Here is a 47,880-nt window from a genome sequence, read left to right on the forward strand (position 1 = left end):
GCGATCCACCTCGACATGGCGATCCACAACTTCGGCATCCAGGAGTACGCCGGGTACACCGACCGGACCGACGAGGTGTTCCGGCGCGCGTTCACGTTCGTCGACGGGCACCTGCACCCCGGCGACACCCCCGGCATCGGCGTCGAGCTCGACGAGCAGGCCGCGGCCGCACACCCGTACGAGCGCTCCTACCTCCCGGTCAACCGGCTGCTGGACGGCACCGTCCACGACTGGTGACCGAACTTCCCCACCGTTTTGCCAACTTGCACGCCCTCCGGCCTCTGCAGGTTGGCAAAACGGTGGGGAAGTTGGGTGCGCAGACGAACAGCACGGACGGACAGTTGGTGCATTTCACATCCTTTTGCCTTGACCCTGTGTGAGTCCCCCGCTTAGCGTCGTCACCAACGGTCACGAACATCAGCGACAAGCCCCGGCTGGCTGATTGGCAACCCTCGCGTGCGGTGGGGTGCTCCGGGTGACGACCGGGCAGGTGTCATTTCCGCCACCTGCAAGCGCTCGACCTTTCGGGAGACCGTCGACATGCGTCCGCTGTTGGCCGCCTGGCGCCGCCACATCGACCAGATGCGCGGCTGCACCTCGACCCGCTGTCGCTGACCCGCGACCGGGCCGTTCCCTCACTCTTTCGCTCGTTCTCGACCACAGGTTCCGCGCTGCTCGCACCCACAGGTGCCGGCGCGGCGAAAGGATGCTCCGCCATGCGCACCCGCATGAGATCACTGCTCGCACTGCTGCCCGCCCTCCTGCTCGCTGTCGCGTGCGCCGCGCCGGGCTCGACCCCGGCCGGCGGCGGTGACGGCGCCGCCGGGACCGTCGTCAAGATCGGTGTCGCCGACGGCACCGAGAACTACTGGACGGTCTACAAGGAGAAGGCGAAGGCCGCCGGCATCACGGTGGAGCTGGTCAACTTCACCGACTACAACCAGCCCAACCCGGCGCTGTCGCAGGGCCAGCTGCAGCTCAACCAGTTCCAGCACCTGCAGTACCTCGCGAACTACAACGTGAAGAACAACGACACGCTGGTGCCGATCGGCGCGACCGCGGTCTACCCGCTGCCGCTCTACTCGACCAAGCACACGTCGGTCGACGCGATCCCGCAGGGCGGGCAGGTCGTGATCCCGAACGACCCGACCAACCAGGCCCGTGCGCTGCTGGTGCTGCAGGCGGCCAAGCTGATCACGCTCAAGGGCGGCGGCACGTCGCTCTCCACGCCCAACGAGATCGACACGGCCGCGTCGAAGGTCACCGTCGTCCCGGTCGACGCGGCGCAGACCGCGGCGAACCTCGCCAGCGTCGACGCCGCGATCGTCAACAACAACTATGCGACGGCGGCGAACCTCGGGCCCGACAAGGTGATCTTCAAGGACGACCCGAACAGCGACTCCTCGAAGCCCTACATCAACACGTTCGTCTCGCGCGCCGCCGACAAGGACAACCCGACCTACCGCAAGCTGGTCGAGATCTACCACGACCCCGAGGTGCTCGCGGCGGCCCGCAAGGACCTCGGCGACGGTGGTGTCTTCAAGGACAACGACGCCGCCGACCTGCAGTCCAGCACGGTCGTCATCCAGGACGCGCTGAAGGCATCGGGCTCCTGATCATGGCACCGGTGATCCGCTTCTCCGCGGCGACGAAGGAGTTCCCCGCCAGCCGCGGGTCCGCGGTGCGCGCGGTCGACACCGTCGACCTCGACATCGAGGACGGCGCGATCACCGGTGTCATCGGGTACTCGGGGGCGGGCAAGAGCACGCTCGTCCGGATGATCAACGCGCTGGAGCTGCCGACGTCGGGCACGGTGACCGTCGGCGACCGGGTGACCGGCACGCTGGGCGAGCGCGAGCTGCGTGCCCTCCGCGGCGAGGTCGGGATGATCTTCCAGCAGTTCAACCTGTTCGCGTCGCGCACGGTGGCCGGCAACGTCGGCTACCCGCTGCGCATCGCTGGCTGGAGCAAGGAGAAGCGCAAGCAGCGGGTGGCCGAGCTGCTGGAGTTCGTCGGGATCAGCGAGAAGGCCCGGCAGTTCCCCAACCAGCTCTCCGGCGGTCAGAAGCAGCGGGTCGGGATCGCGCGGGCGCTGGCCACGTCACCCCGCATCCTGCTGGCCGACGAGGCCACCAGCGCGCTCGACCCGGAGACCACGGCCGACGTGCTCGCGTTGCTGCGGCGGATCAACCGCGAGCTGGGCACCACCATCGTCGTGATCACGCACGAGATGGAGGTGGTCAGTTCCATCTGCGACACGGTCGTGGTGATGGAGCAGGGCAAGGTGATCGAGCACGGACCGGTGTACGACGTGTTCGCCGACCCCCGCGAGCAGGCGACCCGCCGGTTCGTGAACAGCGTGCTGAAGGACCGGCCGTCGGCCGAGACCGTCGCGCGGCTGCGCGAGCACTTCAGCGGGCGCCTCGTGACCGTCGCGGTGCGCGCCGAACCGGGTGCGCGCAGCGCCCTGTCCGACGTGCTCGCCGGGCACGACGTGCGCAGCACCGTCGTCTACGGCGGGATCAGGGAGCTCGCGGACAAGCCGTTCGGCAGCATCACGTTCGAGCTGACCGGCAGCGACCCGGCGATCGACGCGCTGATCCGCGAGCTGGCGCAGCACACCGATGTCGAGGAGCTGAGCGCGGCGTGAACGAGTGGGACAAGCTGACGCCGGTGCTGTGGCTGTCGTTCCAGCAGACCGTCTACATGGTCTTCTGGACGATGCTGATCGCCGGGGTGCTCGGCCTGCTGCTCGGGGTGGCGCTCTACACCAGCAGGCGGGGCGGGCTCTTCCAGAACGCGCCGGCGTTCCACCTGCTGAACGTGCTGGTCAACATCGTGCGACCGATCCCGTTCATCATCTTCATCACCGCGGTCGGGCCGCTCACGCTGCTCGTCATGGGCACGACGATCGGGACGCAGTCGGTGCTGTTCCCGATGTCGGCGATGGCGACGTTCGTGATCGGGCGGATCGTCGAGCAGAACCTCGTCTCCGTCGACCCCGGCGTGATCGAGGCGGCGCGCGCGATGGGCGCGAGCCGCTTCCGGATCGTGTGGAGCGTCCTCATCCCGGAGGCGCTCGGCCCGCTCGTGCTCGGCTACACGTTCATCTTCATCGGCGTGGTCGACATGTCGGCGATGGCCGGGTACGTCGGCGGCGGCGGCCTCGGCGACTTCGCCATCACCTACGGCTACCAGCAGTTCAACTGGCCCGTCACGCTGGTCACGGTCGTGATCATCATCGCCGTGGTGCAGGTGGCGCAGCTGGTCGGGAACTGGCTGGCGCGCAAGGCGCTGCGTCGCTGATCCCCGGGACCGCACACGTGGGCAGGAAAGCCACTTTCCGGCCCTCACAGGGCAGGAAAGTGGCTTTCCTGCCCTCCCCTGCTCCCGGCTGAGCTGCGCGAGCGGGCACAGCGCCGGATCAGCTCGCCGCGGCGTCCACCGTATGTGCCAGCAGCAGCGCGGTCGTGACCGCGCCTACGCCGCCCGGCACCGGTGTCAGCGCCGATGCCCGACCTGCGACGGCGGTCGCGTCGACGTCCCCGACCAGGCCGCCGTCGTCGGTGGCGTTGGTGCCGACGTCCACGACGACGGCACCCGGCGCCACGTGCTCCGCGCCGATCATCCCGGCCCGCCCGACCGCGGCGACGAGCACGTCGGCCCGGCGGGTGACGGCGGCGAGGTCACGCGTGCGGGAGTGGCAGACGGTGACCGTCGCGTTGCGGGCGAGCAGGAGCAGCGCGACCGGCTTGCCCACGACGGTCGAGCGGCCGACCACAACCACCTCGCGGCCCTCCAGCTCGACGCTGTGGTGGTCCAGCAGCCGCAGCACCGCCTCGGCGGTGGCCGGCGCGAACGCGGGCAGCCCTGCCGCGAGCCGGCCGAGGCTCTCCGGGTTGGCGCCGTCGACGTCCTTCGCCGGCGGGATCCGGCCGGCCAGCTCCGCCGCGTCGACCCCGGCGGGGAGCGGGGTCTGCAGGATGATCCCGTGCACCGCGGGGTCGGCGCTCAGCTCGGCCAACCGCGCGCCCAGGTCCGTCGAAGTGGCGTCGACGCCGAGGTCGTGCACGACGCAGTCGACCCCGACCGCGGCGGCCGCCTTCCCGATCGAGCGGACGTACCACCGGCTGCCGCCGTCGTCGGTGGCCACCACCACGGCCAGCCGCGCGACGGTGCCGGCGGCCGCGAGTGCGGCGGCCCGCTCGGCGACCTTGGCACGCAGCGTGGCGGCCGCCTCGCGCCCGGACAGTTCCCGCGTCCCACGATCCATGGGGTGATCATGCCCGCCGCTCGCGACAACATATAGTCGACATCGACTATTCATGGCCGTATGGTCGATCTCGACCAAGGGAGTCGTTCGTGAAACGTGCAGTGGGGAACCCCCTCGCGCTCGCGGTGCTGGCCGCGCTGCTGCTCCGCCCGATGCACCCGTACGAGATGGCGCGCCAGTTCGTCGAGTACGGCAAGGACCGGGACATCAAGTTCACCCGCAGCTCGCTGTACATGGTGGTGGGGCAGCTCGCGAAGGCCGGGTTCGTCACCGAGCAGGAGACGTTGCGCGACACCGCGCGACCGGAGCGGACCGTCTACTCGATCACGTCGACCGGCCGCGCCGAGCTGAACGACTGGATGCGCGAGATCGTCGCCGAGCCGGCCGTCGAGTACCCGCAGTTCGGGGTGGCCCTCTCGCTGCTGACGGTGCTGCCGCCCGACGAGGTGCGCGAGCTGCTCGCGACGCGCCTCGCCACCCTCGACGCAACCATCGCGGAGATCGATTCCACCGTCGCCGGGGCCCGCGCGGGCGGGCTCGACTGGTGGCACCTCGTCGAGGAGGAGTACCGGATCGCCCGCACCCGGGCGGAACGCGACTACGTCGCACAGCTGAGCACCGCGCTGGCCGGCGACGACTACCGGCAGGCGTGGCAGGAAACCTTCGGAGGACAGCAATGATCGAGCACGCACTCGTCATCGGGGGCGGCATCGCCGGCCCGGTCACCGCGATGGCGCTGCAGCGCGCCGGTATCCGCGCCACCGTCTACGAGAGCCACGCGGGTGCGGCCGACGGCATCGGCGGCGCGCTCACCCTCGCCCCGAACGGCCGCAACGCGCTGCGCCGGATCGGCGCCGACGACGTCGTCGCCGCCATCGGCGAACCGCGCCCGCACATGGTGATGCAGAACCACACCGGCCGTGAGCTGGCCCGCTTCACCGATCTGCCGGGGCTGCCGACGACACTGCTGCTGCACCGCTCGCGGCTCTACCGGGCGCTGCTCGACGAGACGCTGCGCCGCGAGATCCCCGTCGAGTTCGGGAAGCGCTTGGTGGGGTTCGATCAGGATGCCGACACCGTCACCGCCCGGTTCGCCGACGGCACCGCCGCCACCGGCGACGTCCTCATCGGCGCCGACGGCATCCGCTCCGCCGTCCGCGGCGAGCTCGATCCCGCCGCACCGGCACCCCGGTTCACCGGGTTGCTCGGGCTCGGCGGCTGGATCGCGAACCCCGGGCTGCCCAACAGCGGCGGCGCGCAGCACTTCGCGTTCGGGAAGCGCGCGTTCTTCGGCTACTCGATCGCCGACGACGACATCCTGTGGTTCTCGAACGTGCCCGCGGCGAGCCCCGACGAGGCGCTCAGCCGCTCGCCCGAGCACTGGCTCTCCGTGCTCCACGAACGCCACGCCGACGACGTGCCGGCCCGCGACATCGTCGCGCTGCTGCAACCCGCGGACGTCGCGCAGCCGGGGCCGCTCGAAGACATCCCCACCGTCCGCGTGTGGCACCGGGGGCGGGTGGTGCTCGTCGGTGACGCCGCCCACCCGACCTCCCCCAGCTCGGGCCAGGGCGCCTCGCAGGCCGTCGAGAGCGCGTTGGAGCTGGCCAGGGCGCTGCGGGACGTCCCGACCGTCGAAGGCGCCTTCGCCGCGTACGAGTCGGCGCGGCGGGCGCGGGTGGAGAAGGTGATCGCAGCCGCAGCGCGGGTCAACAGCGGCAAGGCGGCCGGGCCGGTCGCGAGGATCGTCCGCGACCTCATGATGCCGGTCGCACTGAAGACGGTCATGACACCCGAGCGGATGTTCGGCTGGCTGCACACGCACCAGATCGACTTCGACAGCCCGGTGACCGTCTGAGGCGCCCGATCAGTGCGTCGGCGCCGACCCCGGCGGGTGACGGGTGGGAGGTCCAGGTCTACAACCCCGACCACCTCGAGGGATGGTTCGACGCCTACGTGATGTGCCAGAGCGGCGGCCTGCCCGACCACCAGGTCGCCGAGGGCACACCGGTCGTCGTGCGGCAGGACCAGCCCACGATCTCCACGGCCTCGTGCCCGGGCGGTCGCAAGGCCGTGAGCGGCGGATGGCGGACCGACGGGCCCGACGTCACCGGCTCGCAGTCGCTGCCGCCCCCCGCGAGCCCGGGGTCAGCTGGATGAACGTCGTGCGGAAGGTCGGCCCGGCACCGCGAGGATCACCCCCGTCGCACTGTGCGTGCGCCTGGCCGACTGGACACAGGTCTTCTCGAACCGCGTGCTCGTGCAGCCGGGCGGCATCGGCGACGCACCGGTGTCCTGCCCTGCCGGGTCGCGGCCCTTCGGTGGCGGGTACCTCACCGACACCCTCGCCATGGCCGCCGTGGAGTCCTCGCCGGCGACGTTCAGCGCGTGGGACGTCGTCGTGCGCTCCGCCGACCCGAACCCCCACCAGTTCTACGCCGCGCTGGTCTGCAGCACGAGCTGACCGGGTCTTCAGCGATCTTCAGGCTGGGTTCAGCACGTGCGCGGCACCCTCGTCCCCACTAGTCGTCCACTGTGGGGAGTACCGATGCGCGTCCGCACCCTCGTCACGGCCACGGTGATCGCCGCGAGCTCCACGCTCGGGCTCACCGGTTTCGCCGCCGCCTCCACCCCGGAGCCGCCCGACGGCCGAGCCGGCGCCGAGCGGGTCGTCGAACGCTCCGACGCCGGCAGCGTCCAGGTCGAGGAGCGCCACCGGGTCGACGGCGAACGGCATGCCGCGACACCCGGGTGGGTCGTCGACGACAATGGCCGCGTCATCGCCCGCACGGGGTGGCGGGTCGACGATCGCGGCCGGATCGTGGTCGCCCGCCGCGTGATCGCCGAGCGGGGCTGGATCGTGGTCGGCCGCGACCACGTCGTGGCGGCACGCCCGGCCGACCGGGCCGACACCGTCGTCCGCGGCGAGCGGTGCGTCGACGCGGTGCAGGCCAGGCCGAGCCGGACGATCCGGATCGCCGAGGGCTGAGCGGGAGCGGTCACCAGTCGCGCGCGGCGCGCAGCACCTGGTCGCGCACCTCGGCCAGCTGCGCGCTGCCCCGCGCACCGGCCCGCTCCGCGAGGTACCCGGTGTTGATCGGCGGATCAGCCGGGTCGAGCAGCCGGACCAGCGCGCCGGACGCGAGCTCGGTCCCGCACAGGTAGGTCGGCAGCACGGTGATCCCGGCCCCGGCGGCCGTCGCCGAGAGCAACCCGCGCAGGTCCTGGACGACGACGGCGGCCCGGGCCGTCAGGCGGGCACCGAAGACGTGGCGCCAGTACCGCCGCGCGATGGGCAGGTCCTCCGCGTAGGTGAGCAGCGGGACGTCGCGCAGCGCACCCGGCTGCTCGGCGTCGAACGGGCCGATGCGCTCGGCCCATGCCGGCGCTGCGACCAGCACGAACTCCTCGTCCATCACCGGGGTGGCGACGACGCTGCGGCCACGCGGGCGGATGCTGGAGAACACGAGGTCGACCGAGCCTGCGCGCAGCCGGTCGAGCAGGTCGTCGGCCAGACCCGTGGTCACCCGCAGCCGCACGCCGCGCGCCACGAGCGGAGCCAGCGCCGGCAGCACCCGTAGCGAGATCCACTCCGCCGGTCCGCCGAGGTGGACGGGCTCGTGCGCGACCGCCGGCCGGCCGCGCGCGGCGACGGCCGCAAGCGCGTCGAGCGGGCCCGCCACCTCGGCGGCCAGCGCGTCGGCGACCGGCGTCGAGGCGATGCCGCGCGGCAGGCGTTCGAACAGCTGCCGGTCGAGCTGTCGCTCCAACGCACGCATCTGCCCGGTGACGGCCGGCTGGGATAGCCCCAGCAGCCGCGCGGCCGACGTGAACGAGCCGGAGCGGTGCACCGCCAGGAACGTGCGGAACAATCCCAGATCGATCGACCCATCAGTCAGACTATGGCTCACATGGCGAACTCTATTGGTCAACTGATGGGTCCGGGGCCTACCGTCGTCTACATGGCACAGATCCTCTTCGTCATGACGTCCGCCGACCGTTGGACCCTCACCGACGGCACCGAGCACCCCACCGGATTCTGGGCCGAGGAGTTCGCGGCGCCGTACAGCGCGTTCGTCGCCGCCGGTCACGAGGTCGTCGTGGCAACGCCCGGCGGAGTCGTCCCGATCGTCGACCGGTCGAGCCTCGCCCCCGAGGCGAACGGCGGCGCCGATGCGGCGGCAGCGGTGGCAGCCGTCCTGGAGTCAGCGGAGGCGCTGCGCAACCCGGTCGTGCTGCACGACGTGGACCCGGCCGACTTCGCCGTGGTCTTCTACCCCGGGGGCCACGGCCCGATGCAGGACCTCGCGGTCGACCCCGACTCGGCCCGGGTCCTCGCGACGACACTCGCGTCGGGCGCGCCCCTGGGCCTGCTCTGCCACGCACCGGCCGCGATGCTGGCGACGGAGACCGACGGCGCCTCACCGTTCGCGGGCTACCGGATGACGGCGTTCAGCAACGCCGAGGAGAAGCTGGCCGGGCTGGCCGACAAGGCGCCGTGGCTGCTGGAGGACCGGCTGGTCGCCCTCGGCGCCCGCTACGAAGCAGGCGACCCGTTCGCGCCGCACGTCGTCGTCGACCGCAACCTGTACACCGGGCAGAACCCGGCGTCGTCGACGGACCTGGCCGCGGCGCTGGTCGCCGCGATCTAGCCCCGACGTGCGCCTCGCGAGATGGGCGGCAGCGTTGCTCTGACGACGCTGCGGCTCATCTCGCACCGCTACGTATGGCGTTCCCGGTTCAGCGCCACCTCCACGGCGCCGCGGGCGATCGCGTGTGCGCGGGCCTCGGCAGCCGGTGAGATCCCGGCCAGCCGGATCTGGTGCATGTGCATCAGGCTGTTGAGCGCCGGCTGCGCCCCGGCGGCGCGCACGGCGTCGCCGTAGGCCCGGACGGCGCCGGCGCGCGCGTCCCAGATGGCGGCGATCCGCGGGTCGACGGCGCCGTCGGCGATCAGCGCCACCGCCTCGGCCCGCAGCGCGCGGAACGCGGCGTGGTTCTCGTCCTTCGGCACCATCCGCAGCAGCCACTCCCGCCACTGCGGGTTGCCGAATCGGGATGCGATGTCGGCGACGTTGGCCGCGACGAGCAGCTCGCTCGGCATCGCCGGCGCCAGGCGCAGCTGCGCGATCACCGCCTCGCTGTCGGCCTGGAACGCGCGTTCGGCCGCCTCCATCACCGCCCGCCCGCCGTAGCGGGAGAGCTCCGGCTCGTAGGTGTCGAGGGCGAGCCGCTGGGCCATGTCGGCCTCGCACAGCTCCCCCGCCCACTCGTGCAGCAGCGGCAGCACGTCCGCGGCCGGGGCGTGCAGCCGGATGCGCAGGTGCGGGAGCGGGTCGGCGTAGCGGATGAAGAACCACCGGTCGACCGACTCCGGCAGCTGCGCGCGCAGCACGTCGAGGCTGTGCGCGATCAGCCTGCGGTGCAGGTCCTCGGGCGCGTACAGCTTCGCGTAGGTCCACTCCCCTCCCGGGTAGTGCCTGGTGCGCTGCCGGGGTGCGGTCGGCGCCGTGGTCACCGGCGCGGCGGGCCGCGACCGCAGCGTCACCACCAGCTCGTGCGCGTGCCCCGCCAACCAGCCGGTGCCCGCCGCGCCCGACGGGCACTCCATGACGAACGTCTCCGACCGCCGCTCGATCTCGTGGCGCATCAGCGCGCGGTGCATCGGAGCGTCCAGGTCGAGCGCGACCCTGCTGTCGGCGACGGCCAGCAGGACGTGCCGCGGCACCCGCCACAGCTCGCGCCACGCCACGAACCGCTCGGTCCACTCCTCGACCGGCAGCGCGGGCGCAGCGAGCGCCCGGTCGAGCCGCCACGACGCCGGCCAGATCGTGCTGCGGCCGCGGCGCACCCGCGGCAGGTACGGCAGCGGGTCGCCGGCCGGGCCCCAGTCCCACGGGCGCATCCCGCGGTGCCGCGTCCCGGCGATGTCGACGAGGAACCGCACGACGTTCGGCGCCTGCGTGCGCGGATCGAGCATGTGCAGCATCGAGGGCACCACTTCGGCACCCAGCCGCTTCGACCACAGGAACAATCTGCGAGCGGTACCCCCGACGTACAGGTCGTCCATCGTGATCACGCCGGGGTCGGCGGGGTCGGCGAAGATCCCGACCGGCAGCGTGTGCGGCAACATCCGCGGCATCCGCGACAGGTTCGCCGAGCGCGCCAGCGCGGGGGTGTACTCCAGCTGCGCCGCCACCGCGCCGGCGAACTGCTCGGGCGGCGGCGCGCCGAGCAGGTAGGCGAACCGGCCGGAGAGCGCCCCCGCCTCCAATGTCATCAACGTCGACCAGAAGACGACCCCGAAGTCGCCCCGGTCGATCGCCGCGGCCGACTCGGCGACGACCTCGACGCCGAACTCGGCGGCCTGCGGCGCGACGTCGTCGTCGATCGCCAGCCGGTCGAGCAGCACGTCGTCGAGCACCACCTCACCCGTGCCGTCGAGGATGGCCTGCTGGGCGAGCGCGCCACGCAGCCGGTCGCGCTCGGCGCTGCGGCGCGTGCGCGGATCGGTCTGCGCCTCGCGGGTGGTGCGCGGCACGCGGTAGCCGGCGGGAGCGTCCAGCCCGGTCGTCGGGTCGAGCAGCTCCGCGAGCGGGACGAGCTGGCTGTCGCCGTAGCGGATGAGGAAGTCCAGGTGGTAGCGGTACAGGTGCGGCGGGACGGTGTCGGAGGGGGTCAGCCGCACGAGCGTCTCCGCGGCCCGTTCCACCTCCTCGGCGACGGCGCGGTGCACCACGGCGGAGACGTCCAGCGCGAGGTCTACGTGCGGCGCGAACCGGCCGTCCGCCCCAGTGGCGACGCGCCACGCCGCCGGCCCCTTGCCCAGTGGGGCGGCCGCGAACTCGGCGACGGCCACGCGCGCCCGTTCCAGCTCGGGATCGCCGGGGACGTGCCCCAGCAGGTGCTCGACGGGGTCGGCCGCGCTCGGCGGCGGGTCGAGCTCGGTGAGCAGGATCTGCCGCTCCACGAGCTGCAACAGCAGCCGCTCGACGGCCTCCGGCGCGGCGCCGGGAAACTCCTCGCACATCCGCTCGACCAGCTCCGCGACCACCACCGGCCGGCGGGCTGCCCGGCAGACCGCCGCGACCAGCGGGGTGTGGCGGACCGAGACCTCCCGCGGGGCCTGCTCGGCCTCGTCCAGCACCGGCGCGTAGCGCAGCACGAGCCGATCGCCGCGGACCGTGCAGAGGTTGGTGACCACCACCCGCAACGCGCGCAGCACCGCGGGATCGCGCACCCGGTCGCGCACGACACCGGCGATCCAGCCGGCGTCCGCCCGCACGCCCTTGCGGTGCTCGGCGCCGAGCCGCACCGCGGTCGCGTCCCCGAACTGCGCCGCCGCCACCCCCGCCATCAGCCCGAACGGTGTCGCGCGGGTGGACATCCGCAGCGCGTAGCGCGTGACGGCCAGCGCGGCCCGGCGCAGCTTCGCCGCGGTGACGGGCCGGCCGGCGTCGAGCGCGTCGAGCGTGTGCGTGAGCGACGCGCTCGAGACGGCGACGGCCTCGCGGAACGACGGGTCGCCCGCCACCTCGCGGATGTACGCGGCCAGCGCCGCGGGATCGGCGGGGTCGACGTCCGCGAGCGTCGGCAGCGTGCGTGCGGCGGGCAGCGCCGACATCCGCAACGTGGCGGTGGGCTGGGCGCGGAGGGGAGCGATCTCGACCATGGGCCGCCGAGCATGCCAGACGAGGAACCCGTCCGGGAGGTCTGGTACGCGGACTGACCGCATGATGTACTGCTCTCACCGACTCACTCAACGGGGGATGCCATGAGCCCGGTCGCCGCACCCGTGGAAGACCTGTTCGAGCTCGACGTCGAGCTGCTCGACGAGGCCTCCGACCTGGACGCCGAGACGAAGTTGCGCTGCTTCTCGACGCCGTCGTGCTGCCGTCCGCACTCGTTCCGGTCGATCGACATGAGCTGAGACCCGCACCGACTCGGACACAGACAACACATCAAGGGGATGCCATGAGCCCGGTTGCCGCACCCGCGGAAGACCTGTTCGACCTCGACGTCGAGCTCGTCGAGGAGGTACTGGACCTGGACGCGGACTCGAAGCTGCGGTGCTTCTCGACGCCGTCGTGCTGCCGTCCGCGGTCGTTCCGGTCGATCGACGCGGACTGACGCGTTCACCCGTTCGTCCGGGCGCCGACCCGTCGATGTGCGTGGTGTACTGCGGGAGCCGGCCGATATCAGCACGGCACCGGCAGTACACCGACGCCACGTCATAGGGGGATGGCATGAGCCCAGTAGCTGCGCCCGTGGACGACCTGTTCGACCTCGACCTCGAGCTCGTCGACGAGATCGTGGAGATCGACGCCGAGTCGAAGACCCGCTGCCTGTCGAGCCCGTCGTGTTGCGGCTCGCGGTCGTTCCGGTCGATCGACGCCGGCTGAACCGGACGTCAGGGGCCGGGTGCCTGAATCAGGCACCCGGCCCCTGACGCGTTCCGCGATCGTTCATATCCACGCGGGCGCGCAAGTGCAACGATGCAGTCCGTGGTGAACTATCCGGCGCAGACCGTCGCCTACCCGGCCCCTGGCGCGACCCCGTACCGCAGTGGGCCGGAGACCATCGCCCCCCACGTCGTCGTCCTGTTCGGCGCGACCGGCGACCTCGCCCGCCGCAAGCTCCTGCCGGGGCTCGCGCACCTCGCGGCGTCGGCGCTCGCTCCGCAGGTGCAGGTCGTGGCGTCGTCGCTGGAGCAGCACGACGACGAGGAGTTCCGCCGCTTCGCGCGGCAGGCCGTCGAGGAGTACGGCAAGCACAAGCTGACCGCCGAGCAGTGGGACGCGTTCGCCGCGACCCTGCGGTACGTGCCGAGCGGCGCCGGCCCGGAGGCGCTCTCGGCCGCCGTCGCGGCCGCCGAGGAGGAGCTCGGCGAGGACGTGCGCCGCCTGCACTACCTGAGCGTGCCGCCGAAGGCCGCGCTCGACGTGATCTCGATGCTGCGCGACGCGAAGCTCGTCGAGCGCTCGCGCGTGGTCATGGAGAAGCCGTTCGGCACCGACCTGGCCAGCGCGGTCTCGCTCAACGCGCAGGTGCACGAGACGTTCCAGGAGAGCCAGATCTTCCGGATCGACCACTTCCTCGGCAAGGAGGCCGCGCAGAACGTCCTCGCGCTGCGCTTCGCCAACGGGCTGTTCGAGCCGATCTGGAACCGCAACTTCATCGACCACATCCAGATCGACGTCCCCGAGACGCTCGGACTGGACCGGCGCGCCGACTTCTACGAGTCGACCGGCGCCTACAAGGACATGGTCGTCACGCACCTGTTCCAGGTGATGGCGTTCGTCGCGATGGAGCCGCCGACGGCGCTGGAGCCGCGCTCGATCAGCGAGGAGAAGAACAAGGTCTTCCGGTCACTGCTGCCGGTGCTGCCGTCGCACGTCATCCGCGGGCAGTTCAGCGGCTACCGCGACCTGGAGGGCGTCGCGCGCGACTCGGACACCGAGACGTTCATCGCGCTGCACGTCCAGCTCGACAACTGGCGGTGGGCGGGGGTGCCGTTCTACCTGCGCACCGGCAAGCGGATGGCCGAGGGCCAGCGGATCATCTCGATCGCGTTCAAGGAGGCGCCGCGGACGATGTTCCCGCCCGATTCGGGCGTCGGCTCGGCCGGGCCGGACCACCTGACGTTCGACCTCGCCGACGAGTCGAAGGTGTCGCTCTCCTACTACGGGAAGCGGCCGGGGCCGGGCATGAAGCTCGACAAGCTGAGCATGCAGTTCTCGACCCAGGAGACCGAGCACGCCGGTGACGTGCTGGAGGCGTACGAGCGGTTGATCCTCGACGCGATGCGCGGCGACCACACGCTCTTCACCACCGCCGACGGCATCGAGAGCCTCTGGGAGCGGTCGATGCCGCTGCTGGACAACCCGCCGCCGGTCAAGCCCTACCCGCCGGGCAGTTGGGGGCCCAACGCCGTGCACCAGCTCATCGCGCCCCACGCGTGGCGGCTGCCGTTCGAGCGCTCGTGGCGGGAGAAGAAGCAGTAGCGCTAGCGTCCTGAGTCGCTAGTTGCTGTTCGAGGAGCGCGATCCGGCTGGTCAGGCGCTCGATCACCGGGTTGAGCTCCGCCACGGTGAACTTCTGCGGGATGTGCTGCGGGCAGTTCCAGGCCAGCGCCTCGACGCGCACGACGATGATCTGCTCGACCTTGCCGTCGGTGCGGACGTCCAGCAGCCGCTCGGGGAGGGCGGGATCCGCGGCCGCGAGGTCCGCGACGTCGTGGTGGGCCGCGTGCCCGAGCACCTTGAGGCGGGCCTGACGGGCGTAGTCCATGAAGAAGAGCGATACGCGGTCGTCGGTGTCGAGGTTGCCGGTGGTCACGTACTGCCGGTTGCCGCGGACGTCGGCGAACGCGAGCGTCTGCTCGTCGAGCACGTGGACGAATCCGGGCGGGCCGCCCCGGTGCTGGATGTAGGGCCAGCCCGTCTCGGTGACCGTCGCCAGGTAGAAGCTGTCGCGGGCGCTGATGAACGCGGCGTCGTCGGGGCTCATGCGATCGGGCTCGTCGTCGCCCACCGCCTGCGCGGCGTAGGCCCGCGCGCTCCCGTGCACCTCCTGCTGGCGGCGCACGGCCGGGGTGAAGGCGAGCTGCCCGAATCGACTCACTGTCACCCCAAACAGCACCGACCAGTTCCGACTTCTTGACCGTACCGATCGGTTCCGTTTGAGTCAATCAGTGACGGCCGCCGCCATGCCTTCACGTACTGTTGAATTCGATTCCAGAATTCGGTGTGGAACTGGAGGCCCGACGTGACGTCGACCCGATCCGAACAGGACGCGGTGGCGAACTCGTCACTCGCCGAGATCCGCGACGTCGACATCGACGACGTGCTCGCCTACCTGCACGCCGACCTCAAGCGCCTACCCGACTACCTCGACCTCTACCGCCGCTACCTGCGCCAGCGCTGGGACGTCTACGAGCTGGACTTCACCACCGACGCCGTCGACTGGCAGCAACGGATGACACAGGAGGAGCGCGACGCCTTCATCGCGATCTCCTCGGGGTTCCACCACGGCGAGCGCCAGGTCGAGATCGAGCTGCCCGTCTTCATGCTCGGCGGCAGCGAAGAGCTCAAGATCTACATGTCCAGCCAGATCGAGGACGAGGCCCGGCACACGATCTTCTTCGACCGCTTCTACCGCGAGGTCGTCGGCATGCCCGGCACAACGGTCGAGGAGGTCCTCGACGCGTCCTACCCCTACATCGGGGAGACGTTCGTCGGGCCGTTCGGACTGCTGGCGTGCCAGGCCGACGAGCTGCGGCGCGACCCGGAGGACCCGGCGGCGCGGGTCCGCTACGGCACGACGTACTTCCTTTGGATCGAGGGCGTGCTCGCGCTGTCGGTCATGAAGATCACCTTGAGCTACTGCCGCAACCGCGGGTTCCTGCCCGGCTACTACACCGGCTTCACCGCCACCTGCCGCGACGAGGCCCGCCACGTCCAGGGCGGGATGCGGTTCCTGCGCGACTCCGTCCGGTCCGATCCCGCGCTGCTGCTGGAGATCCACGAGACGCTGCGCACGATCCTCTCGATGAACGGGGCCGTCAGCAGGCGCCTCGCACTGGAGTCGCTGGGCTGGACGCCCGAGGAGGTGCGCAGGCTGATGATCCGGCAGCTGTCGATGAAGCTCTCCGACGTCGGGATCGACATCCCGCCCGACATCCAGGAGCAGATCCAGAAGATCGAGCCGGAACTGGCGGGGGGATGACGGTGCAGCTGTTCACACCGGCTTGGGCCGAGGCCGTGCGGGTCGCGGTCGACGCCGAGCCCGACGACGAGCTGCGGGCCGGGAAGCTGCCGACGTACTGGGAGTGGATCGAGCGGGCCCGCGACGGCTACGCCGCGTCGTGGGCGCTCACCGACCCCGCCCGGTCGGCGCACCTGCTGCTGGAGTGGAAGGACGGGCGATGCGTGGCGGCGTCGCTCGTCGATGCCGAGCAGGCCGCGCGGGCCACCTACGCGCTCAGCGCCAACCGTGAGGCGTGGCGCGACCTGCTCGCGGGCGCCGACGCCGGCCGGCTGCTGATGACCCGCAAATTCGCGCTGCAACGAGGCAACGTCCTGCAGTTCTTCCGCGGCGTCTACTTCGTAGTGGAGGCACTGGGGGCGATCGGCCGGGTCCCCGCCACCGTCGACAACGACGTTGTTGCTGCTTGTTAGCGCTCACACCAGCCACAACGTCGTTGTCGACGCGTTAGCGATCATCATCACGATTGAGCATTTGTTCAGGTGTTCATTAGTGTGGCCGGCATGCTCCCCTCGCCTGTGTGGCGCGCCGTTGTCGTCGCCGCTTGTGGTGCCGTCCTCGTTGCGTGCGCGCCGCCGCCGGCCGCACCGGTTGCGGCCGGCGGGCCGGTGGCCGCGCGCAACTGCGGCGTGGAGGTCGCACCGGCCGGGCCCCCGCAGCGGGTCTACGCGGCCTACCAGCCCGCCGTCGAGATGGCGCATGCGTTGGGGCTGGGCGACCGGCTCGTCGCCACGGCGTTCCTCGACGCGGCCGTGCTGCCGGAGTTCGCGGAAGCGCAGGCGCGCACGAACTACCTCCCCGAGCTGCCCAGCCGCGAGGCCCTGCTCTCGGCGAACCCCGACTTCGTGCTCGCGGGCTACAACGGCGTCTTCGCGCAGAGCAACGCCAACGGCTTCGGCACGCGGGCCAGCCTGCGTGAGCTCGGCGTCCAGACCTGGGTGTTCGGCCCGTTGTGCCCGAGCGCCGACGGGCTCGCCGACGAGGCGATCGACCCGGCGAGCGTCACCATGGACAGCGTCTACACCGACGTCCGCGACCTGGGCAAGCTGTTCGGAACCGAGGACCGCGCCGCGGCCGTCGTCGCCGACATGCAGGCGAGGATCGCCGCCGTGCGCCAGCGGGTCGCCGGTGCGCCGCGCCCGCGCGTCGCGGTGATCTCGCCGCAGGAGGACGGCTCGTTCCGGGTGGCCGGCGGGCCCGACTTCGTCACGCAGATCCTCGACATCGCGGGCGCCGAGAACGCATTCGCCGACCTCACGGGCAAGCGCAACTTCCCCGTCGGCACCGAGGAGATCATCGCCCGCAACCCGGACATCATCCTAACCAGCACCTGCTGCGACGGTTCCTACACGCTGGAGAGCGCCGAGCCGGACGCGGCGAAGCTGGCCACGAACCCGGCGCTGGCGAACGTCACGGCGATCCGCAACGGCCAGGTGAAACCGTTCCTGTTCGCCGACCGCGCCGCCGGGGTGCGGGTGCCGCACGCCGCGGAGCTGGTGGCCTCGATCGTGCACCCCGACCGGCGGTGACCGCGACGCTCACCCGCCCCGCGCGGGCGACGGCCGTGCGCAAGGCGACCGGGGTCGCGCTGCTGCCCGTCGCGGTGGTGGCGCTCTGCGGCGCGGCGGCGCTCTCGCTGCTCGTCGGGAACCAGCCGGTCACGGCCGCGCAGGTGGTCGCGAGCTTCACCGACTTCGCGCAGCGCGACTCCGACCTGATCGTGCGCTACCTGCGGGTGCCGCGCACGGTCGCGGGGCTGCTCGCCGGGTGCGCGCTCGGGCTCGCCGGCGGGGTGGTGCAGGGGCTCACCCGCAACCCGCTCGCCGACCCGGGGATCCTCGGCGTCAACGCGGGCGCCGCGCTGGCCGCGGTGATCGCCTACGGCTGGTTCGGGATCAGCTCGCTCACCGGGTACGTGTGGTTCGCGTTCGTGGGAGCGGCCGGCGCCGCGGTCGTCGTCTACGCCGCTGGCTCGGTCGGGCGCGGCGGGGCGACGCCGGTGAAGCTGGCCATGGCTGGCGCGGCCGTCGCAGCACTGCTGGGTTCGGTGACGTCGGGGGTCACGCTGCTCAACTCCGACACGTTCGAGCTGCTGCGGTTCTGGGTGATCGGCTCGCTGAGCCGGGCCGACCTGCCCGCGGTGCTGCAGGCGACGCCGTTCGTCGCCGCGGGCGCAGCGCTGGCGTTCGGGCTTGGCCGGGCGCTCAACGCCGTCGCGCTCGGCGACGAGATGGCCAGCACACTCGGCGTCTCGACCGTGCGCGTGCGCACGGCGGCAGCGGTGGCCGTAGTGGTGCTGGCCGGGGCGGCGACGGCCGTCGCCGGACCGATCGCGTTCATCGGGCTGGTGGCGCCCCACCTCGCGCGGCTGGTCGCGGGGTCCGACCACCGGTTGCTGCTGCCCTGGTCGGCTGTGCTCGGCGCGACGATCGTGCTGGTCGCGGACGTCGTCGGGCGGGTGGTCGTGCCGCCGGAGGAGGTGCAGGTGGGGGTGACGGCCGCGGTGGTCGGTGCGCCCGTGCTGCTGTACCTGGTGCGGCGGCGGCAGGTGGCCCGACTGTGAGCACCGCGGTGAGCGCCGTCGTCGTCCGAGGTGGTGGGCTGTCGCTGCGGCTCCAGCCCGTCGCCGTTGTGGTCGGCGCGGTGGCATGGGTGCTCACCGTCGGCGTCGTGCTGCTCTCGCTCGCGCTGGGCGACTACGTGATGCCCGTCGGAGACGTGGTGGCAGCGTTGACCGGGCGCGGCACGTTGATCACCTACGACGTGGTGGTGCGCAACCGGCTCCCGCGCACGCTCGTCGCCGTGCTGGTCGGCGCGGCGCTCGCGATCGCGGGGAGCGTGTTCCAGCGCATCGCCCGCAACCCGCTGGTCAGCCCGGACATCATCGGGATCGGCGCCGGCGCGTCCGCGGGAGCCGTGCTGGCGATCGCGGTCCTCGGCGCGGGAGCCGGCGGAGTCGTCGCGGCCGCCATGGCCGGGGCGGCGGTCGCGGCGGTGCTCGTCTACACGATCGCCTACCGCAACGGGTTCAGCGGCTACCGGCTGGTGCTCGTCGGGATCGGGGTCACGGCCCTGTTCAGCGCGGCGGCGACGTTCCTGCTGAGCCGGTCCGACCGGTACGAGGCGCTGCGAGCCGCGATCTGGCTGGTCGGCAGCGTCGCGGGGCGGACGTGGAACGACGTCGTGATCGCGGGCGCCGCGCTGGTGGTGCTCGGCGGTGTGGTGCTCGCGCTCACCCGGCAGCTGCGGTTGCTGGAGCTGGGTGACGACCTCGCCCGCACCCTCTCCCCCGGCGTCGGGCGCAGCCGCACGGCGTTGCTCGCCGCCGGTGTCGGGCTGGCCGCGCTCTCGACAGCGGCGGCCGGGCCGATCGCGTTCGTCGCGCTGGTGGCGCCGCAGATCACCCGCCGGATCCTCGCCGAGCGCACCCTCGGCCTGATCCCGGCGGCCGGGATCGGGGCGCTGATGGTCGCCGGCGCCGACCTCGCCGCCCGGCGGCTGCTGAGCCCATACGAGCTGCCCGTCGGGGCCGTCACCGCGATCGTCGGCGCGCCGGTGCTGCTGTACCTGATCATGCGGGCCAACCGGATCGGAGCAGGTGGATGACGTTCTCGCAGCTCGGGGCGCAGGGGCTCGGCCTCGGCTACGGCGACCGCGCCGTCGTCGAGGGGCTGAGCGTGACGATCCCCGATGCGCGGATCACGGCGATCGTGGGCCCCAACGCGTGCGGCAAGTCGACGTTGCTGCGCGGGCTGGCCCGGCTGCTGCGCCCGCGGGCCGGCACCGTCGTGCTGGACGGCGCCGACATGGCCCGGGTGCCCGCGGCGACGCTGGCGACCCGGCTGGGGATGCTGCCGCAGCAGCCCGTCGCCCCAGACGGGATCACCGTCGCCGACCTGGTCGGGCGCGGCCGGCATCCGCACCAGCGCTGGTTCCGGCAGTGGTCGGCGGCCGACGAGGCGGCCGTCGCCGCGGCGTTGACGGCCACCGGGACCGCGGACCTGGCCGACCGCGCCGTCGACGAGCTCTCCGGTGGCCAGCGCCAGCGGGTGTGGATCGCGCTCGCGCTCGCGCAGGACCCCGCGATCATGCTGCTGGACGAGCCGACGACGTTCCTCGACCTCGCCCACCAGGTCGACCTGCTCGACCTGCTGCGCGAGCTGAACGTGCTGCACGGGCGCACGATCGTGCTGGTGCTGCACGACCTGAACCTCGCGGCGCGGTACGCCGACCACCTCGTCGCGATGAAGGACGGGCGGATCGCGGCGGAGGGCCCGCCGGCCGACGTCGTGCGCGCGGACGTCGTCGGGGAGGTGTTCGGGCTCGACTGCGCGGTGATCGAGGACCCGCTGACCGGCACGCCGCTGGTGCTGCCCCGGCCCAAGGCGGTGCCGGCGTGACCGACCGGTGGGTGCTGCTGGTGGCGCGGCCCACGCCGTCCGGGGTCGACCAGCGCTCGGTCGGGGCGATCGCCGAGGCCGTCGGGGCCGGGGTGCCCGACCTGGTGCGGGTGGCGTACCTCGACCAGGCGGAGCCGTCGATCCACACCGTGCTCGACGAGGCCGTCGCGGCGCGCGTCGAGAAGGTGCTGGTCGCCGCGCTGGCGGTGCCGGCCGATCCGTATCTGGCGACGTGGATCGCGCGCGGCGTCGCGAACTGGCAGGAGACCCGGGCGCCGGTGGCGCTCGACGTCCGACTGGCCGGCGGGCTCGCCGCGGAGCCGGGTGTCGGGGCGGCGGTCGCAGAGCTGGCGCGCGGCGACGGGGAGCCGATCACCGCGAGCCCCGCCGCGTACCGCAGCCCGTCGTGGTCGGAGGTGCCGACCTACCAGCGGCACGTGCTGGTCTGCCGCGGCCCGCGCTGCACGGCGTACGGCGCCGGGGCGACGCACCGCGCGCTCAGCGCGGCCGCCCGCGGCTCCGACACGCTCGTCACCCCCGTCGGCTGCCTCGCCCCCTGCAACCTCGGCCCGCTCGTCGTCGTCGAACCCGCGGGCGAGTGGCACCACGCCGTCGACGCCGAGCGCGCCACCGAGATCATCACCAACAGGTGAGTCGCCACTTCCAGCACGGTGAGTCGCCACTTCTCGCACGGCACAGTCCCGAACTTCCCACCGTTTTGCCAACCTGCAGACCCGAAAGCCCGTGCAGGTTGGCAAAACGGTGGGGAAGTTGTCAGGTGACGGGGCGCCAGCGGCCGTCGGGGCCGATCTCGCCGAAGACGACGTCGGCGAAGTGGTTGCCGTAGCCGATGGTGCCGGGTTCGGCGAGCTCCGCGACCAGCTGGGCGCGGGCGGCGCCGGACAGCGTGGTGTCGTGATCGGAGGCAGCGGTCCACTCGGGGTGCTCCACCTGGATCGGTGAGTGCAGCGCGTCGCCGAACGCGATGACCGTCCGACCGCCGGCGGTGATCACGTAGGCGGCGTGGCCGGCCGTGTGGCCTGCGGCGTACCGCACCCGGACGCCGGGGAAGATCTCCTCGCCGTCGCCCACCGTCCGGACGCGTGGCGCCATCACGTCGAGCATCTCCCGCGTCATCCCCTGCTCGACGGCCAGCTCGCGCGCGGCCCACTCCGGCTCGGCCATCAGGTACTCGGCACTGCCGAGCGCCGGGGTGTCGCCGCCGGGCAGCGGGCTCCATGCCCATCCGACGTGGTCGATGTGCAGGTGGGTGAACGCGACCGACTCGATCGAGGCCGGGTCCCGGCCGAGCGCGGCGAGGTTGCCGGGCAGCGCGCCGCCGTGGATGGCGCCGTACGGGTAGCCCTCCTGCGCGGGCACCGATGACGGCCCGAAGCCGGCGTCGATCAGCATCGCCCGGTCGCCGTGCTCGACAAGTAGGCCGCCGATCCCGGCGACGAGGTTGCCGGTGTCGTCGAGGAACTCCGGACGCTCCGCCCACGTCCCGTCGGTGGTCGCGGGCAGCCACCCCTTCGGCACGAGCTGGACGGCGCCGTCGGGCACGTAGGTGAGTGTCGTGTCGCCGAGGGCGAGCTTCGTGAGGCCGGCGGGCCGGCGCAGCCGGTCGTCGAAAGTCATGCAAGTGAGAATAGTTCAAGCTAGAACATTAGTCACTTGATGTTTCGCCGTAGACTGGTGCGATGCACGAGCCGGACGTCACCGCCGAGCGGGAGCTCTGCGGCCTCGTCAACGGGCTGGCCAGGCAGATCGGCGACCACGTCCGCGAGCGCGCCACGACGCTCGGGCTCACCGCGCCGCAGGCCACGGCGCTGCGCGAGATGACGGGCCCGCTCACCATGCGCGAGCTGGCCGAGCGGATGAGCTGCGAACCCTCCAACGCGACGTTCGTCGTCGACAAGCTGGAGGCGCTCGGGCTGATCGAACGCCACCCGCACCCCACCGACCGCAGGGCCAAGCGGCTCGTCCTCACCGCGGCGGGCACAGCGCAACGGGAGCAGCTGCTCGCGCTGCTGGTGCAGGACTCCCCGCTCGCGGCGTTGAGCGCCGCCGAGCAGGGCACGCTGCACGCGTTGCTGCAGCGCGCCCTCGCCCGCTGAGCCCCGCCGTGCTGGAAGTGACGACTCACCGTGCCAAAAGTGACGACTCACCGTGCCAAAAGTGACGACTCACCGTGCCAAAAGTGACGACTCACCGTGCCAGGGGTGGCGACTCACCGGGCTGGAAGTGGCGACTCACCGCCGTGCTCCCGCGAGCCCGACCCGCCGGTCAGCCCTTGGTGATGTCGCCGGAGCCGCGGACGTCCTTGGTGAGCGCCGGGTTGCCCAGGTAGGTCAGCGAGCCGCTGCCGCTGACCTTCGCGTCGAGCTTGTCGCTCACCTTCACCGTCGCGTCGCCGCTGCCGTCGAGGACGACGCTCCCGACGTTCGCCACGAGCGCGTCGGCCTTCAGGTCGCCGGAGCCCGTGACCTTGGCGATCAGCTCCCGCACGGTGCCGCCCGCGGTGATGTCGCCGGAGCCGTCGAGGTCGAGCTCGAACCGGTCGCCCGTGATCTGGGTGTCGATCGCCTTCCCGGAGCCGGCGACGGCGAGGCTCGTGAGGTCCTTCACCGTCAGCTTGTAGACGACCGGCACCCGCGTCGAGTAGCTCTCGTTCGGCTTGATCCCGAGCAGCAGCTTGCCGTCGACGACCTCGCTGGTCAGCTTCGGCAGCACCGCCGCCTCGGCCTCGATCGTCAGCGACTCGGTGCCGGTGTGCGAGATCCGCAGCTCACCGCTGGTCGAGAGCTTGACGCCGGTGAAGCCGCTGACCTGACGCGGCTCGCTGGTCGCTCCTGGAGCGATCGCGGATCCGCCGTCGGCCCCACCCCCGGACGCCGGCGAGCCGTTGCCGGTGAGGCCGGGCTGCCCCACCCCGTTGCCGCACCCCACCAGCACTGCCGCCGACAACAGCGACAGCAGCACACCGGCAATCTTGTTCCTGGACACAGATCCCCCCGATCGGCCTGATCCACAGACCGTAGCGGGACGGTCAGGACACCTCGTCGAGGCCACCCCGCACCGCGTCGACGATCAGCTCGACGTGCTCGGCCGTCGCCGTGAGCGGTGGGGAAAAGCCGAGCGCACTGATCATCGGGCGGATCAGCACGCCGCGCTTGCGGGTCGCGCCGGCGACCTTCGCGGGCAGGCCGGGCTCCGCGGCGAGCCGCTCGGGGTCGAGCTCCAGCCCGCCGAGCACCCCGGTCCCGCCGCGGACCTCGGCGACGAGCGGGTGGTCACCCAGCGACAGCAGGCCGGCGTAGAGGTCGCCCTCGAGCTCGTCGGCGCGCTTGAGCAACCCCTCGCTCTCCATGATGTCGAGGTTCGCGAGCGCGGCGGCGCAGACCGTCGGATGACCCGCGTACGTCACGCCGTGCCGGAACGGCGGCGCCGTCGGCGACCCGAAGAACGGCGCCGCGATCCGCCCGTGCACGACGACCCCGCCGAGCGGCAGGTATCCGCTGGTCACGCCCTTGGCGAAGACGATGATGTCGGGCACGAGCCCGAAGCGCTCGACGCCGAACCACGACCCGAGCCGACCGAACCCGCAGATCACGCTGTCGGCGACGAACAGCACGCCGTGCGCCGCGCAGATCTCCGCGGCCCGCTCCAGGTACCCCGGCGCCGGCGGGATCACGCCACCGGCACCGATCACCGGCTCGGCGAAGAACGCCGCGACCCGGTCGGCGCCGATCCGCCTGATCTCGGCGTCGAGCGCCTCGGCGTCGTCGTGCGCGACAGCGGCGACGTCGGGCACGAACGGGCCCGCCAGCCGGTTCGCCGGCATGCCCGCGAGCGCGGTGCCGAAGCCGTGGGTGCCGTGGTAGGAGTTCGTGCGGTGCAGCAGCACCGTGCGCTCCGGATGTCCGGTGCGCGCGTGGAACTCCCTGGCGAGCTTCGCGGCGGTGTCGATGGCGTCGCCGCCGCCGCTGCCGAGGAACACCTTCGCGCCGGGCATCGGGGCGAGCGCGGCGAGCCGCTCGGTCAGCTCGCGCACCGGCTTGTTCGTGTAGTCGCCGAACGTCTGGTAGGTCGCGAGCTGCGTCATCTGGGCGTGCACGGCGTCGGCGATCTCGCGGCGCCCGTGCCCGATGTTGACGCACCACAGGCTGGCGGTCGCGTCGAGGTAGCGGGTGCCGGCGTCGTCCCACAGCCAGACGTCGTCGCCGCGGGTGATCACGACCTCCGCGCCGCTGACGGCCCCCATCGCCGCGAACGGATGCCAAAATGCCGTGCCCTCGGAAGTCGTGCCCTCGCCCGGTTCCACCATGACCTCGATACTGCCTCCTCCGACGATCAGATGGCCAGTTCGGGCTTTCGCTCGGTCATGGTCCAGACCCGTTTCCTGCTGGTCACGAGCACGGTGAGGGCGAGCGATCCCACGAGGAACCCGGCCAGCACGAGCACGTCGGTCACCAGGTGCGACGTGTTGCCGCCGCTGATCGTCACGCGCAGGCCGTCGACGAGGTAGGTCATCGGCAGCAACGGGTGGATCGCCCGGAACGGCGCCGGCAGCGTCTCCACCGGGTACAGCCCGCCGCAGGCTGTGAGCTGCAGGATCAGCAACACGAGGATCACCGCGCTCGCGAGCCCGCCGAGCCACGCGCGCAAGAGGTGCGCGATCGCGACGAACGCCGCGGCACCCAACGCGATCAGGCCCAGATGCGCGAACGGGTGCACCGGGGCCAGCCCGAGGCCCAGGTCGACGACGAGGTCGAGCACCGCGACGGCGACGAGGCTCCCGGCGAGCGCGGGCAGGTACCCGGCGAGCGCGACGGTGAGGCTGCTCGCCCCACTCGCCCGCGCCCGGCCCGAGAGCGGGCGCAGCAACAGGAACGCCACGATCCCGAACACCCACATCGCCACCCCGAAGAAGAGCGGCGCGAGCCCGCGCCCGTACTGGGTCGCCGGGTGCAGGTTCGACGTCGTGACGTCGACGGGCGAGGCCAGCGTCGCGGCGTTGGTGCGCTTGGACTCGGGGTCGAGCGACGGGATCTGCGCGACGGCGCCCGCAAGACCGGTGGCGAGCTGCCCGGCGCCGTCGGCGAGCTGCCCGGTGCCGGTGACGAGCTGGTTCGCCCCGGTCTGCGCGCTGCCGAGCCCCGTGTCGAGCCGTTTCGCCCCGTCGGACACGGCCTTGGCGCCGTCGGAGAGGCGCTGGACGTCGGCGGCGGCGGTGCGCAGCTTCGCCTGGAGCTGCGGGGTGTCGGCGGCGATCGAGCGGGTGTCCGTCGCGATCGTGGCGGTCGTGTCGCGCAGCTTGCCGGCCCGCGAGGAGACGTCGGAGGTGAGGCCCGCCGCGCGGGTCGCCGCGGCCGTCGCCCGCAGGTAGACGGGGTCGTCGGCCAGTCTCGGGTTGTCCTCACCCAACGCGGCGAGCGCCTTGACCACCGAGTTCGCGTCGCTGTCGACGGCCGCCGCTGCCGAGGCTGCGCTCTGGGCGAGCCCGGCCGCGGCGGTTGCGGCGTCGGCGACGGGCGTGGTGATCGAGGGCAGCGCACCGGCGATGCGGTTGGCGACCGGCACGACGACACCGGCGATGTCCCCGACGCCGTCGGACACCTGCTGGGCGCCGGGCGCAAGCTGGTCGGCGCCGGTCTTGAGCTGGGTGATCCCGTCGGCGAGCGCCGAGCTGCCGGACCGCGCCTGGTCGGCCCCGGCACGCAGCTTCGCCGCGCCGTCCGCGGCCGAGGCGACGCCGCTGTGCAGCTGGTCGAGGTTGCCGAACACCGAGAGGAAGTACGCGCTGACGGCGGCCGCGTCGATCTTGTTGGTCAGCTCGACCTGCACGGTCTCGGCCATCTTCCCGACGATGTACCCGTTGGCGTCGTCGAGCACGATCTGCATCGCGGCCCGCTGCGGCGTGCCGGTCGCGCCGCTGGCCAGCTTGGTGCTGAAGTCCTGCGGCACCGCGATGAGGAAGTAGTAGTCGCTCTCGGCGAGGCCGCGGTCGGCCTCCGCGCGGTCGACGAACCGCCAGTCGAAGATCGGGTCCTTGCGCAGCTCGTCGGTGAACAGCTCCCCCGCGGCCACCCGCTTCCCGTCGACCGTCACGGGTTGGTCCTCGACGACGACCGCGACCGGGATCTGGTCGAGCCGCGCGTAGGGGTCCCAGTTCGACCACAGGTAGGTCGCGCCGTAGATCAGCGGGACGCACGCGGCGAACACGAGCGCCGCGCGTTGCAACGGCGTGTGGAAGCGGCGCAGCTCCAGCGCCGCGAGGCGCACCAGCGTCACGAGACCCGTGCCAACGCGTCGATCAGCACCGTGTCCGCGTCGGGCGCCGGCGCGGTGGTGGTCGCGACGACGGAGGGGCCGTGCGCGGCCAGCTGCCCCATCGCGGCCCAGGCCTCCAGCCGGTCGTCCGGGTCCAGGCCGGCGTCGAGGTCGTCCACGACGACGATCAGCGGCCGCTGCATCGCGGCCAGCACCACCGCGAACAGCACGGCGTCCAGCGGCGGGAGATCAGCGACCCGTTGCTGCGACTGCAGCGCCACCCCGAGGACGGCGGCGTAGCGGGCGACCTGACCGGTCGCGCCGAGCATCCGCCGCTCGGCCACCAGGTCCGCGACCCGCAGGTCCGGCTCCAGCTCGACGGCCTCGCCCACCCGCGCGAGCGCGACCCGGCGCCGGATCTCCTGCGGGGCGATGGCCCCGCCGACGACCAGCTCGCCCGTCGTGGGCCCGGCCCGCCCGGCGAGCGCCAGCAACGCCGTCGACCGGCCGCTGCCCGCGGGCCCGCACAGCGCGACGACCTCACCGAGCCGCACCGCCATCGTCAGGTCGCGGAAGACCCACCCGCGGCGGGTGCGGACGCCGAGGCCTGCGGCCGTCAGCACCGGCGGGTACTCGTCTTGGTGTTCCACACCCCAAAGGTTCGACCGGGGTCACGGACCGTTCAAGGAAGTCCACCAGCCCGTGGGCGACTTACCGTCGAACGTGTGGACGACCCGCCGACCTGACCCCCACCTCACAGCGGGCGTGGATCAGGCCTCCGCCCCAGTCTCAGCCGTGAGGCCGGCTGCCGCGATCCCGGCCAGCGCGGCCGCCTCGTCGTTCAGCGAGACGTCACCCGTGACGCCGACGGCGCCGAGCAGGCGGCCGTCGGCGTCGCGGACGAACACCCCACCGGGCACCGAGAGGATCCGGCCGCCCGCGAGCGTCGCGACCGAGGTGAAGAACTCGGGCGAGTCGGCGGCGCGGGCCGCGATGGCGCGGTTCGTCATGCCCATCCCGAGCACACCCCACGCCTTCGCCACCGCGATGTCGGGACGCAGGTTCCCGGAACCGTCCTGCCGCCCGAGCGCGACGAGCACGCCGCCCGGATCGAGCACCGCCACCGTGAGCGGGTTGAACCCCTCGTGCGTCCCGTGCTCCAACGCCGCCGCGACGATCTTCTGTGCCTGGTCGAGTGTGATGCTCACAGGCGCAGATCCTGCCTCACGCCGCGCGGGTCAGCCGCAGCAGAGGGATCACGCGGGTGGTCTTCTCCTTGTAGTCGGCGAAGCCCGGACGTTCGGTGACGACCCGCTCCCATACGGCGTCGTACTCCGGGCCGTTCGGGATCTCCTCCGAGCGGACGGTCAGCGTCTCGTCGCCGATCTCGACCTCGAACTCCGGGTTGGCCGTGATGTTGTGGTACCAGCTGGGGTGCGACGGCGCGCCACCCGCGGAGGCGACGATCACCGTGCGGCCGTCCTCCTCCGGGAAGTGCACGAGCGGGGTCACCCTCGTGGTGCCGCTCTTCGCACCGACGTGGTGGACGAGGATCATCGGGGCACCCTCGAACATCCCGCCCACCTGGCCCTTGTTGGCCCGGAACTCGTCGATGATCTTCTGGTTCCAGTCGTTCGCGCTCACGTACGTCCCCTTGTCAGGTCAGCATGATCCAAGCCGCGGCGATCACGGCCACTGCCGCGACCAACCAGAAGAACGCCGCCCACATTCCGCCGGGGACGCGGGTGAGCCACGCGAGCATGTCGGCGTCGGAGTCGCCGTGCCGGCCCCGGCTGCGGCCGCGCTGCAGCTCCCGAACCGCACGCAGGCCGCCGAACAGCAGGAACCAGCACAAGGCCGCCGCGAAGCCGTCCTGCAGCCGCGGCCAGCCCCATCCCGCGACGGCCGCGACGAGCCCGCCGGTTGCGAGCACCGCCACAGCGCCGTAGACGTTGCGGACGTGGATCAGGGTCGCGGCCAGCAGGCCCAGCGCGATCCAGAGCATCAGCCGGGACCGGTCCGCCGCCACCAGCGCGGCGCCGCCGACGCCCAGCAACGACGGCGCCGGGTACCCGCCGAGGAACGTGAACACCAGGCCGGGGCCGCGGCGGGCCCCCGTCGACACCGTCACCCCTGACGTGTCCGGGTGCAGCCGGATCCCGGTGAGGCCGCGCCCGGCCAGCACGGCGACCAGACCGTGGCCGCCCTCGTGGGCGATCGTCACGACGGTGCGGGTCCAGCGCCACGACACCGACCACAGCACGGCGAGCAGCGCCAGCGCCGCGGCGAGCAGCTCGGAGCGGTGACCGTCGACGATCGCCAAGACGGTGTCGATCAGGTCGGCATCGATCACCCACCCAGTCTGTCAGCTGCGCCATACTGCTTTGACCTTCCACCTACTGGAGAGTTGAGGATCGAGCCATGACCGAGACGATCGCCCCGATGCTGACCATCGGGCAGCTCGCCCGCCGGTCCGGTGTGCCGGTGCGGACGATCCGGTTCTGGTCGGACGAGGGTGTGCTGCCCGAGACCGACCGCTCGCTGGGCAACTACCGCCGCTACGACGCGCGCGCCGTCGCCAGGCTCGACCTCGTGCGCACGCTGCGCGAGCTCGGACTCGGGCTCGACGACGTGCGGCTCGTGCTGGAGCGCCGGCGCAGCGTCGAGGACGTCGCCGCGGCGCACGTCCAGGCCATCGATGCCCAGATCCGCACCCTGCGGACCCAGCGGGCCGTCTGCACGCTGCTGGCCCGCGGCGGCACCTCTTCACGGAAGGCGACACTGATGAACGACCTCGCACGGCTCTCCGCCGCCGAGCGGCAACAGATGATCGACGAGTTCGTCGACGCGACCTTCGCCGGCACCGACCCGGAAGCGCCGGGCGCCGGGATCGCCGGCGCGATGCGCATGATGCCGGCGCAGTTGCCGGACGACCCCAGCACCGAGCAGGTGGAGGCGTGGGTGGAGCTGGCCGAGCTGGTCGGCGACCCGACGTTCCGCGAGCGGGTGCGGGAGATGGCGGTGACCGGCTCCCAAAGCGGGGACCAGCAGCAGACGTTCGACCCGGCGCTGGTCGGGCAGCACGTCGAGCCTGCGGTCGCGGCGGGTTTCGCACCCGGCTCCCCGCAGGCGGGTGAGGTGCTCGACCGGATGGGCATGACCGACGGGCGCGCCGAGCTGGCCGCGTCCATCGCCACCTTCACCGACCGTCGCGTGGAGCGCTACTGGCAGCTGATGGGCGTGCTCAACGGCCGGGAGCCGTTCCCCCCGCAGGTGCCGCTCTTCGAGTGGCTGATCGAGGCGCTGCGCGCGCACGCGTGACCGGATCGTTCCGGTGCGGGCCCGGAACGGGCCTCCCGGACCCGGGCCGGCGCGGGTGACGATCGAGGCATGACAACAGCTCTTCTCGTGATCGACGTGCAGGAGTCGTTCCGGCAGCGCGACAGCTGGGCGGAGATCTCGGCGCCCGACATCGCCGAGCGGATCACCCGGCTCGTCGCGCATGCCCGCGACCGCGGCGACACGGTCGTCTGGGTGCTGCACACCGAGCCCGGCACGGGGACGGTGTTCGACCCCGAGCTCGGGCACGTGCGGCTGCTGCCCGGCCTCGACCCGCGCGACGACGAGCCCGTCGTGCACAAGACCAGCCACAACGCGTTCACCTCGACCGATCTCGGCGAGCGGTTGACCGCGCGTGGCGTGACCGACGTCATGGTCACCGGCATCCGCACCGAGCAGTGCTGCGAGACGACCGCACGCGTGGCGAGCGACCTCGGCTACGGCGTGACGTTCGTGCTCGACGCCACCGCGACCCAGCCGCTCCCCCGCTTCGGCGGCGGCGAGCCGCTGACGGTCGAGGAGGTGCTGGAGCGCACGGCGAGCGCACTGCAGGGCCGCTTCGCCGAGGTCGTCAGCATCGACCAGCTGCTGGGCGCGGCTGCCGTGGCACGCTGACCGGATGGTGCGGACGGTCGTCTTCGTGGTGCCGGCGGGGGTGCACCTGCTCGACCTCGCGGGGCCGGCGCAGGTGTTCTCCACCGCGCACGACCTCGTCGGCGACTACCGGCTGGCGTACGTCGGGGACGGCCCGGTGCGCTGCCACCAGGGCATCCCGCTGATCCTCGACGAGCACTGGCCCGTGCTCGGCGCCCGCGACATCGTCGTGGTGCCGGGCTGGCGGGTCGGCAACGGCCCGGCGCCGCGCCCGTTCCCCGTCGGGACGCTCGACCGCATCCGCGCGCACCACGCCGGCGGCGGGCGTGTGGCCAGCGTCTGTGCCGGGGCGTTCGCGCTGGCCGATTCCGGGTTGCTGGACGGGCGGCGCGCGACGACCCACCACGACGTGCAGGACGAGCTGGCCCGCTACCGCCCTGCCGTCGACGTCGTGCGTGACGTGCTGTTCGTGCCGGACGGGCGGGTGTACACGTCGGCGGGGATCGCCAGCGGGATCGACCTCGCGCTGCACCTCGTCGCCGAGGACCACGGACCCGCGGTCGCGGCGCGCGTCGCGCGGACGCTGGTGGTGCCGGCGCGGCGCAACGGCTCCGCGCCGCAGGCCAGCGTGATGCTGCGGCACCGCGACCACCTCGCCGACACCGTGCACCGGGCGCTCGACGTCCTCGACGCCCGCTTCGCCGACCCGCTGCCGCTCGACGAGCTCGCCGCCGCGCTCGGCGTCAGCCCACGCACGCTGACCCGCCGCTTCCACGCCGCCACCGGCACCACCCCACTGCGCTACCAGCACGAGCTGCGCCTGGAGAAGGCCGGCGAGCTGCAGGCGCAAGGGTGGTCGCAGGACGCGGCGGCGCGCGCCGTCGGCTTCACCGACGGCCGGATGCTGCGCCGGCTCCGCTCGAAACCGGCGTAACGGGAAGGGGCCACCCAGGGATCCGTGCGTCCCGCACGCGTTGCCTGGAAAGCCACCTTCCCGGCGCCAGAGGACGGGAAAGTGGCTTTCCAGGCAACCCCAGGGGGTGCTGTGCGAGCGCTTTGCGGCTTCAGTCCTTGCGCCCGCTCACCGCCAGGCCCGCGCCCATCACGATCAGCATGAGGCCGCCGGTGCCGCCGACCTTGCGCAGCCGGGCGGGTGAGGTCGCGAACCACGAGCGGGCCCAGCCCGCGACGAGGCCCCACGCGCTGTCGAGCGTTGTCGCGAGCACGGCGAAGGTCAGGCCCAGCAGCAACATCTGGGTGGTGGCGCTGCCGCGGGCCGGGTCGACGAACGGCGGCAGCACGGCGGCGAAGAAGACCATCGACTTCGGGTTGGTCAGCCCGACCACCACACCCTGCAGGAAGAGCTTCCGGTCGACCGGGCCCGCCGGCTGGGCGAGCGCCTCGACGAGGTCGCCGCGGTGGCGGAAGGTCTGCACGCCCAGGTAGATGAGGTAGGCGGCGCCGGCGTACTTCAGCACCGTGAACAGCTCGGCCGACTGCGCCGCGATAGCGCCGAAGCCGAGTGCGACCACGACCATCACCGCCGCGGCGCCGATGGTGTTGCCGGCGACGCTCGTGAGCGCCGCGCGCCGGCCGTGCGCGAGCGCTCGGCCGACGATGAACAGGACGCTCGGGCCGGGGATGAGCACCAGCACGACCGCGGCCAGCGCGAACGTCAGAAAGGTATGCAGAGACGGCACGGCGCTCACGTTAACCCGATCAGGTGGGCTGGTCAGCCGGTTTCGTCACCAGCCGTAGAAGACCCGCTCGACGACGGCCCGGGCCCGCCGGGTGGTGCGCCGGTACTCGTCGAGGAACACGCCGGGGTCGCCGTCGGCGGGATAGCCCAGCGCGTGCGCGACGGCGGTCAGCTCCCGGCCCGACCGCGGCACCTGGTCGCCCGGCTTGCCGCGCACCAGCATCACCCCGTTGCGGGCCCGGGTCGCCATCGTCCAGCCCGCGGCGAGCTCGGTGACGTCCTCCGCCGTGAGCAACCCCGCCGAGCCGGCCTCGCGCAGCCCGTCCAGCGTCGACGTCGTGCGCAGCTCCGGCAGGTCGCCTGCGTGCTGCAGCTGCAGCAGCTGCACCGTCCACTCGACGTCGGCGAGCCCACCGAGGCCCAGCTTCGTGTGCAGGCTGCGATCGGCGCCGCGGGGCAGCCGCTCGGCGTCGACCCGGGCCTTGATCCGGCGGATCTCGGTGACGGCCGCGGCGCCGATGCCGTCGGCCGGGTAGCGGATCGGGTCGATCATCTCGACGAACCGGCGGCCGAGCTCCTCGTCACCCGCGACGGGCCGGGCCCGCAGCAGCGCCTGCGCCTCCCACGCCTCCGACCAGCGTGCGTAGTAGCTGCGGTAGGACTCCAGCGTCCTGACCAGCGCGCCGGAGCGGCCCTCGGGCCGCAGGTCGGCGTCGACGACGAGCGCCGGGTCGGGGCTGGGCGCGCCCAGCCGCCGGCGCACGGTCTCGGCCGCCGTCGTCGCGAACTTGACGGCGTCCTGGTCGGTCGCGTCGCGCACCGGCTCGCACACGAAGAGCACGTCGGCGTCGCTGCCGTAGCCCAGCTCGGCCCCGCCGAGCCGGCCCATCCCGATCACCGCGATCCGCGCCGGCGCCGGCCCGTCGGTGGTGAGCGTGCGCAGCACCGAGTGCAGGGTTGCGTCGAGCACCGCCACCCACACCGAGCTGAGCGCCTCGCACACCTGCTCGGTCGACAGCTCCCCCAGCAGGTCCGCGCAGGCCACCCGCAGGATCTCGTGGCGGCGCAGCGAGCGCGCGGTGGCCGCGGCCGAGTCCGGGTCCTGCTGCCGCGCCACCGTCGTCAGCAGCGACGCCGCCACCTCCGCGGGCTCGCGCTTCAGCTCGTCGGCCTGGCTCGCGACCGGCGCCGCGAGCAGCCGCAGCACCTCCGGCGCGCGCACGAGCAGGTCGGGGACCAGCGCGGACGTGCCGAGCAGCCGCATGAGCCGCTGCGCGACCAGCCCCTCGTCGCGCAGCAGCCGCAGGTACCACGGGGTGTTCGCGAGCGCCTCGGACACCCGCCGGTAGGCGAGCAGCCCGCGGTCGGGGTCGGGGCTCATCGCGAGGTCGTCGAGCAGCACCGGCAGCAGCGTCTGCTGGATCGCGGCCGCCCGGGAGACGCCGGACGTCAGCGCGCGCAGGTGGTTGAGCGCGCCCTCCGGCGAGGCCCACCCGAGCGCGGCGAGCCGCGCGGCTGCGTCCTTCTCCGAGAGCCGGACGGTGTCGGGCGAGAGCCGCGAGACCGCCGTGAGCAGCGGCCGGTAGAACAGCTTCTCGTGCAGGCGGCGCACCCGCCGCGCGTTGCGCGACCACTCCGCGGTCAGCACACCGACGACGTCGCGTCGCCCGTCGGGGCGCATCCGCGCGGCGCGGGCGAGCCAGCGCAGGCCGGCCGTGTCGTCAGGTGCTGGGAGCAGGTGGGTGCGCAGCATCCGCTGCAGCTGCAGCCGGTGTTCGAGCAGGCGCAGGAACCGGTAGGACGCCGCGAGGTTGGCGCCGTCCTCGCGCCCGATGTAGCCGCCGTCCGACAGCGCGGCGAGCGCCTCGAGGGTCGACGGCGAGCGCAGCGACTCGTCGGTGCGCCCGTGCACCAGCTGCAGCAGCTGCACCGCGAACTCGACGTCACGCAGCCCGCCGGGCCCGAGCTTCAGCTCGCGGTCGGCGTGGTCGGGGCGGATGTGCTCCTCGACGCGGCGGCGCATCGCCTGCACGTCGGGCACGAAGTCCTCGCGGCCGGCGGCGCTCCACACCATCGGCGCGACGGCGTCGGCGTACGCGGCGCCCAGCTCGGGGTCGCCGGCGATCGGACGGGCCTTGAGCAGCGCCTGGAACTCCCAGGTCTTCGCCCAGCGCTTGTAGTAGGAGATGTGTCCGTCGAGCGTGCGCACGAGCGCCCCCTGGCGGCCCTCCGGGCGCAGGTTGGCGTCGACCTGGAAGCACGCCTCCCCCGCGATCCGCATCATCCGGCTTGCCAGGCGGGTGGTGGCCTGGTCGGCGGGCTCGGCGACGAACACGACGTCGACGTCGCTGACGTAGTTCAGCTCGTGCCCGCCGGTCTTGCCCATCGCGATGATCGCGAGCCGGCCGGGCTCGCCGCCCGCCTCGGCCAGCGCGACCGCGAGCGCGGCGTGCAGCGCGGCCGCCGCGAGATCGGCGAGGCGCGCGGCAACGTCCTCGACGGCGAGCACCGGGAGCTCCGGCTCACCGACGGCACCGAGGTCGGCCGCGGCGAGCGCGAGGAGCTCGTCGCGATAGGCGTTGCGCAGCGCCGTGATCGCCTCCGCGCCGGTGAGCTGCGCCGTCGTGCCGCCGGCGGCTCCGGGCGGCGGCGCGTCGGGGTCGGCGCCGACGGCGGTAAGCATCGCCACCACGGCGCCGCGGGCGTCGGCGGGCCCGACGTCGCTGGTGAGCCGCTGCCACCGGTCGGGGTGCGTGATCAGGTGGTCGGCCAGCGCCGTCGAGCTGCCCAGCAGGGCGAGCAGCCGCCCGCGCAGCCCGGCATCGGAGCGCAAGGCGGCGTCGAGGGCCTTCCGGTCGGGGACGGCGGCATAGAGTCGCTCGGCGGAACGCAGCGCCAGATCGGGATCGGGGCTGCGGGCCAGCGCCCACATGATCGACTCGGCGCCGCCGGCCGGCTTGTCGCCCTCCCACCAGCCGAGCTCGCCGAGCGTCGACTCCGACCGCGGCTCCGTGAGCCCGAGCCGCGCCAAAGAACCTCCGGTACGCACGACACGTGATCCTGCCGCACCGCCGGCGCCGGGGTCAGCCCCGCCGGAGCGCGGCGAAGGCGGCGAGGGTGGCGTCGACGTCCGTGCCGGACTCGGGTTGCAGCACCACGTGGCCGACGCCGAGCCGCGCGACGGTCGCCAGGTCCTTCGCCCAGCCGCTCGGCCCGCCGCTGAAGAGGGCGTCGCCGTCGTGGAAGCGGGCGGTGGCGCGCAGCACGACGGGCAGCGCGGTGGGGTCGCGGCCCTCGGCCTCGACGGCCACGCGCCAGAGGTGCAGGTCGGCGGCGAGCTGGTCGACGTCCTCGCGGTAGGGGTGCAGGCCGTCCGCGATCCGCGCGGCCCGCCGGAGCCCGGCCTCCGTCGTGTACCCGAGCAGCAGCGGGACGCTGCCGCGCTCCGGTTTCGGCCCGATGTCCGACGTCGGGACGGGGTAGCGCGGGCTGTCGTGGCACACCGGGTCGGGGCCCCAGATCGCGCGCATCGCGGCGAGGTGCTCGTCGAGCCCCGAGCCCTTGCGGGCCGGCGGCACCCCCGCGGCGGCGAACTCCTCCGCCATCCAGCCCGACGTCACCCCCGCGAGCACCCGCCCGCCGGACAGCCGGTCGAGCGTCGCGAACCTGCGGGCCAGCAGCACCGGTGGGTGGTAGAGCACGTTCACCGCGCTCGTCCCGAGCCGGACCCGCGACGTGCGGGCGGCGACGAACGCGAGCACGTCGATCGGGTCGAACACCGACGTGTACCCCTCGGGCGGCAGCGTGATCGGCACCGGCACCCCCGGCATCGTGACCGGCGCGTGCGGGCGCAGCCAGCGGTCCATCACCCACACCGAGTCGAGCCCGATCTCCTCCGCGCCGACGGCGAGCCGCACCAGCTCGGCACCGTCGACGTGCGCTCCCCCGTTGGGCAGCCCGATCCCCAGCTGCACGTTCGCTGCATCCATGGTTCGACGACGAACGGGCGCACGGCAGATCGACAGCCTGCTAAGCTCGAGGAGCGCCGCCGGGCGCACCCGGTCCGCGGGGAAGGGACGATCCCACCGGCAGCACGGTGAGTGCCTGGCACGAACCTTCTCGCCCGCCGACGCGGACACGGGCCATCCGGAGGTTCGTCATGCCCACCCTGCCTGAGCAACCGTCGCTGGAGCACCTGCGCAAGCAGGCCAAGGCGCTGCGTCGCGAGTGCGCCGTCCCGCTGCACACGGCCCAGCGCGAGGTTGCGCTCTCCTACGGTTTCGCCAGCTGGCCGCGGCTCGTCCGGTTCGTCGAGGCAAGCGGTCTCGGCGGCATCCGCCGCGCGCTCGCCCTCGCCGAGCCGGACCTCCTGCGCGAGCTGCTGGCCGCCGATCCCGGCACCGCCACGGCGCCGATCGACGGGCTGGCGCCGCTGCTCGTGCTGCTGCGCGATTCCGCGGGCGCGCCCTCGGACGTCCGGGGCTGCACAGCGCTGCTGCTCGACGCGGGCGCCGACCCCGACAGCCACACCGTCGAGTGGGGTGGCGAGGGCCGGCAGACCGCACTGTTCGACGCCGTCGAGCGCGCCGACTCCGCGCTGGTCCGGCTGCTCGTCGAGCAGGGCGCCTCTAAGGACGAGGACGCCTTCTACCACGCTTGCGAGCAGTCCGACCTGGCGATGCTGGACCTGCTGTGGGTGCCGGGCCACGAGCGGCTCGTCAACCACAAGCTCGACTTCGAGGACGAGGCCGGGCTGCGCTGGTTCCTCGACCGCGGCGTCGACGTGAACGCCGAGTTCGCGCTGCACCACGCGATCGTCCGCGGCCGCGGTGTGCGGACGTTGACGATGCTGCTCGACGCCGGCGCCGACATCGATCTGCCGTGGGGCCGCTGGGACGTCGGACGCCGCCCGCTCGCGCTGGCCGCCCGCGCGGGGCACCTCGACGCGTACGAGCTGCTGGCCGCCCGTGGCGCCCGCGCCGAGCTGGACGACGTCGACGCCGCGGTGCTGGCGGTGGCCCGCGGCGAGTCCGCGCGCCTGCCCGTCGCGCCGCCGCCCGCGCTGGGCATCCCGGCCGGCACCGGGTACGGCTGGGTGCTGGGGCAGTTCGCGCTGCTCGGGCGGCTCGACGTCGTGCGTGCGCTGCTCGACGCGGGGCTCGACGTCGACACCCGCGGCTGGAGCAACTTCACGCCGCTCGACCAGGCCGCGATGAACGGGCGCACCGATGTCGTCCGGCTGCTGGTCGAACGCGGCGCCGACCTCACCGATCGCGCGTTCGACGACGAGGGCCCCACCCCGCTCGACTGCGCGCTCTGGGGGTTGCGCAACAACCGGGCCGCCGACGGCGACCACCTCGGCACCGTCCGCCTGCTCGTCGAGGCCGGCGCACCCACCCAGCACACCACCCCGACGGGCGGCCCGGCCGTCGACGCCCTGCTCACCCGCTGAAGTTCCCCACCGTTTTGCCAACCTGCACACGCAGAACAGCGCGCAGGTTGGCAAAACGGTGGGCAGGTTGCCGTCGAAGTCGGGGTTGCGTTCGAGTGAACTCACAGTCCTAGCGTCGGGGCATGACGACGATGTTGATCACCGGGGCGAACAAGGGCATCGGGTTCGCGGCCGCACGCGGGCTCGTCGAGGCGGGCCACCACGTCTACCTCGGCAGCCGCGACGCCGAACGCGGGCGCCGGGCAGCCGATCGGCTCGGCGCCACGGCGGTCCAGCTCGACGTCACCGACGACGCGTCCGTGGGCGCCGCGGCCGCCGCGGTGGAGGCTGCCGGCGGGCTCGACGTGCTCGTCAACAACGCCGGCATCCAGGGTGAGCTGAGCAGCGACGGCGTCATCGGTGCCCCCGACCTCACCGCCGAACTCATGCGTCACACGTTCGAGACGAACGTCTTCGGCATCGTGCGGGTGCTGCATGCCTTCCTCCCGATGCTGAGCCGCTCGGCCGCACCGGTCGTGGTGAACGTCAGCAGCGGGCTGGCGTCGTTGAGCCGCGTCACGACCCCGGGCACCCCCGCGTACGCCTACCGCGGTGTTGCGTACCCGGCGTCGAAGACCGCGGTCAACGCGATCACCGTGCAGTACGCCAAGGCGTTCCCCCAGATGCGGATCAACGCCGTCGAGCCCGGCTTCACCAGCACCGATCTCAACGGCCACGCCGGCGCGCAAACCGTCGAGCAGGGTGCCGAGATCATCGTCCGGATGGCTCAGCTCGGCCCCGACGGCCCGACGGGCGGCTACTTCGACGCCGAGGGCGCCCTCCCGTGGTGACCCGCGCACCCGGAGAGCCCGACTCGCCCACCCGAGCGCCCCGACTCGCGCACGCGGGGAGCCCGACTCGCGGGTGGGCGCTCAGCCGAGGGCGTCGTGCAGCTTCTCCACCCGCCGCTTCCCGTCGGCCCGCGCGGCGAGCGCGCCGTCCAGGTCGACCTCGACGAACCGGGTGCGGGTGCCGGGCGCCGACTGCGCGACCACGTCGAGGTCGACGCTGAGCACGGTCGCGACCATCATGTAGCCGCCCCCGGAGACGGCGTCGCGGTGCAGCACGATCGGCTCGACGCTGCCTGGCACCTGGATCGAACCGATCGGGTAGGGCGCGTCGACGATGTTCGACGGGTCCTGGCCCGCCCCGAACGGGGGTTCCCGCTCGACGGTCTCCAGCTCCGCGCCGGAGTAGCGGAAGCCGATCCGGTCGGCGACCGGCGTGAGCTTCCACGTCGTGTCGAGGAAGGTCGCCCGCCCGTCGGTGGACAGGCGATGGTCGTAGAGACCCATCATCACGCGCACCTCGACATCCTTGCTGTACGCGCCCCGCAGCTCGGCGGGCACGACCCGGCCCGCACCGGCGCCGTTCACGCCGTCCCCGATACGCAGCTCGTCGCCCGCGGTCAACGGCCTGCCGTTGTGCCCGCCCAACGCCCCGAGCGCGTACGTCGAGCGGCTGCCGAGCACCTCGGGCACGTCCACCCCGCCGGCCACGGCCAGGTACGCCCGCGCGCCGGCGGTCAGGTACCCGAACGACAGTGTTTCGCCCTCCCCGACGGCGAACGACTCCCACATCGGGCGTTCCTCGCCGTCGACCTTCGGCACCATCGTCGCGCCCGCGACCGCCACCACGGCCGGCGCGGTGAACACGAGCTCCGGTCCCATGTAGACGATCTCCAGGACGGCCGCCCCGTGCGGGTTGCCGACCAGCAGGTTCGCCGCCTGCAACGCGTACTGGTCGAGCGCGCCCGACGGCGGGATGCCCAGGTCGTAGAATCCGGCCCGGCCGCCGTCCTGGACGGTCGTGGAGAGCCCCGGCTTGCGAACCGTGATCATGCGAGCACCTCCAGCAGCTTCGCGTTGTAACCGTCGGGGTCCTCGAGGAACGGCGCCAGTGCGAACTCCACGTCGTGCTGGACGATCCGGAACGTCCCCGCCTCCACCTCGGCGAGGTGCGCGTCGTACGTCTCGCGGTCGATCGGCCGGAACTTCACGATGTCGGCCGGCCGGAAGAACACCATGAAGTCGGCGAAGTCCGGCATCGACTGCGTCGGGTCGTAGATCGGCGCCGGGGTGATCCCGAACATCTGGTAACCACCGGCCCCGCGCACCGAGTAGATGCACGAGAAGCACCCGCCGTACCCCACGGTCTGCTTGGGTGTGTCGGTGCGCGGGCGCAGGTACTTCGGCACCACGATCTGGCGGTCCTGCGGCACCATCTGGAACAGGAAAGGCAGCCCTGCGACGAAACCGACCATCGAGGTGAACCACGGCGAGCCCGAGTGCGCGGCGATGAACTCCTCGACGTCGCCGTAGCCGTTGATCCGCGCCGCGTACTCGATGTCGGTGCCGTCGGGGTCCTGGTGGCGGTCGCGGAACCGCATGAGCGTCTCGGTGGTCCACGGGTCGCGGTAGAGCACCGGGATCTCCACGACCCGCGTGGGGAGCGTGACGTCCGCGGCGTCGCCGACCTGCTTCTCCAGCTCCTGCAACCGGCTCTGCAACTCCCGCGGCGCGAGCACGTCGGGGTCGTAGCGCACCTGGTAGGACGCATTGGCCGGGCAGATCTCCAGCACCCCGTCGGGCCGGTCGTCACGCAGCGCCTTGGTGATCGCCATGGCCCGGAAGTTGGCCTGCAGGCTCATCTCCTCGGCCAGCTCCACGAACACGAACTCGTCCCCGCCCCAGCTGTACCGGGCGGGAGAGACATCCGTCATGCCAACCACTCCTCCAATGTGCCCGTGTGGAAGTCAGCAGCCGCGAACCACGGCTCGTCCAGCAGCGTCCGGTGCAGCGACGCCGTTGTGACCACCCCCTCGACGTCCAGCTCGCCCAGCGCCCGGCGCGCGCGGCCCAGCGCCGTGTCGCGGTCGGGCCCCCAGACGCAGAGCTTCGCGAGCAGCGAGTCGTAGAAGGGCGGCACGGCGGTGTCCGGCTCCAGCCAGGTGTCGCAGCGCACCCACGGCCCGCCGGGCAGCGTGATCCGCCCGATCCGGCCCGGCTGCGGCAGGAATCCCTTGTCGGGATCCTCCGCGCAGATCCGGAACTCGATCGCGTGCCCGCGCGCCACGACGTCGGACTGCCGCAGCCCGAGCGGCTCGCCCGCCGCGATCCGCAGCTGCTCCGCAACGAGGTCGACACCGGTGACGAGCTCGGTGATCGGGTGCTCGACCTGGATGCGGGTGTTCATCTCCAGGAAGAACACCTCGTCGGTCTCGTCGTCGACGAGGAACTCGACGGTGCCGGCGCTGCGGTAGCCGACCTCGCGGGCCAGCCGCACCGCCGCGCCCGTCAGCGCCGCGCGCACACCGTCGTCGATGCCCGGCGCGGTCGCCTCCTCGACGACCTTCTGCCGGCGCCGCTGCAGCGAGCACTCGCGCTCGTGGACGTGCACGACGTCGTGGCCGTCGCCGAGCACCTGCACCTCGACGTGCCGCGCCTTGCGCACGAACCGCTCCAGGTACATCCGGCCGTCACCGAACGCGCTCTGCGCCTCGCGCGACGCCGCGGGGAACGACTTGACCAGCGCGGCCTCGTCGTCGACGACCCTGATGCCGCGCCCGCCACCGCCGGCCGCGGCCTTGAGCATCACCGGGTAGCCGATGTCGCCGGCAGCCGCGACGGCGGCGCCGACGTCCTGCACCCCACCCGGCGTGCCGGGGACCGTCGGGACACCCGCCTTCGCGGCCACCTCACGCGCCGCGACCTTGTCGCCCATCCGCTCGATCACCTGCGCGTCCGGCCCGACGAACGTCAGCCCGGCCTCGGCCACCGCCGCGGCGAACGACGCCCGCTCGGACAGGAACCCGTACCCGGGATGCACGGCGTCGACGCCCGCCGAACGAGCCGCATCGACGATCGTCGCCGCGTTCAGGTAGCTCTTCGCCGCCGGTGACGGCCCGATGTGCACCGCGCTGTCGGCGAGCCGCACGTGCAGCGCCTCGGCGTCGGCGTCGCTGTGCACCGCGACCGTCGCGATGCCGAGATCACGAGCAGCGCGGATGACCCGCACCGCGATCTCTCCCCGGTTCGCGACGAGCAGGCGCTCCACCTACTCCGTCCCGGCGCCGTCGGTCTCGACGACCGCGACGACCTGCCCCGCGTCGACCTCCGCCTCGTTCTCCACGAGGAACTCCACCACGGTGCCGGCGGCACCGGCCGGCACCTCGTGGAACGACTTCATGACCTCCACCAGGCCGACCGTGTCGTCGGCGCCGACGCTGCGGCCGGTGTCGGTGAACAACTCGCTCTCGGGGTCGGGTTTTCGGTAGAAGACGCCGGGGATGGGCGAGACCACCTCGTGCCTGGTCATGCTGCTCCTCTCGCGGGCAGGTACGGGCCGAGCGCTTCGCGGACGGCTCCGGCCAGCTCGACGGCGTTCGGGGTGTCGGAATGCACGCAGACGCAGTCGGCGCGCACCGGGATCTCGCTGCCGTCGGTGGCGGTCGCGACGCCGTCGGTCACCGCGCGCAACGCTCCGGCCGCGGACGCTGCGGGGTCGAACGCCTGGTGCACGCGGGTGATCACCAGCGAGCCGTCGGGCCGGTAGTCGAGGTCGGCGTAGTACTCGGAGATGAAGCCCGCCGGCCGGGCGCCCCACACCTTCTCGTGCACGGTGCCGGCCATCCCCATCAGCGGCACCCCGAACACCTCCGCGGCGTCGGCGACGGCACCGGCGACCTCCTCGTCGCGCGCCGCCATGCCGTAGAGCGAGCCGTGTGCCTTGATGTGGTTGAGCTCCATGTCCTGCTCGCGCAGGAACGCCACCAGGGCGCCCACCTGGTACAGCACCGCCGCGGTGAGCTCCGCGCGGTCCATCTTCATCTCCCGCCGCCCGAAGCCCTCGCGGTCGGGCAGCGACGGGTGCGCGCCAACCTTCACCCCGTGCCGCTTGGCCAGCGCGACCGTCGAGCGCATCACCGACGGGTCGGAGGCGTGGAACCCGCAGGCCACATTCGCGAGCGTGATCAGTGGCATCAGGCCCTCGTCGTCGCCGCAGCGGTAGATGCTGAAGGCCTCTCCCATATCGCAGTTGATGTCCACCATCACCGGGTAGCCCCTCGAATGGCCCGCCACACCTTCTCCGGCGAGGCCGGCATGTCGATGTGCGTGACGCCGAGGTGCGCGACGGCGTCGATCACGGAGTTCAGCACCGCGGGCGACGACCCGATCGCGCCCGACTCCCCGATGCCCTTCACACCCATCGGGTTGGTCGGCGACGGCGTGACGGTCGAGCCCAGCTCGAAGTGCGGCAGGTCGGTCGCGGTGGGGAACTGGTAGTCCGCGAGCGTCGCCGTGGTCGGGTTGCCGGCCTCGTCGTAGGTCGCCTCCTCGTACAGCGCCTGCCCGATGCCTTGGGCGATGCCGCCGTGCAGCTGCCCCGCGACGATCTCCGGGTTCACGACGTGCCCGCAGTCGTCCACCGCGACGAACCGCTGGATGCGGACGGCACCGGTCTCGGTGTCGACCTCCGACACGCAGATGTGCGTCCCGAACGGCCAGGTGAAGTTCGGCGGGTCGAACGTGTTGTCGGCCGAGAGCAGCGGCTCCATGCCCTCGGGCAGGTTGTCGGCCAGGTAGGCCGCCATCGCGACCTCCTGGATGGACAGCCCAGCGCCGGTGCCGGCGACGGCGAACCGGCCGCCCTCGAACGTCAGGTCGTCCTCAGCCGCTTCAAGCAGGTGCGCGGCGATCGCGCGCGCCTTGTCGACGACCTTGCCGGCCGCCATGTGCACCGACACCCCGCCGACGGGGAGGCTGCGCGAGCCGTAGGTGTCGCGCCCGAACGGCGCCACCGCGGTGTCGGAGTGCAGCACCTCGACGTCGTCGGGGTGCACGCCGAGCGCGTCGGCCGCGATCTGCGACCACGCCGTCTCGTGCCCCTGCCCGTGCGGCGACGTCCCGGTGACGACCTCGACCTTGCCGCTGACCAGCATGCGGACCGTCGCGGCCTCCCAGCCGCCGCTCTGCAGCCGCACCCCGGCGGCGACCTTCGACGGCGAGAGCCCGCCGCTCTCGGTGAAGTTGCCGATGCCGATCCCGATCTGCACCGTGTCGCCGGCCTCGCGGCGGCGGCGCTGCTCGGCACGCACCTCGTCGTAGCCGACCATGCGCATCGCCTCGCGCATGCAGCCCTCGTAGTTGCCGGAGTCGTACATGACACCCGACGCGACCGTGCGCGGCTCGTCGAACGGCTCGATGAGGTTGCGCAGCCGCAGCTCCGCGGGATCCATGCCCAGCTCGCGGGCGAGGTCGTCCATGATCCGCTCGTGCGCGTAGGCCGCCTCCGAACGGCCGGCGCCGCGGTAGGCGTCGGTCGGGGTGAGGTTGGTGAACACGCCCTTGCAGCCGAAGGAGTAGGCACCGAAGTCGTAGAGGCCGCAGTAGGTGAACGCGCCGAAGACGGCGATGCCCGGGGTGAGCAGCTGCAGGTAGGCGCCCATGTCGGCGAGCAGCTCCACCTTCATCCCGAGGATCTTGCCCTCGCGGGTGGCCGCAACCGCCATGCGCTGCACCTGCCCGCGCCCGTGCGTCGTCGCGACGTGGTTCTCCGAGCGGGTCTCGGTCCACTTCACCGGCTTGTGCAGGCGCCGGGCCAGCGCGAGGGCGAGCGCCTCCTCCGCGTAGACGTTGAGCTTCGAGCCGAACCCGCCGCCGACGTCCGGCGCCACCACACGCAGCTTCGAGTCGGAGATCCCGCAGACCATCGCGACGATGTCGCGCAGGAAGTGCGGCACCTGCGTGGAGCTGTAGATCGTGAAGCCGCCACCGACCGGGTCGGGGTTGACCAGCACCGCACGCGGCTCCATCGCGGAGGGGATCACCCGCTGCTGCAGGTAGCGCCCCTCGACGACGACGTCGGCCTGCGCGAACGCCGCGTCGACGTCGCCGACCACCATCGGCCACGTGTAGCAGTGGTTGGTGCCGAGCGACTCGTGCACCAGCGGCGCGCCCTCGGCCAGCGCAGCCTCGATGTCGACGACGGCGGGCAGCTCGTCGTACTCGACGTCGACCAGGCCGGCGGCGTCCGCCGCGGTCGCGGCGTCGGTGGCGATCACGACCGCGACCCCGTCGCCGACGTGGTTGACCTCGCCGCGCGCGAGCGGCGGGTGGTCGGGCACCTTGATGTCCTCGGTGACCGGCCAGCCGCACGGCAGCCCGATCGCGAAGTCGCCGGCGAGGTCCTCGCCGGTCAGGACGTCGACGACGCCGGGGAGCTGCTTCGCCGCCGTGACGTCGACGCCGGTGATCCGGGCGTGCGCGAGCGGGCTGCGCACCAGCGCGAGATGCAGGGCGCCGGGCACGCTGATCCCGTCGGTCCAGGTGCCGCGGCCGGTGGTGAGGGCGGCGTCCTCGCGGCGCCGCACGCTCTGCCCGACGTACCTCTCGACGGTCTCGGTCACGATCGGTGCTCCTCTCGCGCGGACGGCCCTGTCCTGGTTCCGACGCTAACGCCGTGGCCAGGCCGCCGGAAGTCGCCGATCAGTTCCAAATGTCCGGGTCTGGCGCTGCGCGGATCGGCGCGCTCCGGCCGGAGAACGGGTGGGTTTCCCGCGCTTGCGGAACCGGGCCCGTCGCCGTTCCGCGGGTGCGGTCGAGCGGTGCCGCTTCACCGCCCTTCCACGCGTGCGGGCGTTGAATCGGCCGCGCACGACCTGCAAGGGGGGAACCACGATGACGTTCGGCGAGCCGGCCTGGCTGCTCCTGATCGTTGGGGTAGGAGGGCTCGGCGCCGCGTACGTGTGGCTGCTGGGCGTCCGGCGGCGCGACACCGCCCGCTTCACCGCGCTCGAACTGCTCGAGACCGTGCTGCCGCGCGGGATGCCGTGGTGGCGCCACGTGCCGACGGCCGCGATCCTGCTCGCGCTCGTGCTGATGACCGTCGGGCTCGCCGGGCCGATGGGCGAGACGAAGGTGCCGCGCAACAAGGCGACGATCATGCTGGCGATCGACGTCTCGCTCTCGATGAAGGCCACCGACATCTCCCCCACCCGGCTCGCCGCCGCGCAGGCCGCGGCGACGTCGTTCGTGCGGGAGCTGCCCGCCGGCATCAACGTCGGGCTGGTCACCTTCGCCGGCACCGCCGCCGTCGTCGTCTCCCCGACCAACGACCGCGACGTCATGCAGCGCGCCATCGCCGGCATGAAGCTCGCCCCGTCGACCGCCACCGGCGAGGCGATCTTCGCGTCGCTGCAGGCGGTGGAGACGTTCACCGGTTCACTCGGGACCGCCACGCCGGGCGCCCCGCCCGCGCACATCGTGCTGATGAGCGACGGCAGCCAGACCACCCCCGACGGGCCGGACGCCGAGAACCTCCCGCGCGGCGCGTACACAGCGGCAAGAGCGGCGAACGCCGCGGGCGTGCCGGTCTCGACGATCGCGTTCGGCACCCCGTACGGCAGCGTCGACATCGACGGCCGCTCGGAGTCGGTCGCCGTCGACGAGCGGGCCATGAGCGAGGTCGCCCGCATCGGCGGCGGCACCCCCTACAGCGCCTCCACCGAGCTGGAACTGCGCGACATCTACACGACCGTCGGCGACCTCATCGGGTACGAGACGCAGTTCGTCGACATCAGCAAACCGTGGTTCGCCGTCGGCACACTGCTGACGATGGCGGGGCTGGGCAGCGCCGTAGCGTTCGGCCGACGCATCCCCTGACGCGGGTGAGTCGACACCTCCAGCACGGCGAGTCGACACCTGCGGCACGGCGAGTCGACACTTTCAGCACGGTGAGTCGTCACCTGCGGCACGGCGAGTCCCACGTTTCGGCGGGCGAGTCGCGCGTTTCGGGTGGGTGGGGTGGGTTCTCGACGTGGTTCGTTGGGTGGGTTCGTGGCGGGTGGTCTCGTGGCGGTGGTCTTGTCGGGCTTGGTGGTCGCGCGTTTTTAAGGGCGCCCTCGCCGGGCGGGCAGATCTCCGGGATGGTTGGGTCGTGCCATCCCGTCGACCTCCTTGGGGGATACCACACGGCCGCCCGTGGGCAGAGCTTGCTTTGTTGTCTTGCGTTTCGTTGAGGGCCGCCCACGGGCGGCCGTGTGGTGGGGATTTCTCCAGGTCGACGGGATGGCACTCTCGGCTCCACCTGTGGGTGGCGGGCACGCCTTTGGTGCGACCGCGCAGACCTCGTGGTGTCCGCGCAGAGGTTGTGCGGTCTGCGACGTCACACCTGGGTCTGCGCGGTGGGAAAACCGTCTCTAGACGGCACCACAGGACAGAGGACCACCCTCTATCCGCAGGCTGATCGTCGGGACTGGAGTGCAGGTCGGGGACGGCAGGCGACGCAACCAGGAAATACGCTCTTCACCCAACCCAGCCACCTCAGGAACCGGGGGAAGAAGTCGAAATTGGAGTGGCTATGGATCTTTGCCGCGTCTAAAATGGAGGTATGTCCGAGAACCTGCAGACCGCCCTCGCCGGTGTGGAACAACTGCAGGTAGACACCCTGGTCGGGACGTTCGAGGAACGCTGCACTGCGACCCGCGAGTTAGAAGTTCTGGGGCGTCGGCTGGACTTTGCGAGGGTTTGCGCGATCAGCGCCTTTGTTTGCGAGGGTGGCTTTCACGCGCGTGGGTACAAGTCTCCGATCCACGCGATCCGGGATCTGTGGAACCTCGACCACAACGACGCCAAACGGTACGTCACCGCCGCCGAGCACATCTGCCCTCGGATCGCCCTGGACGGTCAGGTGTTGGCCCCGCGGCTGCCCGCCAGTGCAGCCGCGTTCGAGGCCGGGGTGATGAGCCTGCGGCACGTCGAGAAGATCGTCCAGGTCCTCGGCTCGAAGGAAGCGGGGCGGTTGACCCCGGCGGACTGTGCGTATGTCGAAGCCCAGCTTGCTGAACAGGCGGCGGTGTTCGACCCGCAAGGTCTCTTCACCCTGGGGATGCGGGCGGTCCGGTCGTTCGACCAGGACGGACCCGAACCCGACGACGGACCGGAGTCCGAGGTCAACGAGCTGACCATCGGGCGTGTCACGCGAACGGTGTAAGCCGCGGGTGGACCAAGATCGACCGCTGTGATCGACATGGCGGTCGGGAAGG

50 protein-coding genes and 1 riboswitch (1 of these 51 running past the window's edge) are annotated in these 47,880 nt (G+C 72.5%); of the genes, 29 read left to right on the forward strand and 21 right to left on the reverse strand.

The window, feature by feature from the left end:
- The 4 genes from manD to LL648_RS31585 form a co-directional block, all read left to right on the forward strand.
- Nucleotides 1–237, forward strand: the 3' portion of a protein-coding gene (manD, locus tag LL648_RS31570) for a D-mannonate dehydratase ManD (protein ID WP_232666440.1). It extends 960 nt beyond the left edge of the window; the window shows 237 of its 1,197 coding nt (coding positions 961–1,197); the start codon falls outside the window, past its left edge; its stop codon occupies nt 235–237.
- 169 nt (nt 238–406) lie between these two features.
- Nucleotides 407–521, forward strand: a riboswitch (SAM riboswitch).
- Between the two features lie 195 nt (nt 522–716).
- Nucleotides 717–1,616, forward strand: coding sequence for a MetQ/NlpA family ABC transporter substrate-binding protein (locus LL648_RS31575; RefSeq protein ID WP_232666441.1), 900 nt, complete (start codon nt 717–719; stop codon nt 1,614–1,616).
- Between the two features lie 2 nt (nt 1,617–1,618).
- Nucleotides 1,619–2,650, forward strand: coding sequence for a methionine ABC transporter ATP-binding protein (locus LL648_RS31580; RefSeq protein WP_232666442.1), 1,032 nt, complete (start codon nt 1,619–1,621; stop codon nt 2,648–2,650).
- A 56-nt stretch (nt 2,651–2,706) separates the two neighbouring features.
- Nucleotides 2,707–3,306, forward strand: coding sequence for a methionine ABC transporter permease (locus tag LL648_RS31585; RefSeq protein ID WP_255686943.1), 600 nt, complete (start codon nt 2,707–2,709; stop codon nt 3,304–3,306).
- Between the two features lie 118 nt (nt 3,307–3,424).
- Here LL648_RS31585 and LL648_RS31590 read toward each other — a convergent pair whose 3' ends face one another.
- Complete coding sequence (locus LL648_RS31590; protein ID WP_232666444.1) at nt 3,425–4,273, reverse strand: bifunctional 5,10-methylenetetrahydrofolate dehydrogenase/5,10-methenyltetrahydrofolate cyclohydrolase; 849 nt, start codon at nt 4,271–4,273, stop codon at nt 3,425–3,427.
- An 89-nt stretch (nt 4,274–4,362) separates the two neighbouring features.
- Here LL648_RS31590 and LL648_RS31595 point away from each other — a divergent pair, with 89 nt between their 5' ends.
- From LL648_RS31595 to LL648_RS31615, 5 genes are all read left to right on the forward strand, one after another.
- Nucleotides 4,363–4,953 carry a PadR family transcriptional regulator gene (locus LL648_RS31595; RefSeq protein ID WP_232666445.1) on the forward strand — a complete coding sequence of 197 codons (591 nt, stop codon included), beginning with the start codon at nt 4,363–4,365 and terminating at the stop codon, nt 4,951–4,953.
- Complete coding sequence (locus LL648_RS31600) at nt 4,950–6,131, forward strand: FAD-dependent oxidoreductase (protein ID WP_232666446.1); 1,182 nt, start codon at nt 4,950–4,952, stop codon at nt 6,129–6,131. The genes LL648_RS31595 and LL648_RS31600 overlap by 4 nt, the downstream gene beginning before the upstream one ends.
- 98 nt (nt 6,132–6,229) lie before the next feature.
- Entirely contained in the window at nt 6,230–6,433 is a 204-nt protein-coding gene (locus LL648_RS31605; RefSeq protein WP_232666447.1) for a hypothetical protein, read from the forward strand.
- Between the two features lie 55 nt (nt 6,434–6,488).
- On the forward strand, nt 6,489–6,737 hold the full coding sequence (locus LL648_RS31610) for a hypothetical protein (RefSeq protein WP_232666448.1): 249 nt from the start codon (nt 6,489–6,491) through the stop codon (nt 6,735–6,737).
- A gap of 84 nt (nt 6,738–6,821) precedes the next feature.
- On the forward strand, nt 6,822–7,262 hold the full coding sequence (locus LL648_RS31615) for a hypothetical protein (RefSeq protein WP_232666449.1): 441 nt from the start codon (nt 6,822–6,824) through the stop codon (nt 7,260–7,262).
- Between the two features lie 10 nt (nt 7,263–7,272).
- Here the strand turns inward: LL648_RS31615 and LL648_RS31620 are convergent, their stop codons facing one another.
- The gene (locus tag LL648_RS31620; protein WP_232666450.1) at nt 7,273–8,184 is read right to left on the reverse strand and encodes a LysR family transcriptional regulator; all 912 of its coding nucleotides are present in this window, start codon (nt 8,182–8,184) and stop codon (nt 7,273–7,275) included.
- 51 nt (nt 8,185–8,235) lie between these two features.
- Here LL648_RS31620 and LL648_RS31625 point away from each other — a divergent pair, with 51 nt between their 5' ends.
- Nucleotides 8,236–8,925, forward strand: a complete 690-nt coding sequence (locus LL648_RS31625; RefSeq protein ID WP_232666451.1) for a type 1 glutamine amidotransferase domain-containing protein — start codon at nt 8,236–8,238, stop codon at nt 8,923–8,925.
- 68 nt (nt 8,926–8,993) lie between these two features.
- On the opposite strand, the gene LL648_RS31630 is transcribed toward LL648_RS31625, so the two are convergent.
- Nucleotides 8,994–12,008: a lantibiotic dehydratase gene (locus LL648_RS31630; protein WP_232666452.1), complete on the reverse strand. Its 3,015-nt coding sequence runs from the start codon at nt 12,006–12,008 to the stop codon at nt 8,994–8,996.
- A 39-nt stretch (nt 12,009–12,047) separates the two neighbouring features.
- Between LL648_RS31630 and LL648_RS31635 the strand changes: the two genes are divergently transcribed.
- The 4 genes from LL648_RS31635 to zwf all read left to right on the forward strand — a co-directional run bounded on the left by LL648_RS31635 (nt 12,048) and on the right by zwf (nt 14,277).
- Nucleotides 12,048–12,203 carry a gallidermin family lantibiotic gene (locus LL648_RS31635; RefSeq protein ID WP_232666453.1) on the forward strand — a complete coding sequence of 52 codons (156 nt, stop codon included), beginning with the start codon at nt 12,048–12,050 and terminating at the stop codon, nt 12,201–12,203.
- A gap of 44 nt (nt 12,204–12,247) precedes the next feature.
- Nucleotides 12,248–12,403, forward strand: a complete 156-nt coding sequence (locus tag LL648_RS31640) for a hypothetical protein (protein WP_232666454.1) — start codon at nt 12,248–12,250, stop codon at nt 12,401–12,403.
- Nucleotides 12,404–12,519: 116 nt separating this feature from the next.
- Nucleotides 12,520–12,675, forward strand: coding sequence for a hypothetical protein (locus LL648_RS31645; protein ID WP_232666455.1), 156 nt, complete (start codon nt 12,520–12,522; stop codon nt 12,673–12,675).
- Nucleotides 12,676–12,768: 93 nt separating this feature from the next.
- Complete coding sequence (zwf, locus tag LL648_RS31650; protein WP_232666456.1) at nt 12,769–14,277, forward strand: glucose-6-phosphate dehydrogenase; 1,509 nt, start codon at nt 12,769–12,771, stop codon at nt 14,275–14,277.
- Here the strand turns inward: zwf and LL648_RS31655 are convergent.
- Nucleotides 14,216–14,902, reverse strand: coding sequence for a pyridoxamine 5'-phosphate oxidase family protein (locus LL648_RS31655; protein WP_232666457.1), 687 nt, complete (start codon nt 14,900–14,902; stop codon nt 14,216–14,218). The two genes, zwf and LL648_RS31655, sit on opposite strands and share 62 nt — an antisense overlap.
- Nucleotides 14,903–15,040: 138 nt before the next feature.
- Between LL648_RS31655 and LL648_RS31660 the strand changes: the two genes are divergently transcribed.
- From LL648_RS31660 to LL648_RS31690, 7 genes are all read left to right on the forward strand, one after another.
- The gene (locus tag LL648_RS31660) at nt 15,041–16,000 is read left to right on the forward strand and encodes a ribonucleotide reductase (protein ID WP_232666458.1); all 960 of its coding nucleotides are present in this window, start codon (nt 15,041–15,043) and stop codon (nt 15,998–16,000) included.
- Nucleotides 15,997–16,452 carry a hypothetical protein gene (locus LL648_RS31665; RefSeq protein WP_232666459.1) on the forward strand — a complete coding sequence of 152 codons (456 nt, stop codon included), beginning with the start codon at nt 15,997–15,999 and terminating at the stop codon, nt 16,450–16,452. The genes LL648_RS31660 and LL648_RS31665 overlap by 4 nt, the downstream gene beginning before the upstream one ends.
- Before the next feature lie 90 nt (nt 16,453–16,542).
- On the forward strand, nt 16,543–17,568 hold the full coding sequence (locus tag LL648_RS31670) for an ABC transporter substrate-binding protein (protein WP_232666460.1): 1,026 nt from the start codon (nt 16,543–16,545) through the stop codon (nt 17,566–17,568).
- Nucleotides 17,565–18,602 (forward strand): iron chelate uptake ABC transporter family permease subunit, encoded by a 1,038-nt coding sequence (locus tag LL648_RS31675; protein ID WP_232666461.1) that lies wholly within the window; start codon nt 17,565–17,567, stop codon nt 18,600–18,602. Before LL648_RS31670 ends, LL648_RS31675 begins: the two co-directional genes overlap by 4 nt.
- Nucleotides 18,599–19,645, forward strand: a complete 1,047-nt coding sequence (locus LL648_RS31680; protein ID WP_232666462.1) for a FecCD family ABC transporter permease — start codon at nt 18,599–18,601, stop codon at nt 19,643–19,645. Before LL648_RS31675 ends, LL648_RS31680 begins: the two co-directional genes overlap by 4 nt.
- Nucleotides 19,642–20,439 carry an ABC transporter ATP-binding protein gene (locus LL648_RS31685; protein WP_232666463.1) on the forward strand — a complete coding sequence of 266 codons (798 nt, stop codon included), beginning with the start codon at nt 19,642–19,644 and terminating at the stop codon, nt 20,437–20,439. Before LL648_RS31680 ends, LL648_RS31685 begins: the two co-directional genes overlap by 4 nt.
- On the forward strand, nt 20,436–21,092 hold the full coding sequence (locus LL648_RS31690; protein ID WP_232666464.1) for a (2Fe-2S) ferredoxin domain-containing protein: 657 nt from the start codon (nt 20,436–20,438) through the stop codon (nt 21,090–21,092). The genes LL648_RS31685 and LL648_RS31690 overlap by 4 nt, the downstream gene beginning before the upstream one ends.
- 121 nt (nt 21,093–21,213) lie before the next feature.
- Here LL648_RS31690 and LL648_RS31695 read toward each other — a convergent pair whose 3' ends face one another.
- Nucleotides 21,214–22,077, reverse strand: coding sequence for an MBL fold metallo-hydrolase (locus LL648_RS31695; RefSeq protein ID WP_232666465.1), 864 nt, complete (start codon nt 22,075–22,077; stop codon nt 21,214–21,216).
- A gap of 62 nt (nt 22,078–22,139) precedes the next feature.
- On the opposite strand from LL648_RS31695, the gene LL648_RS31700 reads away from it, so the two are divergent.
- Nucleotides 22,140–22,556, forward strand: coding sequence for a MarR family winged helix-turn-helix transcriptional regulator (locus LL648_RS31700; protein WP_232666466.1), 417 nt, complete (start codon nt 22,140–22,142; stop codon nt 22,554–22,556).
- A 169-nt stretch (nt 22,557–22,725) separates the two neighbouring features.
- Here the strand turns inward: LL648_RS31700 and LL648_RS31705 are convergent, their stop codons facing one another.
- The 7 genes from LL648_RS31705 to LL648_RS31735 all read right to left on the reverse strand — a co-directional run bounded on the left by LL648_RS31705 (nt 22,726) and on the right by LL648_RS31735 (nt 29,065).
- Nucleotides 22,726–23,445, reverse strand: coding sequence for a head GIN domain-containing protein (locus LL648_RS31705; RefSeq protein WP_232666467.1), 720 nt, complete (start codon nt 23,443–23,445; stop codon nt 22,726–22,728).
- Between the two features lie 43 nt (nt 23,446–23,488).
- Nucleotides 23,489–24,703, reverse strand: a complete 1,215-nt coding sequence (locus LL648_RS31710) for an aminotransferase family protein (protein ID WP_232666468.1) — start codon at nt 24,701–24,703, stop codon at nt 23,489–23,491.
- 89 nt (nt 24,704–24,792) lie between these two features.
- A complete protein-coding gene (locus LL648_RS31715) occupies nt 24,793–26,733 on the reverse strand; it encodes a YhgE/Pip family protein (RefSeq protein ID WP_232666469.1) in 1,941 nt (646 codons plus the stop codon).
- Entirely contained in the window at nt 26,730–27,362 is a 633-nt protein-coding gene (locus tag LL648_RS31720) for an ATP-binding cassette domain-containing protein (protein ID WP_232666470.1), read from the reverse strand. The genes LL648_RS31715 and LL648_RS31720 overlap by 4 nt, the downstream gene beginning before the upstream one ends.
- 120 nt (nt 27,363–27,482) lie before the next feature.
- On the reverse strand, nt 27,483–27,920 hold the full coding sequence (locus LL648_RS31725) for a GlcG/HbpS family heme-binding protein (protein ID WP_232666471.1): 438 nt from the start codon (nt 27,918–27,920) through the stop codon (nt 27,483–27,485).
- Nucleotides 27,921–27,936: 16 nt separating this feature from the next.
- Nucleotides 27,937–28,356: a nitroreductase family deazaflavin-dependent oxidoreductase gene (locus tag LL648_RS31730; RefSeq protein ID WP_232666472.1), complete on the reverse strand. Its 420-nt coding sequence runs from the start codon at nt 28,354–28,356 to the stop codon at nt 27,937–27,939.
- Nucleotides 28,357–28,369: 13 nt separating this feature from the next.
- Nucleotides 28,370–29,065: a M50 family metallopeptidase gene (locus tag LL648_RS31735; RefSeq protein ID WP_232666473.1), complete on the reverse strand. Its 696-nt coding sequence runs from the start codon at nt 29,063–29,065 to the stop codon at nt 28,370–28,372.
- Between the two features lie 68 nt (nt 29,066–29,133).
- Between LL648_RS31735 and LL648_RS31740 the strand changes: the two genes are divergently transcribed.
- The 3 genes from LL648_RS31740 to LL648_RS31750 all read left to right on the forward strand — a co-directional run bounded on the left by LL648_RS31740 (nt 29,134) and on the right by LL648_RS31750 (nt 31,579).
- Entirely contained in the window at nt 29,134–30,033 is a 900-nt protein-coding gene (locus LL648_RS31740; protein ID WP_232666474.1) for a helix-turn-helix domain-containing protein, read from the forward strand.
- 69 nt (nt 30,034–30,102) lie between these two features.
- Nucleotides 30,103–30,666 carry a cysteine hydrolase family protein gene (locus LL648_RS31745; protein ID WP_232666475.1) on the forward strand — a complete coding sequence of 188 codons (564 nt, stop codon included), beginning with the start codon at nt 30,103–30,105 and terminating at the stop codon, nt 30,664–30,666.
- Between the two features lie 4 nt (nt 30,667–30,670).
- Entirely contained in the window at nt 30,671–31,579 is a 909-nt protein-coding gene (locus LL648_RS31750) for a GlxA family transcriptional regulator (protein WP_232666476.1), read from the forward strand.
- Between the two features lie 130 nt (nt 31,580–31,709).
- Here LL648_RS31750 and LL648_RS31755 read toward each other — a convergent pair whose 3' ends face one another.
- From LL648_RS31755 to LL648_RS31765, 3 genes are read right to left on the reverse strand one after another with little or no spacing between them, the layout of a single operon-like run.
- Nucleotides 31,710–32,345 (reverse strand): LysE family translocator, encoded by a 636-nt coding sequence (locus LL648_RS31755; protein WP_232666477.1) that lies wholly within the window; start codon nt 32,343–32,345, stop codon nt 31,710–31,712.
- Between the two features lie 45 nt (nt 32,346–32,390).
- Nucleotides 32,391–35,393 carry a bifunctional [glutamine synthetase] adenylyltransferase/[glutamine synthetase]-adenylyl-L-tyrosine phosphorylase gene (locus tag LL648_RS31760; RefSeq protein WP_232666478.1) on the reverse strand — a complete coding sequence of 1,001 codons (3,003 nt, stop codon included), beginning with the start codon at nt 35,391–35,393 and terminating at the stop codon, nt 32,391–32,393.
- A 34-nt stretch (nt 35,394–35,427) separates the two neighbouring features.
- Nucleotides 35,428–36,333 (reverse strand): TIGR03619 family F420-dependent LLM class oxidoreductase, encoded by a 906-nt coding sequence (locus LL648_RS31765; RefSeq protein WP_232666479.1) that lies wholly within the window; start codon nt 36,331–36,333, stop codon nt 35,428–35,430.
- A 170-nt stretch (nt 36,334–36,503) separates the two neighbouring features.
- Here LL648_RS31765 and LL648_RS31770 point away from each other — a divergent pair, with 170 nt between their 5' ends.
- Together LL648_RS31770 and LL648_RS31775 are read left to right on the forward strand one after the other, a co-directional pair.
- On the forward strand, nt 36,504–37,796 hold the full coding sequence (locus LL648_RS31770) for an ankyrin repeat domain-containing protein (RefSeq protein ID WP_232666480.1): 1,293 nt from the start codon (nt 36,504–36,506) through the stop codon (nt 37,794–37,796).
- A 122-nt stretch (nt 37,797–37,918) separates the two neighbouring features.
- A complete protein-coding gene (locus LL648_RS31775; protein WP_232666481.1) occupies nt 37,919–38,626 on the forward strand; it encodes an SDR family NAD(P)-dependent oxidoreductase in 708 nt (235 codons plus the stop codon).
- 81 nt (nt 38,627–38,707) lie between these two features.
- Here the strand turns inward: LL648_RS31775 and LL648_RS31780 are convergent, their stop codons facing one another.
- Genes LL648_RS31780 through LL648_RS31805 form a run of 6 tightly spaced genes read right to left on the reverse strand, consistent with a single transcriptional unit; the run spans nt 38,708 to nt 45,243 of the window.
- Nucleotides 38,708–39,676 (reverse strand): biotin-dependent carboxyltransferase family protein, encoded by a 969-nt coding sequence (locus tag LL648_RS31780; RefSeq protein WP_232666482.1) that lies wholly within the window; start codon nt 39,674–39,676, stop codon nt 38,708–38,710.
- A complete protein-coding gene (locus tag LL648_RS31785; RefSeq protein ID WP_232666483.1) occupies nt 39,673–40,557 on the reverse strand; it encodes a 5-oxoprolinase subunit B family protein in 885 nt (294 codons plus the stop codon). The genes LL648_RS31780 and LL648_RS31785 overlap by 4 nt, the downstream gene beginning before the upstream one ends.
- On the reverse strand, nt 40,554–41,891 hold the full coding sequence (locus tag LL648_RS31790) for an acetyl-CoA carboxylase biotin carboxylase subunit (protein ID WP_232666484.1): 1,338 nt from the start codon (nt 41,889–41,891) through the stop codon (nt 40,554–40,556). The genes LL648_RS31785 and LL648_RS31790 overlap by 4 nt, the downstream gene beginning before the upstream one ends.
- The gene (locus tag LL648_RS31795; protein ID WP_232666485.1) at nt 41,892–42,152 is read right to left on the reverse strand and encodes an acetyl-CoA carboxylase; all 261 of its coding nucleotides are present in this window, start codon (nt 42,150–42,152) and stop codon (nt 41,892–41,894) included. It lies immediately after the preceding gene.
- Entirely contained in the window at nt 42,149–42,886 is a 738-nt protein-coding gene (gene pxpA, locus LL648_RS31800) for a 5-oxoprolinase subunit PxpA (protein ID WP_374112140.1), read from the reverse strand. The genes LL648_RS31795 and pxpA overlap by 4 nt, the downstream gene beginning before the upstream one ends.
- A complete protein-coding gene (locus tag LL648_RS31805) occupies nt 42,886–45,243 on the reverse strand; it encodes a xanthine dehydrogenase family protein molybdopterin-binding subunit (RefSeq protein WP_232666487.1) in 2,358 nt (785 codons plus the stop codon). The genes pxpA and LL648_RS31805 overlap by 1 nt, the downstream gene beginning before the upstream one ends.
- Nucleotides 45,244–45,514: 271 nt before the next feature.
- Between LL648_RS31805 and LL648_RS31810 the strand changes: the two genes are divergently transcribed.
- Both LL648_RS31810 and LL648_RS31815 read left to right on the forward strand, forming a co-directional pair.
- Nucleotides 45,515–46,498 carry a VWA domain-containing protein gene (locus tag LL648_RS31810; protein WP_232666488.1) on the forward strand — a complete coding sequence of 328 codons (984 nt, stop codon included), beginning with the start codon at nt 45,515–45,517 and terminating at the stop codon, nt 46,496–46,498.
- 727 nt (nt 46,499–47,225) lie between these two features.
- Entirely contained in the window at nt 47,226–47,828 is a 603-nt protein-coding gene (locus tag LL648_RS31815) for a DUF222 domain-containing protein (RefSeq protein WP_232666489.1), read from the forward strand.
- The last annotated feature ends 52 nt before the right edge of the window (nt 47,829–47,880 follow it).

Source organism: Pseudonocardia sp. TRM90224 (assembly GCF_021245725.1).
Lineage (GTDB): Bacteria > Actinomycetota > Actinomycetes > Mycobacteriales > Pseudonocardiaceae > Pseudonocardia.

Excerpts from the sequence above, each read along its gene's own strand:
- LL648_RS31575 (WP_232666441.1), top strand. The coding sequence starts at position 717 with ATGCGCACCCGCATGAGATCACTGCTCGCACTGCTGCCCGCCCTCCTG.
- LL648_RS31580 (WP_232666442.1), top strand. The coding sequence starts at position 1,619 with ATGGCACCGGTGATCCGCTTCTCCGCGGCGACGAAGGAGTTCCCCGCC.
- LL648_RS31585 (WP_255686943.1), top strand. The coding sequence starts at position 2,707 with ATGGTCTTCTGGACGATGCTGATCGCCGGGGTGCTCGGCCTGCTGCTC.
- LL648_RS31590 (WP_232666444.1), bottom strand. The coding sequence starts at position 4,273 with ATGGATCGTGGGACGCGGGAACTGTCCGGGCGCGAGGCGGCCGCCACG.
- LL648_RS31600 (WP_232666446.1), top strand. The coding sequence starts at position 4,950 with ATGATCGAGCACGCACTCGTCATCGGGGGCGGCATCGCCGGCCCGGTC.
- LL648_RS31615 (WP_232666449.1), top strand. The coding sequence starts at position 6,822 with ATGCGCGTCCGCACCCTCGTCACGGCCACGGTGATCGCCGCGAGCTCC.
- LL648_RS31625 (WP_232666451.1), top strand. The coding sequence starts at position 8,236 with ATGGCACAGATCCTCTTCGTCATGACGTCCGCCGACCGTTGGACCCTC.
- LL648_RS31630 (WP_232666452.1), bottom strand. The coding sequence starts at position 12,008 with ATGCGGTCAGTCCGCGTACCAGACCTCCCGGACGGGTTCCTCGTCTGG.
- LL648_RS31635 (WP_232666453.1), top strand. The coding sequence starts at position 12,048 with ATGAGCCCGGTCGCCGCACCCGTGGAAGACCTGTTCGAGCTCGACGTC.
- LL648_RS31640 (WP_232666454.1), top strand. The coding sequence starts at position 12,248 with ATGAGCCCGGTTGCCGCACCCGCGGAAGACCTGTTCGACCTCGACGTC.
- LL648_RS31645 (WP_232666455.1), top strand. The coding sequence starts at position 12,520 with ATGAGCCCAGTAGCTGCGCCCGTGGACGACCTGTTCGACCTCGACCTC.
- zwf (WP_232666456.1), top strand. The coding sequence starts at position 12,769 with ATGCAGTCCGTGGTGAACTATCCGGCGCAGACCGTCGCCTACCCGGCC.
- LL648_RS31665 (WP_232666459.1), top strand. The coding sequence starts at position 15,997 with ATGACGGTGCAGCTGTTCACACCGGCTTGGGCCGAGGCCGTGCGGGTC.
- LL648_RS31670 (WP_232666460.1), top strand. The coding sequence starts at position 16,543 with ATGCTCCCCTCGCCTGTGTGGCGCGCCGTTGTCGTCGCCGCTTGTGGT.
- LL648_RS31685 (WP_232666463.1), top strand. The coding sequence starts at position 19,642 with ATGACGTTCTCGCAGCTCGGGGCGCAGGGGCTCGGCCTCGGCTACGGC.
- LL648_RS31695 (WP_232666465.1), bottom strand. The coding sequence starts at position 22,077 with ATGACTTTCGACGACCGGCTGCGCCGGCCCGCCGGCCTCACGAAGCTC.
- LL648_RS31700 (WP_232666466.1), top strand. The coding sequence starts at position 22,140 with ATGCACGAGCCGGACGTCACCGCCGAGCGGGAGCTCTGCGGCCTCGTC.
- LL648_RS31710 (WP_232666468.1), bottom strand. The coding sequence starts at position 24,703 with ATGGGGGCCGTCAGCGGCGCGGAGGTCGTGATCACCCGCGGCGACGAC.
- LL648_RS31740 (WP_232666474.1), top strand. The coding sequence starts at position 29,134 with ATGACCGAGACGATCGCCCCGATGCTGACCATCGGGCAGCTCGCCCGC.
- LL648_RS31745 (WP_232666475.1), top strand. The coding sequence starts at position 30,103 with ATGACAACAGCTCTTCTCGTGATCGACGTGCAGGAGTCGTTCCGGCAG.
- LL648_RS31750 (WP_232666476.1), top strand. The coding sequence starts at position 30,671 with ATGGTGCGGACGGTCGTCTTCGTGGTGCCGGCGGGGGTGCACCTGCTC.
- LL648_RS31765 (WP_232666479.1), bottom strand. The coding sequence starts at position 36,333 with ATGGATGCAGCGAACGTGCAGCTGGGGATCGGGCTGCCCAACGGGGGA.
- LL648_RS31770 (WP_232666480.1), top strand. The coding sequence starts at position 36,504 with ATGCCCACCCTGCCTGAGCAACCGTCGCTGGAGCACCTGCGCAAGCAG.
- LL648_RS31775 (WP_232666481.1), top strand. The coding sequence starts at position 37,919 with ATGACGACGATGTTGATCACCGGGGCGAACAAGGGCATCGGGTTCGCG.
- LL648_RS31780 (WP_232666482.1), bottom strand. The coding sequence starts at position 39,676 with ATGATCACGGTTCGCAAGCCGGGGCTCTCCACGACCGTCCAGGACGGC.
- LL648_RS31785 (WP_232666483.1), bottom strand. The coding sequence starts at position 40,557 with ATGACGGATGTCTCTCCCGCCCGGTACAGCTGGGGCGGGGACGAGTTC.
- LL648_RS31795 (WP_232666485.1), bottom strand. The coding sequence starts at position 42,152 with ATGACCAGGCACGAGGTGGTCTCGCCCATCCCCGGCGTCTTCTACCGA.
- pxpA (WP_374112140.1), bottom strand. The coding sequence starts at position 42,886 with ATGGTGGACATCAACTGCGATATGGGAGAGGCCTTCAGCATCTACCGC.
- LL648_RS31810 (WP_232666488.1), top strand. The coding sequence starts at position 45,515 with ATGACGTTCGGCGAGCCGGCCTGGCTGCTCCTGATCGTTGGGGTAGGA.
- LL648_RS31815 (WP_232666489.1), top strand. The coding sequence starts at position 47,226 with ATGTCCGAGAACCTGCAGACCGCCCTCGCCGGTGTGGAACAACTGCAG.